60 protein-coding genes and 1 riboswitch (1 of these 61 running past the window's edge) are annotated in these 55,298 nt (G+C 71.0%); of the genes, 33 read left to right on the forward strand and 27 right to left on the reverse strand.

Features of this window, described 5'->3' with window-relative positions; genetic code table 11:
- Positions 1–2: 2 nt before the first annotated feature.
- From FCN18_RS33595 to FCN18_RS33605, 4 genes are all read right to left on the reverse strand, one after another.
- Entirely contained in the window at positions 3–191 is a 189-nt protein-coding gene (locus FCN18_RS33595) for a hypothetical protein (protein ID WP_137097054.1), read from the reverse strand.
- Complete coding sequence (locus FCN18_RS39315) at positions 188–328, reverse strand: hypothetical protein (protein WP_158303225.1); 141 nt, start codon at positions 326–328, stop codon at positions 188–190. Before FCN18_RS39315 ends, FCN18_RS33595 begins: the two co-directional genes overlap by 4 nt.
- Positions 329–437: 109 nt before the next feature.
- Positions 438–644 (reverse strand): MerR family transcriptional regulator, encoded by a 207-nt coding sequence (locus tag FCN18_RS33600; RefSeq protein WP_206078037.1) that lies wholly within the window; start codon positions 642–644, stop codon positions 438–440.
- Positions 645–663: 19 nt separating this feature from the next.
- Positions 664–1,005: a helix-turn-helix domain-containing protein gene (locus FCN18_RS33605; RefSeq protein WP_158303226.1), complete on the reverse strand. Its 342-nt coding sequence runs from the start codon at positions 1,003–1,005 to the stop codon at positions 664–666.
- A gap of 168 nt (positions 1,006–1,173) precedes the next feature.
- Between FCN18_RS33605 and FCN18_RS33610 the strand changes: the two genes are divergently transcribed.
- From FCN18_RS33610 to FCN18_RS39570, 4 genes are all read left to right on the forward strand, one after another.
- Positions 1,174–1,653 (forward strand): hypothetical protein, encoded by a 480-nt coding sequence (locus FCN18_RS33610; protein ID WP_137097056.1) that lies wholly within the window; start codon positions 1,174–1,176, stop codon positions 1,651–1,653.
- A gap of 276 nt (positions 1,654–1,929) precedes the next feature.
- Positions 1,930–2,385 (forward strand): hypothetical protein, encoded by a 456-nt coding sequence (locus tag FCN18_RS33615; RefSeq protein WP_137097057.1) that lies wholly within the window; start codon positions 1,930–1,932, stop codon positions 2,383–2,385.
- A gap of 15 nt (positions 2,386–2,400) precedes the next feature.
- A complete protein-coding gene (locus FCN18_RS33620; protein WP_137097058.1) occupies positions 2,401–3,648 on the forward strand; it encodes a tyrosine-type recombinase/integrase in 1,248 nt (415 codons plus the stop codon).
- 301 nt (positions 3,649–3,949) lie between these two features.
- Entirely contained in the window at positions 3,950–4,114 is a 165-nt protein-coding gene (locus tag FCN18_RS39570) for a hypothetical protein (protein WP_170200634.1), read from the forward strand.
- 10 nt (positions 4,115–4,124) lie between these two features.
- Here the strand turns inward: FCN18_RS39570 and FCN18_RS33625 are convergent, their stop codons facing one another.
- The 4 genes from FCN18_RS33625 to FCN18_RS33640 form a co-directional block, all read right to left on the reverse strand.
- A complete protein-coding gene (locus tag FCN18_RS33625; RefSeq protein ID WP_112270897.1) occupies positions 4,125–4,424 on the reverse strand; it encodes a YciI family protein in 300 nt (99 codons plus the stop codon).
- 66 nt (positions 4,425–4,490) lie between these two features.
- Positions 4,491–4,898, reverse strand: a complete 408-nt coding sequence (locus tag FCN18_RS33630; protein ID WP_228714256.1) for a (deoxy)nucleoside triphosphate pyrophosphohydrolase — start codon at positions 4,896–4,898, stop codon at positions 4,491–4,493.
- An 11-nt stretch (positions 4,899–4,909) separates the two neighbouring features.
- Positions 4,910–6,250, reverse strand: coding sequence for a sensor histidine kinase (locus FCN18_RS33635; RefSeq protein WP_113644978.1), 1,341 nt, complete (start codon positions 6,248–6,250; stop codon positions 4,910–4,912).
- Positions 6,247–6,951, reverse strand: a complete 705-nt coding sequence (locus FCN18_RS33640; protein WP_112270895.1) for a response regulator transcription factor — start codon at positions 6,949–6,951, stop codon at positions 6,247–6,249. Before FCN18_RS33640 ends, FCN18_RS33635 begins: the two co-directional genes overlap by 4 nt.
- Before the next feature lie 139 nt (positions 6,952–7,090).
- On the opposite strand from FCN18_RS33640, the gene FCN18_RS33645 reads away from it, so the two are divergent.
- From FCN18_RS33645 to FCN18_RS33655, 3 genes are read left to right on the forward strand one after another with little or no spacing between them, the layout of a single operon-like run.
- Positions 7,091–8,137 (forward strand): LolA family protein, encoded by a 1,047-nt coding sequence (locus FCN18_RS33645; protein WP_137097059.1) that lies wholly within the window; start codon positions 7,091–7,093, stop codon positions 8,135–8,137.
- Positions 8,134–9,123 carry an ABC transporter ATP-binding protein gene (locus FCN18_RS33650; RefSeq protein WP_113644980.1) on the forward strand — a complete coding sequence of 330 codons (990 nt, stop codon included), beginning with the start codon at positions 8,134–8,136 and terminating at the stop codon, positions 9,121–9,123. The genes FCN18_RS33645 and FCN18_RS33650 overlap by 4 nt, the downstream gene beginning before the upstream one ends.
- Complete coding sequence (locus FCN18_RS33655; RefSeq protein WP_112270892.1) at positions 9,120–9,995, forward strand: ABC transporter permease subunit; 876 nt, start codon at positions 9,120–9,122, stop codon at positions 9,993–9,995. Before FCN18_RS33650 ends, FCN18_RS33655 begins: the two co-directional genes overlap by 4 nt.
- Positions 9,996–10,190: 195 nt before the next feature.
- Here the strand turns inward: FCN18_RS33655 and FCN18_RS33660 are convergent, their stop codons facing one another.
- Genes FCN18_RS33660 through FCN18_RS33670 form a run of 3 tightly spaced genes read right to left on the reverse strand, consistent with a single transcriptional unit; the run spans position 10,191 to position 13,887 of the window.
- Positions 10,191–11,204 carry an ABC transporter ATP-binding protein gene (locus tag FCN18_RS33660; RefSeq protein ID WP_137097060.1) on the reverse strand — a complete coding sequence of 338 codons (1,014 nt, stop codon included), beginning with the start codon at positions 11,202–11,204 and terminating at the stop codon, positions 10,191–10,193.
- Entirely contained in the window at positions 11,204–12,859 is a 1,656-nt protein-coding gene (locus FCN18_RS33665) for an ABC transporter permease (protein ID WP_112270890.1), read from the reverse strand. The genes FCN18_RS33660 and FCN18_RS33665 overlap by 1 nt, the downstream gene beginning before the upstream one ends.
- Positions 12,835–13,887 carry a thiamine ABC transporter substrate-binding protein gene (locus FCN18_RS33670; RefSeq protein WP_113644982.1) on the reverse strand — a complete coding sequence of 351 codons (1,053 nt, stop codon included), beginning with the start codon at positions 13,885–13,887 and terminating at the stop codon, positions 12,835–12,837. Before FCN18_RS33670 ends, FCN18_RS33665 begins: the two co-directional genes overlap by 25 nt.
- A gap of 30 nt (positions 13,888–13,917) precedes the next feature.
- A riboswitch (TPP riboswitch) is annotated at positions 13,918–14,029 on the reverse strand.
- Between the two features lie 32 nt (positions 14,030–14,061).
- Between FCN18_RS33670 and FCN18_RS33675 the strand changes: the two genes are divergently transcribed.
- The gene (locus FCN18_RS33675; RefSeq protein WP_112270888.1) at positions 14,062–14,352 is read left to right on the forward strand and encodes a 4a-hydroxytetrahydrobiopterin dehydratase; all 291 of its coding nucleotides are present in this window, start codon (positions 14,062–14,064) and stop codon (positions 14,350–14,352) included.
- 78 nt (positions 14,353–14,430) lie between these two features.
- On the forward strand, positions 14,431–14,697 hold the full coding sequence (locus FCN18_RS33680) for a hypothetical protein (protein ID WP_323808391.1): 267 nt from the start codon (positions 14,431–14,433) through the stop codon (positions 14,695–14,697).
- Positions 14,698–15,155: 458 nt separating this feature from the next.
- On the opposite strand, the gene FCN18_RS33685 is transcribed toward FCN18_RS33680, so the two are convergent.
- On the reverse strand, positions 15,156–15,701 hold the full coding sequence (locus FCN18_RS33685) for a dihydrofolate reductase family protein (protein ID WP_112270886.1): 546 nt from the start codon (positions 15,699–15,701) through the stop codon (positions 15,156–15,158).
- Between the two features lie 104 nt (positions 15,702–15,805).
- On the opposite strand from FCN18_RS33685, the gene FCN18_RS33690 reads away from it, so the two are divergent.
- Complete coding sequence (locus FCN18_RS33690) at positions 15,806–16,441, forward strand: TetR/AcrR family transcriptional regulator (RefSeq protein ID WP_112270885.1); 636 nt, start codon at positions 15,806–15,808, stop codon at positions 16,439–16,441.
- Between the two features lie 44 nt (positions 16,442–16,485).
- Here the strand turns inward: FCN18_RS33690 and FCN18_RS33695 are convergent, their stop codons facing one another.
- The 3 genes from FCN18_RS33695 to FCN18_RS39870 are packed head-to-tail and all read right to left on the reverse strand — an operon-like array spanning position 16,486 to position 18,290.
- Entirely contained in the window at positions 16,486–16,716 is a 231-nt protein-coding gene (locus tag FCN18_RS33695) for a PIN domain-containing protein (protein ID WP_206078038.1), read from the reverse strand.
- Positions 16,717–16,745: 29 nt separating this feature from the next.
- The gene (gene ychF / locus FCN18_RS33700; protein ID WP_137097061.1) at positions 16,746–17,828 is read right to left on the reverse strand and encodes a redox-regulated ATPase YchF; all 1,083 of its coding nucleotides are present in this window, start codon (positions 17,826–17,828) and stop codon (positions 16,746–16,748) included.
- Between the two features lie 36 nt (positions 17,829–17,864).
- On the reverse strand, positions 17,865–18,290 hold the full coding sequence (locus FCN18_RS39870; protein ID WP_206078039.1) for a hypothetical protein: 426 nt from the start codon (positions 18,288–18,290) through the stop codon (positions 17,865–17,867).
- On the opposite strand from FCN18_RS39870, the gene FCN18_RS33715 reads away from it, so the two are divergent.
- On the forward strand, positions 18,289–19,827 hold the full coding sequence (locus FCN18_RS33715) for a DNA-3-methyladenine glycosylase 2 family protein (RefSeq protein ID WP_137097062.1): 1,539 nt from the start codon (positions 18,289–18,291) through the stop codon (positions 19,825–19,827). The genes FCN18_RS39870 and FCN18_RS33715 overlap by 2 nt on opposite strands.
- Positions 19,824–20,330 (forward strand): methylated-DNA--[protein]-cysteine S-methyltransferase, encoded by a 507-nt coding sequence (locus tag FCN18_RS33720; protein WP_137097063.1) that lies wholly within the window; start codon positions 19,824–19,826, stop codon positions 20,328–20,330. The genes FCN18_RS33715 and FCN18_RS33720 overlap by 4 nt, the downstream gene beginning before the upstream one ends.
- A 28-nt stretch (positions 20,331–20,358) precedes the next feature.
- On the opposite strand, the gene FCN18_RS33725 is transcribed toward FCN18_RS33720, so the two are convergent.
- Together FCN18_RS33725 and FCN18_RS33730 are read right to left on the reverse strand one after the other, a co-directional pair.
- Entirely contained in the window at positions 20,359–23,334 is a 2,976-nt protein-coding gene (locus FCN18_RS33725) for an AAA family ATPase (protein WP_137097064.1), read from the reverse strand.
- On the reverse strand, positions 23,331–24,497 hold the full coding sequence (locus FCN18_RS33730) for an exonuclease SbcCD subunit D (RefSeq protein WP_170200635.1): 1,167 nt from the start codon (positions 24,495–24,497) through the stop codon (positions 23,331–23,333). The genes FCN18_RS33725 and FCN18_RS33730 overlap by 4 nt, the downstream gene beginning before the upstream one ends.
- 170 nt (positions 24,498–24,667) lie before the next feature.
- On the opposite strand from FCN18_RS33730, the gene FCN18_RS33735 reads away from it, so the two are divergent.
- Positions 24,668–25,585, forward strand: a complete 918-nt coding sequence (locus FCN18_RS33735; protein ID WP_112270873.1) for a DNA recombination protein RmuC — start codon at positions 24,668–24,670, stop codon at positions 25,583–25,585.
- A 141-nt stretch (positions 25,586–25,726) separates the two neighbouring features.
- The gene (locus tag FCN18_RS33740) at positions 25,727–26,731 is read left to right on the forward strand and encodes a DUF6542 domain-containing protein (RefSeq protein ID WP_137097065.1); all 1,005 of its coding nucleotides are present in this window, start codon (positions 25,727–25,729) and stop codon (positions 26,729–26,731) included.
- Between the two features lie 703 nt (positions 26,732–27,434).
- Here the strand turns inward: FCN18_RS33740 and FCN18_RS33745 are convergent.
- Positions 27,435–28,472 (reverse strand): 4-hydroxy-3-methylbut-2-enyl diphosphate reductase, encoded by a 1,038-nt coding sequence (locus tag FCN18_RS33745; protein WP_112270869.1) that lies wholly within the window; start codon positions 28,470–28,472, stop codon positions 27,435–27,437.
- A 119-nt stretch (positions 28,473–28,591) separates the two neighbouring features.
- Between FCN18_RS33745 and FCN18_RS33750 the strand changes: the two genes are divergently transcribed.
- From FCN18_RS33750 to FCN18_RS33775, 6 genes are all read left to right on the forward strand, one after another.
- Positions 28,592–29,185, forward strand: a complete 594-nt coding sequence (locus FCN18_RS33750) for a lipid droplet-associated protein (protein ID WP_112270868.1) — start codon at positions 28,592–28,594, stop codon at positions 29,183–29,185.
- The gene (gene xseA / locus FCN18_RS33755) at positions 29,182–30,444 is read left to right on the forward strand and encodes an exodeoxyribonuclease VII large subunit (protein WP_113644990.1); all 1,263 of its coding nucleotides are present in this window, start codon (positions 29,182–29,184) and stop codon (positions 30,442–30,444) included. The genes FCN18_RS33750 and xseA overlap by 4 nt, the downstream gene beginning before the upstream one ends.
- Before the next feature lie 2 nt (positions 30,445–30,446).
- Complete coding sequence (locus FCN18_RS33760; protein WP_112270864.1) at positions 30,447–30,869, forward strand: hypothetical protein; 423 nt, start codon at positions 30,447–30,449, stop codon at positions 30,867–30,869.
- 9 nt (positions 30,870–30,878) lie between these two features.
- Positions 30,879–31,148, forward strand: a complete 270-nt coding sequence (locus tag FCN18_RS33765; RefSeq protein WP_112270862.1) for an exodeoxyribonuclease VII small subunit — start codon at positions 30,879–30,881, stop codon at positions 31,146–31,148.
- 107 nt (positions 31,149–31,255) lie between these two features.
- Complete coding sequence (gene glpX / locus FCN18_RS33770) at positions 31,256–32,314, forward strand: class II fructose-bisphosphatase (RefSeq protein WP_112270860.1); 1,059 nt, start codon at positions 31,256–31,258, stop codon at positions 32,312–32,314.
- 5 nt (positions 32,315–32,319) lie between these two features.
- Positions 32,320–33,111 (forward strand): S1 family peptidase, encoded by a 792-nt coding sequence (locus FCN18_RS33775; protein ID WP_228714257.1) that lies wholly within the window; start codon positions 32,320–32,322, stop codon positions 33,109–33,111.
- Positions 33,112–33,114: 3 nt separating this feature from the next.
- On the opposite strand, the gene FCN18_RS33780 is transcribed toward FCN18_RS33775, so the two are convergent.
- Entirely contained in the window at positions 33,115–34,101 is a 987-nt protein-coding gene (locus FCN18_RS33780; protein ID WP_137097066.1) for an NAD(P)/FAD-dependent oxidoreductase, read from the reverse strand.
- A gap of 102 nt (positions 34,102–34,203) precedes the next feature.
- On the opposite strand from FCN18_RS33780, the gene FCN18_RS33785 reads away from it, so the two are divergent.
- The gene (locus FCN18_RS33785; protein ID WP_112270854.1) at positions 34,204–35,601 is read left to right on the forward strand and encodes a class II fumarate hydratase; all 1,398 of its coding nucleotides are present in this window, start codon (positions 34,204–34,206) and stop codon (positions 35,599–35,601) included.
- Between the two features lie 272 nt (positions 35,602–35,873).
- On the forward strand, positions 35,874–36,104 hold the full coding sequence (locus FCN18_RS33795; protein WP_137097067.1) for a hypothetical protein: 231 nt from the start codon (positions 35,874–35,876) through the stop codon (positions 36,102–36,104).
- 269 nt (positions 36,105–36,373) lie between these two features.
- On the opposite strand, the gene FCN18_RS33800 is transcribed toward FCN18_RS33795, so the two are convergent.
- Positions 36,374–37,402 (reverse strand): aldo/keto reductase, encoded by a 1,029-nt coding sequence (locus tag FCN18_RS33800; protein WP_137097068.1) that lies wholly within the window; start codon positions 37,400–37,402, stop codon positions 36,374–36,376.
- 119 nt (positions 37,403–37,521) lie between these two features.
- Here FCN18_RS33800 and FCN18_RS33805 point away from each other — a divergent pair, with 119 nt between their 5' ends.
- Positions 37,522–38,391, forward strand: a complete 870-nt coding sequence (locus tag FCN18_RS33805; protein ID WP_137097069.1) for a helix-turn-helix domain-containing protein — start codon at positions 37,522–37,524, stop codon at positions 38,389–38,391.
- Here FCN18_RS33805 and FCN18_RS33810 read toward each other — a convergent pair.
- A complete protein-coding gene (locus FCN18_RS33810; RefSeq protein WP_112270845.1) occupies positions 38,361–39,068 on the reverse strand; it encodes a zf-HC2 domain-containing protein in 708 nt (235 codons plus the stop codon). The genes FCN18_RS33805 and FCN18_RS33810 overlap by 31 nt on opposite strands.
- A 68-nt stretch (positions 39,069–39,136) precedes the next feature.
- Here FCN18_RS33810 and FCN18_RS33815 point away from each other — a divergent pair, with 68 nt between their 5' ends.
- Complete coding sequence (locus FCN18_RS33815; protein ID WP_206078040.1) at positions 39,137–39,679, forward strand: sigma-70 family RNA polymerase sigma factor; 543 nt, start codon at positions 39,137–39,139, stop codon at positions 39,677–39,679.
- Here FCN18_RS33815 and FCN18_RS33820 read toward each other — a convergent pair.
- On the reverse strand, positions 39,663–40,238 hold the full coding sequence (locus FCN18_RS33820; protein WP_112270841.1) for a TetR/AcrR family transcriptional regulator: 576 nt from the start codon (positions 40,236–40,238) through the stop codon (positions 39,663–39,665). The genes FCN18_RS33815 and FCN18_RS33820 overlap by 17 nt on opposite strands.
- A gap of 72 nt (positions 40,239–40,310) precedes the next feature.
- On the opposite strand from FCN18_RS33820, the gene FCN18_RS33825 reads away from it, so the two are divergent.
- Genes FCN18_RS33825 through FCN18_RS33835 form a run of 3 tightly spaced genes read left to right on the forward strand, consistent with a single transcriptional unit; the run spans position 40,311 to position 43,363 of the window.
- Positions 40,311–41,255: a DMT family transporter gene (locus FCN18_RS33825; protein WP_137097071.1), complete on the forward strand. Its 945-nt coding sequence runs from the start codon at positions 40,311–40,313 to the stop codon at positions 41,253–41,255.
- The gene (locus tag FCN18_RS33830) at positions 41,216–42,730 is read left to right on the forward strand and encodes an ATP-dependent DNA ligase (RefSeq protein WP_137097072.1); all 1,515 of its coding nucleotides are present in this window, start codon (positions 41,216–41,218) and stop codon (positions 42,728–42,730) included. Before FCN18_RS33825 ends, FCN18_RS33830 begins: the two co-directional genes overlap by 40 nt.
- 9 nt (positions 42,731–42,739) lie before the next feature.
- Positions 42,740–43,363, forward strand: a complete 624-nt coding sequence (locus tag FCN18_RS33835) for an MBL fold metallo-hydrolase (RefSeq protein ID WP_137097073.1) — start codon at positions 42,740–42,742, stop codon at positions 43,361–43,363.
- On the opposite strand, the gene FCN18_RS33840 is transcribed toward FCN18_RS33835, so the two are convergent.
- Positions 43,341–43,730 (reverse strand): YybH family protein, encoded by a 390-nt coding sequence (locus FCN18_RS33840; protein ID WP_112270833.1) that lies wholly within the window; start codon positions 43,728–43,730, stop codon positions 43,341–43,343. The two genes, FCN18_RS33835 and FCN18_RS33840, sit on opposite strands and share 23 nt — an antisense overlap.
- Between FCN18_RS33840 and FCN18_RS33845 the strand changes: the two genes are divergently transcribed.
- Both FCN18_RS33845 and guaB1 read left to right on the forward strand, forming a co-directional pair.
- Positions 43,716–44,138: a winged helix-turn-helix transcriptional regulator gene (locus FCN18_RS33845; protein WP_206078041.1), complete on the forward strand. Its 423-nt coding sequence runs from the start codon at positions 43,716–43,718 to the stop codon at positions 44,136–44,138. The genes FCN18_RS33840 and FCN18_RS33845 overlap by 15 nt on opposite strands.
- An 11-nt stretch (positions 44,139–44,149) precedes the next feature.
- A complete protein-coding gene (guaB1, locus tag FCN18_RS33850) occupies positions 44,150–45,589 on the forward strand; it encodes a GMP reductase (RefSeq protein WP_112270831.1) in 1,440 nt (479 codons plus the stop codon).
- A gap of 26 nt (positions 45,590–45,615) precedes the next feature.
- Here the strand turns inward: guaB1 and FCN18_RS33855 are convergent, their stop codons facing one another.
- Complete coding sequence (locus FCN18_RS33855) at positions 45,616–47,010, reverse strand: PhoH family protein (RefSeq protein ID WP_112270829.1); 1,395 nt, start codon at positions 47,008–47,010, stop codon at positions 45,616–45,618.
- A 587-nt stretch (positions 47,011–47,597) separates the two neighbouring features.
- Between FCN18_RS33855 and FCN18_RS33860 the strand changes: the two genes are divergently transcribed.
- Positions 47,598–47,849: a hypothetical protein gene (locus FCN18_RS33860; RefSeq protein WP_112270827.1), complete on the forward strand. Its 252-nt coding sequence runs from the start codon at positions 47,598–47,600 to the stop codon at positions 47,847–47,849.
- A 64-nt stretch (positions 47,850–47,913) separates the two neighbouring features.
- Here the strand turns inward: FCN18_RS33860 and FCN18_RS33865 are convergent, their stop codons facing one another.
- Positions 47,914–48,693 (reverse strand): isoprenyl transferase, encoded by a 780-nt coding sequence (locus FCN18_RS33865; protein WP_112270825.1) that lies wholly within the window; start codon positions 48,691–48,693, stop codon positions 47,914–47,916.
- Positions 48,694–48,999: 306 nt separating this feature from the next.
- Between FCN18_RS33865 and trhA the strand changes: the two genes are divergently transcribed.
- Entirely contained in the window at positions 49,000–49,638 is a 639-nt protein-coding gene (trhA, locus tag FCN18_RS33870) for a PAQR family membrane homeostasis protein TrhA (RefSeq protein ID WP_112271282.1), read from the forward strand.
- Between the two features lie 213 nt (positions 49,639–49,851).
- On the opposite strand, the gene FCN18_RS33875 is transcribed toward trhA, so the two are convergent.
- The gene (locus FCN18_RS33875; protein ID WP_137097074.1) at positions 49,852–51,738 is read right to left on the reverse strand and encodes an acyl-CoA dehydrogenase family protein; all 1,887 of its coding nucleotides are present in this window, start codon (positions 51,736–51,738) and stop codon (positions 49,852–49,854) included.
- A gap of 43 nt (positions 51,739–51,781) precedes the next feature.
- Positions 51,782–52,339 carry a hypothetical protein gene (locus FCN18_RS33880; RefSeq protein ID WP_112270822.1) on the reverse strand — a complete coding sequence of 186 codons (558 nt, stop codon included), beginning with the start codon at positions 52,337–52,339 and terminating at the stop codon, positions 51,782–51,784.
- A 273-nt stretch (positions 52,340–52,612) separates the two neighbouring features.
- Between FCN18_RS33880 and FCN18_RS33885 the strand changes: the two genes are divergently transcribed.
- A complete protein-coding gene (locus tag FCN18_RS33885) occupies positions 52,613–54,937 on the forward strand; it encodes a molybdopterin cofactor-binding domain-containing protein (RefSeq protein ID WP_112270821.1) in 2,325 nt (774 codons plus the stop codon).
- A gap of 10 nt (positions 54,938–54,947) precedes the next feature.
- A protein-coding gene (locus tag FCN18_RS33890) for a (2Fe-2S)-binding protein (RefSeq protein WP_112270820.1) crosses the window boundary here: on the forward strand, positions 54,948–55,298 show its 5' portion. It continues 126 nt past the right edge of the window; the window shows 351 of its 477 coding nt (coding positions 1–351); its start codon is at positions 54,948–54,950; the stop codon falls past the right edge of the window.

The raw sequence follows: 55,298 nt of genomic DNA on the forward strand, positions 1-55,298 counted from the left end.
GATCACGACCACGGCAGCACCGCCCGGCCCAGCCACACCAGCGCGTGCACGAGCACGTACAGCCCGGCGAACCCGAGCGGGATCGCGACGATCGGGCATCCCGCGCCGCCACCCGGCGTCGTCGGGGACGCGACCGACTCGACGCGCCCGGCGTCGCGGCCGTCCTGCCGCTCCGACCAGCGCGCGCTCACCGGTCGCCGCCCGATGCGTTGGCGTGCTCGTCGGCCTGGCCCTCGACGTCGGCGCGGACCTGCTCGTACACCGGAGTGGGCTCCGGCTTGAGCACGGGTTCGAACCATTCGCGGGCGGTACCCTTCTCGTCGGGCATGAGAGCTGTTCCTCTCGTGTCTGGGCGGTCCGGTGTTGCAGCACCGGGCCGCCGTCCTGTTGTGGAGCCCCCGCCCGCCACCGGGGGAAGTCAGCGGCGGGCCGGGGAGTCATGCGGCGCGAATCTTGTGGGGTTTGTGCTTGCCGCTGGGCTTCGACGGGCATCCAGCAGCGATCCACTTGTCGACCTCTTTCCGGTGCACGCGCCAAGAGCAGTTGGCGGCCGCCTGCACACCGACCAGCAGGCCCCGGCGCAACGCGAGCAGCACGGTCTCCTGGTGGCGCTGCGCGTACGCGGCGACCTGGGCGGTCGTCATCCACGGGGATTCGGCCACGTCAGGCCACAGCCTCGGCTTGGACCCGCCGGGGCCCCTTGGTCTCGTTTTCGTGGTCTTGCCGACGCGGCGGGCGGGTCGGCTCGTTCTTCGGCTGGTTCGGTGGCTCGGAAGGATCGCCCTGGGATGTGCGCTTCCCTGCGTTGATCTCGGGGTCAATCTCGTCGGCGGGCATCTTGAGCACCCGAGCGAGCCGGAAGATCAAGCGTCGCGAGGGCTTGTCAGCGCCGCACATGATGTTCTCGGCGTAGCCGGGCGAAATGTCCGCCTGCTGTGCGACCTCAGCGTTGGTGAGGTCGAGCTCATCGCGCCTGTTCCTGAGCCGGTTGGTGTCGACTGCCATGCCCAGACTCTTACAGAGATTTCCAGACTCGTCAACGATCTTCGCGGCACTAAGGTTGCACAACCTGAGAAATTCTGTAATGTTCTGGGTATGCATACGGTGTGGACGGGAACCAAACCAGGAGGTAGAGGGCGCCCACTCTGTAAATTTCTGGGTTACTCTGCCCACATGGAAACGCGACGGAAGACACTCGGCCGCCGCATCAAGGCGGCGCGACGAGCCGCCGGCCACAAGAGCGCCCGATCGTTCGCCGACGCGATCGGCGTCAGTGAGAGCAGCGTCGCGAACGCCGAGATCGGAAGTGAACGCGTCGGTGAGGGCGTCTACCTCGACATCGAGAGCGGCCTTGGATGGCCCACGGGCTGCATCAGGAGCTACCTCGAAACGGGCGAGATCGACAAGCTGCCCTCCGGTGTGGCCGTCGCGACACCGAAACGCGACGAGATGGAACCGCAGGACGATTACGAGGAAATGATCATCAATTCTTCGCTGGCTCGTCGCGAAAAACTGAAACTGCTCCGTGGATACCGCAAGGCGCTCGACGAGGAGCGGCGCGTGTTACAGCCCGACCAGCGAAACCACCCGCATGTCGCAACCCCTAGTAACAATCCTGAAACATCCTTTCCGCAGACAAGGAAACGCAGGTAGCCATGCAGGGTGTTTCCCGAATTCCACATTTCAATCACTGCTGTCGCTATGCTCGCGACAATTCTCGTCGCCATCTGGTGGCAGCGACGGCGCGACCGTCAACGAATTCACGGCACCCTCGCGGAACGATTCCCGTGGGTCCAGGCGTACGCCGAGGTCGATCAGGCCCTTCGCGACGCGGATCGGAGCGAACCAACGCCACCGAAGCGTGGAGCCAGCCGCCCCGCGGTCCTGATGTACGCCAGCACGTTGTCCGTGGTCGCGTTGACTGCCGTGGTGCTGTCGACTCGGACGGTCGACCACACCCCGCCGGCGGCCCCTCAGTCCGACGCCGAACCTCGGATCCTGCCCGAGACCGCGACCGTGTCCAACAGCACTGTCGCCGACAACGCGGGAACGCCGCCCTCGCCCACGAGTGCGCCAACTCACCCGACATCGACCGCCGAGCGGACCGCACCCGAACGCGTCGCCCAGGAGGAGCGCATCTCGCCAACGGAAGAGGCCCCCACGGAAAGCACCGAGGAACCGACGCCCAGCCCACCCGCCGACAGATCGCCGCCCACCGACCCGGCCCCGCCCGGTGGCACCGCACCCACTCCGCCGGACACATCACCGACGGGTGGCGAGAAGCCAGACGTAGACGACCCGCCCTCCGACCTGCCTGCCCAGACCAAGCGGGCCGAGGGCCGAGGCGTGATAGCCCACGCTCTGAGCGTGCTCAGGCTCTCGTGACGCACGGGAGCCGTCGTGGCCTGGGCTGAGAAGCTGGCAACTGGGTGGCGCGGCCGGTACCGCGACCAGCACGGCGTCAAGCACAAGGTGACTCAACCCGACGGCTCCCTCTTCGAACGGAAGAAAGACGCGATCGAGGCGGCGGAGGAGGAGGCGGTCAAGGCCCGTCGAACGGCGGCCGTTAAGCAGGGCGCTCTGCCCGCCTCGATCAAGTGGGGTCACTGGTGGGACACCATCGTGGTAGATCGCACGTTCGACGAGTCCGACACCGCCACGGCGGAGAAGTACATCGTGAAGAACTGGCTGCGGCCGAAGTGGGGCGACACCCCGTTGAACAAGATCCCTCACGATGACGTGCAGGAGTGGGTCGACGACAAGCAACGCGGCCTCGGCGTCCGACCAGGCATGTCGCCGCGCTACGCCCGGCGGATCTACGCGGTGTTCTCAGTGTCGATGTCGATCGCCGTCAAGAAGAAGGTCCTCGACGCATCGCCGTGCGTGGGAATCAAGCTCCCGAAGATCCCCAAGAAGCCGAAGCCATATGTCGAGACAAGCCACGCTGCACAGCTCGATCTGCGCGAGGACTACCAGGACGCCGTCGAATTCGGGCTCGAAACAGGTCTACGCCCAGGCGAGCTCTGCGGCTTGCACATTCACCGGTGCGACCTGGAAAAGGGATGGATGGACGTCGTCGAGACGTTCGTACACCGGCGACGCGTGATTCGGCCCATACCGAAGGACCAAGACGCACGCGGAGTGCCGCTCACTTCCAAAGCGATCGAGATCGTGCGCCGGCGAATGGGCGACCGTGATCGGTCAGCGGGGTGCGGTCTCCAGCACACAGACGGAGAGGCGTGCAGCAGCGCCCTGGTGTTCCTGACCGCGCGAGGCAGGGTGATGCACCCTGACGCGTTGGGCCAGGCGATGCGACGGGCCGCCGAGCGCGCCGAGATGCCGCGTGCGAACGCCAACATGTACGCCCTCCGTCGAGGGTTCGGCACACGAGCCGCGCGGGGAGGGATGGACGTGTTCATGCTCGCCGGGATCATGGGCCACGCCGATATCCGAGAGACGCAGGGCTACGTCCAGATGTCGCCACAGGTACGCGCGCAAGCGATGGCCGCCCTGGGCGAGCGTCCCCCGTTGGCAGCCGTGGGGCACGACGAGGACCGTGGGGCAGACCCGTGGGGCAAACGTGGGGCAGACCTCAACGGCGATGCACTGGAATCGACTGGCGAAGACGCCGCCAAAGATGCGGTCTGACCAGCAGATACACCGTAAACCACTGGAACCGATTGGAATCCGATGGAAATCAGAAAACCGCAGGTGAGGGCACACACGCCACGATGGCAATGTTTCGGAGGTCCGTGCGGACCTTCTCGGCGGTGACTGCGGGCACGCGTCGACTCCTGTGGGAAGAGAACGGGGGCGGCCATCGGCTCTCGAGGCCAACGATGGTCGTCTCCAGGATAGCCGGGCTACCATTGTGCCCAGCGCCACACCTCGATCAAGGATAGGCTCACCTAACCTGACTTGAGGAATCGACCGGCGTGGAGTGTGATCCGTGGGCAAGAAGCACGGGGGCGATGACGACCCCAAGGCCGTCGTCCGCAAGCTGATCAAGTCGGGCAAGGTCAAGAAGAAGTGCTGCAAGTCCAAGCCGCGCTGCAAGAAGTGTCCTGTGCTCGCGTTGAAGAAGGCCAAGGCCGACATCGCCAAGGCCGCGTGAGAACGGCGCGCTAGCGCGGGATGGCCTCGTTGAGCAGGCGTAGCTCGGGGCAGGTCCGGGTGGCCGAGAACTCCACCACCTCGTAGTGGGCCAGGTGGCTGGCCGCCAGCGGGTCCGTGGCGAGTATCGCGTCGAGCTTCAGCCGGGCCATCGGCCTTGCGATCATCACCTCACCGAGGTGCAGGTCCCTGCGGCCCGAGGCCAGCAGGTGGTTGTGGTCGTACTGCCTCGCGACCCACTCGACGTGGTCTGGCAGCACGTAGTCGATCTCCGGCAGGGGCGCGGTGTACGTGAGCAGCACGACATACATATCCTCACGGTAAGCCCGCAGCCCCTCGGTGATACCTGTTAACCGCCCGCTGACCTGCGTTTTCGATCATGCGGACCCGGTGTCGCGCAACAACTTCTCCAGCTCGGGCACCAGCACGCGGTCGGCGGGCAGCCAGTCGAGGCCGGCCACGTCCGAGGTGCCCACCCAGCGCAGCGCCCTGTGCTCGACGGCGTGCGGCCGCGCCGACGGCTCGGCGAGCGTCGCCGCGAAGATCCGCAGCACCTTCCCTCCCGGCAACGGCACGTCGGCGCCGACGCGGTCGCCCACCTCCACCGCGACGCCCAGCTCCTCGGCGCACTCCCGGCGCACGGCGGCCTCCTCCGGCTCGCCCTCCTCGACCCGGCCGCCGGGCAGCTCCCACAGCCCCGCCGCCTCCTCCGGGTACGCGCGCTGCTGGGCGAGCAGCGCACCGTCACGGACGATGGCGGCTCCGACGATCACCACGGGCTTCACGCCGGAGGACGTTAGCGTGCGTGCCTGCGCCAGCTCACCTGGAACCGGGCGCCGCCGTCCGGCGACTCCCCCACCGTCACCCGCCCGCCGCGCCTGCGCGCGGCCTCGGCCACCATCGCCAGGCCCAGCCCGCTGCCGCCGGACGTGCGCGCGCGGTCGTCGGACACCCGGTAGAACCGGTCGAACACCCGCTCGCGGTGCTCCGCCGCGATGCCGGGTCCGTCGTCGTCCACCACCACGCGCACGCGGGAGCGCGAGGCGAGCACGGACACCACGATCTGTGAGTCGGCGTAGCGGCACGCGTTGCGCAGCAGGTTGTTGAGCACGAGCTCCACCTCGGCGTGCGTGGCGAGTGCCCACGCCTGCGGCACCACGGCGCTCACCCGCACCGACGGCGAGCCATGGGGCAGCCTGGCCACGGCGTCGCGCGCCTCGGTGACCAGCTCGACGGGCTCGGCGGGCGGCACCTCGCCCGCGTCGGAACGCGCGAGCGCGAGCAGGCCGTCGAGCAGCGCGGAGAGGCGCTCGGCCTCCTCCAGGATGTCGCTGAGCGTCTCCTGCGCCAGGTCGGGATCGGGGTTGGTGACGGCCACCTCCGCCTGCACCCGGATCGACGCAACGGGTGAGCGCAGCTCGTGCGCGGCGTCGCCGGTGAAGCGACGCAGCCGCTCGCTGATCTCCTCCTGCCTCGCCAGCAGCGCGTTGAAGTCCGAAGCGAGAGCGCGCAGCTCGTCGTGCGCCTCCGGCAGTGGGAGCCTGCCGCCCGGCGGCAGGTCCTTCGCCGAGCGGCGCATCCGGCCGACGGGGCGCAGCGCCGAGCGCACCCCGAGCCACGTCGCGAGCGTCGCGACGAGCGCCCCGACCAGCGCCACGAGCAGCAGCCAGCGCGCGCCGTTCGTCTTGGCCGCCTCCGAGCCCACCATCGCCGTGCCGACCGCCACGAGCCGTTGCGAGCCATCCGGTGCCGTCACCACGGCGCCGAGCCAGCGCAGCTTGGTGGTGACCTCACCGGTGAACTCGGTGCTCACCGGCAGCCCGGCCTTCAGCGCGCTCACGTCCCCGGCGTCGAGCCGCACCGGCTCTCCCCCGTCCACCGGGGCGCCCGCGGTGTCGAGCACGCGCACGTCGATGCCCTCGGGAGCGCTGGGCACCCTGCCCCGCTCGACCGTCGTGCTCGCGGTGTCGAGCGCCGCGTGCAGCTCCGCGTCGACGGAGTTCACCAGCAGCGGGCCGAGCGCCTTGCCCGCGAGCAACGCCAGCCCGAAGAGCAACGCCAGCGTGATCGTGGTGGCCACGAGGGTGATCCGGAACCGCAGCGTCCGCCGCAGCCACCAGCGGCGTGGAGAGATCACCCCGTGGTCACTTGGTCGAGCTCCGGGTCGGACGCGACGTAGCCGTGTCCGCGCACGGTACGGACGAACGCACCGGCACCCGCGGCGTCGAGCTTGCGCCGCACGTAGCCGACATACACCTCGACGACGTTGCGGGTAGCCGCCTGCTCGTCGCCCCAGACGGCCCGCAGCAGCTCGTCCTTGGTCACCACCGTGCCCGCCCGCCCGGCGAGCACCTCCAGCAGCGCGAACTCCCTCGGGCTCAGCGCCACCGGATCGTCGTGCCAGCGCACCTCGCGCGCTGCCCGGTCCACAGTCAGCCCGCCGATCCGCAGCAGCCCGCGCACACCCTGCGCGGCGGCCCTGCGCAGCACCGCCCGCACCTGCGCGACGAGCACGACGAACGAGAACGGCTTCACCAGGTAGCCGTCGGCGCCGAGATCCAGACCGTCGGCCTGGTCGACCTCGCCGTCCTTCGCGGAGATCAGCAGCACCGGCGTGTGCACTCCCTGCGCACGCAGCGCCTGCAGCACGCGGTAGCCCGAGAGCCCGGGCAGCATGATGTCGAGCAGCAGCACGTCGAAGGCGCCGGTCTGGGCCAGCCGCAGCGCGCTCGGCCCGTCCGCCGCCGTGACGACGTCCATGCCTTCGGCGCCGAGCCCCCGCTGCAGCGCCTTGCGCACACCGGGCTCGTCGTCGACCACCAGAACTCGAGGCTTCACGCTCTCAGGATGCCGGTTTACGCGGTCCCGTGCGCGTGCTCTCAGCCGGTTCTCAGCATCTCAGGCCGGTCTCAGTGCGTGAAGCGCAGGCTCGGTGGCGGAAAAAGGGGCACACTTTACGTTGACCACAGGAGGGGCAGTGAACCCGAAGAAGCGAGCAGTGACCGTCGCCGTGGCAGGCACCGCGATCGGGGCGGCGGGGCTGGCCGTCATGGCGATGCCGGCCGGTGCGGAGGAGGCGCCGGAGCTGCCACCGGTCAGCGCGCAGGAACTGGTCAGCTCCGTGCTGCGGGCCGACATTCCCGCGCTGGCGGGCAACGTTCGGATCGAGAACGACCTCGGCCTGCCGTCGATGCCGGGACTGCCGGTGCTCGACGTCGAGTCGGCCCGGGTCTACCACGACGGTGACGAGGGCAGCCGCATCGCGCTGGAACAGGGCAGCAGCGAGCTGACGGTGGTGCAGAACGGCGGCACCGTGTGGTCCTACGACTCCGCGGAGAACTCCGCGACGAAGCTGACGGTGCCCGCCGAGACGCGGGAGCACCGGGCACACGCACAGGAAGGGTTCTCGGACCCGACGTCGGCGGCGGGACAGCTGCTGGACTACGTGCGGCAGAGCAGCACGGTCAGCGTGGACGGCACCGCATCGGTCGCCGACCGCCCCGCCTACGAGCTGGTGCTCACGCCGAAGCCGTCGGAGCGCACGCTCCTGCGGGAGGTGCGGATCGCGGTCGACTCCGAGACCCGCGTGCCGCTGCGGATGTCGGTGCTGACCAACGGCACCACCGAGCCCGCGCTGGAGATCGGCTTCACCGACATCGACTTCGGGCAGCAGCCTGCGAACCTGTTCCAGTTCACGCCCCCGCAGGGCGCGACGGTGACCGAGGAGCGGCCGCGGGCCCACGACGAGCGGATGCCGGCCGGCGCGATCGGCGAGTTCTCCGGTGAGGGCTGGGACACCGTGTACACCGGCACCGTGCCCGCCGATCTCACGGCCGCGCAGGACACCGAGGGCCGCGACGTGCAGAGCCTGCTCGACCGGCTCGGCAAGCGCGTGAGCGGTGACTTCGGCTCCGGCTACGCGATCGAGACCAAGGTGGGCACCGCGATCGTCACCGACGACGGCCGCTTCGCGGTCGGCGCCGTGCCCCAGCAGGTGCTCACGGACGCGCTGGCGCAACGGTGAGCACGTCCACCCAGGTCACCGGTGTGGACGTCGCAGAGGCGGCGTCCACACCGCCCGTGCCGTTGGCCGCGCGAACGAGGGGGCTGCGCAAGCTGTACGGCCGCACGGTCGCGGTGGACCACGTGGACCTCGACGTCCCCGAGGGCGCGGTGCTCGGCATGCTGGGCCCCAACGGCTCCGGCAAGACCACCACCATCCGCATGCTGCTCGGGCTCGTCCGGCCGACCGCGGGGCAGGTCAGCCTGCTCGGCCACCCGGTCCCCGAACAGGCCGGGCACGCGCTGCCGGACGTCGGCGCGCTCGTGGAGGGGCCCGGTTTCCACCCGTTCCTCTCCGGCCGGGAGAACCTGCTGCGCATGGCGGCGGCGGAACCGCGACTGGCCACATCGGACATCGCGGGCGCCGTGGCCGACGCGCTGGAGCGGGTCGGTCTCGCCGACGCGGCGAACCGCCGTTACCGCGGCTATTCGCTGGGCATGAAGCAGCGGCTGGGTCTTGCCGGAGCGCTGCTCGTGCCGAGGCGCATGGTGGTGCTCGACGAGCCGACCAACGGGCTCGACCCGGCGGGCACCCGTGAGGTGCGCGCGATCATCGCCGAGCTGCACGCGGCCGGGGTCACGGTGCTCGTCTCGTCGCACCTGCTGGCCGAGGTCGAGGCGACCTGCACCCACGTCGCCGTGCTGCAGGCGGGCAGCGTCGTGGCGCAGGGCGAGCTGGCCGAGCTGCTGGAGTCCGGCTCTCCCGCGCTGCTCGTGTCCACACCGGACGGCACCGCCGCGATGGAGGCGTTGCGGAGCAAGCGGATCCCGTCTCGGCTGACCCCGGGGGGCGTGCGGGTGGATCTCACCGCCACCACGCCGCCGGAGGTGGTCGCGGCCCTCGTGCACGCCGGGGTCGACGTGCACGAGGCGCGCCGGGACCGCACCGGGCTGGAGGACCTCTTCGCCCGGCTGACGCAGGAGCCACAGGGGGAGGTCAGGTCATGACCGAGGTCGCGACGGCTCCCGCCGTGCCGGTCGCCGGGCGCGCGCACGCGTCGCTCGCGCGGCTCGTGCGCGCCGAGCTGCGGTGGATCTTCCGCAGGCCGCGCACGCTCGTGGTGCTCGGTCTGCTCGCGGTGATCCCGGTGATCGTCGGGATCGCGCTGACGCTGGTCGACTCTCCCGGACCGCCGGGAGGCGGGGACGGCGGCGGGGAGTCCCTGCTCGCCACGGCGGGCGGCAACGCGCTCGTGCTGCCCATCGGCACGCTCGCGATGGCGCTGGGCCTGCTGCTGCCGCTGAGCGCGGCGATGGCCGGTGCCGACGCACTGGCAGGTGAGAGCGCGCACGGCACGCTGCGCGGCTGGCTGCTGGGACCCGTGAGCCGGGGCAGGCTGCTGCTGGTCAAGTCCATCGGCGTCGCGGTCTTCACGGTGACGGCCACGGTGGTGATGGCGTTGACCGGTGTGCTCACCGGGCTGGTGATCAACGGAACCGGCTCGCTGTTCACACTGTCGGGCACCACACTCTCGTTCCCCGCCGCCTTGCTCAAGGTCGCGATCGCCGCGGGCTGGGTCGCGCTGCAACTGTGGGCGGTGGGCGCGGTGGCGCTGGCGATCTCGGCGTGGACCGAGCACCCGATGGTGGTGCTCGCCTCCGTCCTCGGCGGCGTGATCGTGTTCTCGGTGCTCGGTCTGCTCGACGCGCTCGACTGGCTGCACCCGTTCCTGCTCAACCACTCCTGGACCGACCTCGGCGACGTGCTGCGCGACCCGATGCCGGGCGGAGCGCTGGCGGAGGGAGCCCTGCGGGCGGGGTGCTACATCGCGATCGCACTGTCGCTCGCCTACGCCCGCCTCAGCACCAAGGACGGCTGACCGGTGCGGCTGACCGCAGTGAAGGCCACCTTGCCTGCGCCCGCCCGTCTCCCTCCACCACCCAGACGGAGGTGCTCCGCGCCGCTGAGTCTGATTCAACGCAGTGAAGGTGGCCTTCACTGCGGCCGGGCTCATCTCTGCACCGCGTCGAAGCGGCGATCCGGCTCTACGACGCGGCGCCACCCGCGGGGCGCCCTACCTCGAGATGACCGCCACGCCGTCGGGGTCGAGCGCCAGCCGGACGCGTTCGCCTGCCCGCGCGGGCTCGGCCATCGGGGCCACCGCGTCCAGCGGCGCCGGTCCCATGTCCGGTCGCACCGAAAGGCGCACGTGATCGCGCCGGTGCACCCTGCTCAGCACCTCGGCGCCCACCCCGTCGGCCGCCACCCGCACGGCGTTGGGCCGCAGGCCGAGTGACACCGCGCCGTCCGGCGCCCACGGCAGGCGCACCTCGCCCAGCGCGGAGGTGACGGTGCCGTTCGCGGCCTCGCCCGGCAGCACCGTCGTCACGCCGAGGAACCGGGCGACCCGCTCGTCGACCGGGCGGCGCCAGACGTCGAGCACGTCGCCGATCTGCTGGATCCGCCCGCCGTCGAGCACGGCGAGCCGGTCGGCGAGCGTCGCCGCCTCCTCCTGGTCGTGGGTCACGAGCAGGGTCGTGATCTTGGCCTGACGCAGCACCTGGGCGAGGTCGAGGGCGAGCTGTTCGCGCAGCTCCGCGTCGAGCCCCGACAGTGGCTCGTCGAGCAACAGCAGCCTTGGCCTCGGCGCCAGCGCCCTCGCGAGCGCCACCCGCTGCGCCTCGCCACCCGAGAGCTCGGTGACCTTGCGCCGCTCGTAGCCCGTGAGCCCCACGAGCTCCAGCAACTCGCGCACCCGTTGCCGCTGCGCCGGCTTGGCGACGCCGTGCATGCGCAGGCCGAACGCGATGTTGGCCGCGACGTCGCGATGCGGGAACAGCTGCCCGTCCTGGAACACCAGTCCGAAGCCGCGCCGGTGCACGGGCACGCGCCCGAGATCGGCGCCGTCCCAGCGCACGGATCCGGTCGCCGCGGGCTCCAGGCCGGTGATCGCCCTCAGCAGCGTGGACTTGCCGGAGCCGGATGGCCCGAGCAGGGCCAGCACGTCACCGTCGGCGATCTCCAGCGCGGCGTCGCGCACGGCCGTGAACGACCCGTACGTCACCGTCAGCCCGTCGACCGTCAGCATCAGAACTCCCCTACCTGCGCCTGCGGCGCCCGCAACCGCTCGATCAACGTCGCCACGAGCACGGTCACCAGCATCAGCAACGTGCACGAGGCATAGGCCAGCTGGCTGTTCAGCTCGCCCGGCCTGCTCACGAGCGCCCCGATCGCCACCGGCAGCGTCGGGGCGTCGGGCCTGGCGAGGAAGCTCGTCGCGCCGAACTCGCCCAGCGCCACGACGTAGCCGAACGCGGCGGCCGCGGCGAGCGAGCGGGCCGCCAGCGGGAGGTCGATCTCGCGCCACACCCGGGCCGGTCTCGCTCCGAGCGTCGCCGCGGCCTGGCGCAGGCGCTCGTCCACCGATCGCAGCACCGGCAGCACCATCCGCACCACGAGCGGGATGATCACCAACGCCTGCGCGAACGGCACGAGCAGTGGCGAGGTCCGCAGGTCACCGGGCAGTTCGCCGAGGGTGATCAGGTAACCGAAGCCGACCGTCACCGCCGACACCCCGAGCGGGAGCATCAGGGCGGCGTCCATGGCCTCGCCCGTCGCGCGCGCTCCCCGCCCCGGCGAGCGCCTCAGCGCCACGAGGGTCCCGGCGGCGAGCACGCCGATCACGAGCGCGAGCACGGTCGCGTCGGACGCCGTGCGCAGCGAGTTCAGCGCGGCGTCCCAGCCGGTGACGCCGAGCGTGCCGTCCTCACCGCTGCCCGCGAGCGCGCGGTAACCGGCAAGGCTCCAGCCGTCGCGTGAGGACACCGACCGCAGCACGAGCGCGACGATCGGTGCCAGCAGCAGTGCGAGCACCCCGAACGCCGCTCCGACGACCCACCACTCGCGACCCTCCGGGCGGCGCGCCGTCTCGGCCTTCGACCGCAGCCGCACCGCGGTCTCCCTGCGCCTGCGCGCCAGCGCCCCGATGGCCAGCGCGGCGAGCACGGCGGCCAGTTGGACGAGCGATAGCGCGGCGGCGCCGGAGAGGTCGAGCAGGTTCACCGTGCGCAGGTAGATCTCGGTCTCCAGCGTGCGGTAGCGCGACCCGCCGAGCATGAGGACGACACCGAAGCTGGTGGCGCAGAAGAGGAACACCACCGCGGCCGCCGACGCGACGGCCGGAGCGAGCGCAGGCAGCGTGACCGTGCGGAACGCCCGCCACGGCGACGCGCCGAGCGCCCTCGCCGCGTCCTCGGCCCGCCGGTCGAGGTGCGCCCACAGGCCGCCGACCGTGCGCGCTACCACGGCGACGTTGAAGAACGCGTTGGCCAGCACGATCGTGGTCACTCCGCCGTCCGGCCAGAGCGCCCGGAACGCGAGCCCCACCACCACGGTCGGCAGCACGAAGGGCACGAGCACGAACGTGCGGACCAGCGCCGTCCCAGGCAGGCGCACGCGCGCCAGCAGGAAGGCGACGGGGAAGCCGAGGACGACGGCGACCACGGTCGCGGCGGCCGCCTGCGCCACGGTGAACGCGGCGAGCTGCCACGTCTGCGCCTCGACGAGTGCCTTGGCGACGCCGCCGTCGGTGAAGCCGAGCCGCAGGATCGCCACGACCGGCCACGCGAAGAAGACCACGAGGAACGCGATGGGCACCACCGCGAGCGCCGTGACGCCCGCGGCCGAGGTTCGCGGACCCGCGCGGAGTCCTGGCCTTCCTAGCCTTCCAGCAGCGCGCGCCATTGCTCGATCCACCGCTCACGGCCCGCCTGCACCTGCTCGCCGGGCAGCGACGCGGGGTCCTCCGGCAGCGGCGCGGCCTGCGCCCAGCCGGACGGCAACGCCACACCCTCCCGCGCCGGGTAGACGTACATGTTCTCGGCGACCGTGGTCTGGAACTGCTGGGAGAGCAGGAAGTCGACGACCTTGCCGGCCTTGTCGGGGTGCTTGGCGCCCGCGAGCACCCCGGCGTACTCGACCTGCCGGTAGCACGTGTCGAGCAGAGCCTTGGTGCGCGGCTTGCCGTCGTCGCCGATCTCCGCGGCCGGCGAGGACGCGTACGACACCACGATCGGCCTCGGGCCCTGGCCCGAGGAGCCGGAGAACTCCTGCGTGTACGCCTCGGTCCAGCCGCTCACCACCTGCACGCCGTTGTCCCTCAGGCGCTGCCAGTACTCCGTCCAGCCCTGTTCGCCGTAACGGGCGACGGTCGCGAGCAGGAACGCGAGCCCTGGCGACGACGTCGCGGGGTTCTCCACCACCAGCAGGTCGCGGTACCTCGGGTCGGCGAGATCGTCGAACGTCGCGGGCTCCGGCAGGCCGCGCTCGGCGAACCACCCGGTGTCGATGTTCACGCACACGTCGCCGACGTCGACCGCGGAGAGCCGGTGCTGCGAGTCCACCGAGTACCGCTGCGGGCCGCGGTCGGCCTCCGGGCTGGTGTAGGGCTCGAAGACGTTCTCCGAGAGCGCGCGTGAGGCGAACGTCGAGTCGACGCCGTAGGCGACGTCGGCGATCGGGTTGGCCTTGGTGAGCACGAGCTTGTTGGTCAGCTCACCGGCGTCGCCCTCCTTCAGCACGCGGATGCGGATGCCGGACTGCCGCTCGAATGCGTCGAGCACCTCCTGCGGGGCCGCCCACGACTCGTGCGTGACGAGCGTGACCGTGGTGGGACCCTCGGCCTCCTGGTCGTCGTTCCCACCCGTCAGGGTGCAACCCGCGGTCAGCAGCCCGGCCAGTGACAGTGCGGCCGCCGCACGAAGGAACCTCATCAACCCTCCTTGTCGTGACCGGCGTCGTCCCGGCAAGGAGTGGGGCCTCCCTGCGCCGGCATGATCCGGATCAGGTGCGAACGGTCGTGGGCTCTCGCCCACCTCTCAGCCCGGCCTTCGCCGGACTCCCGTGGCAAACGTGCAGCGTACTCGCCTCGGTACCACCATGGACGCATGGCAGACGTACTCAACGACGAACGCATCGACGAAGCGCTGGGGCACCTGCCCCAATGGCAGCGCGAGGGTGACGCCATCCGGCGCGAGGCGAAGCTCGCCTCCTTCTCACAGGCGATCCAGGTGGTGAACCGCGTCGCCGAGATCGCGGAGAACGAGAACCACCACCCGGACATCGACATCCGTTGGCGCACACTGACTTTCCGGCTCAGCACCCATTCCGAGGGCGGCATCACGGAGAAGGACATCTCCCTCGCCGCCGAGATCGACGGGGTGATCGACGAGATGTGATCTCCGCCGGGATGGCAACCTCCGGTGTGTCGTGGCGCGTTGTCCGGGTAGCCGCAAGAGGGTGGAAGGGAGTGCGCGATGAGCCGTTCGAGCAACGCTGTCAACACATCCGGAGTCTCGGGTGCCACGTCCCATCGCAGGCTCTCGATCGTCTCGGGGCTGCTGATGCTGATGGTCTTCGGCGTCGGGGCGCTGCCCGCGGCAGCGGAGACCCGGGAGCGAGCGGCCACCGCAGAGGGCAGCGACATCACGCAGGCGCTCGTGGTGGGCGGTGGGGCATTCGCACTCATCATCGCGCTGGCGGGCGCGGTGCTGTTCTACACCGCGAAAGGCCGTCGATTGTGAATTGGCCCACAGTTCACCGCCGAAGCTAACAACGGGGACGGGTCAGGCGCTTTCAGGGGTGAATCGCCCACCACCAGTCATTTTGGGGACCACATGAACCGCGCCCCCGTTCTCTCACCGGGTCAGCAGGCCGTCGTGACCGCGTTCGCGGTCACCGTCACCCTTCTGTTCGTGATCCTGCTCGCCGCGGCGGGCTGAGCCACCACACGCCGAAGCCGAGGCGCCCGGTCCGCCGGTGCCTCGGCGCTAGCGTGCTCGCGTCAAGGCGGCGAACCTGCCGCGATCTCGGGACACGGAAGGACGCCGTGGAGGCGCCGACCACGAGGTCGCGAATCGTGCTCCGGCGCGGTGTGATCGATGCCGTTAAGGCCGCGGAACACGGAGAGCGCCATCCGCGACAGGCGTTTGTCGCCACCGAAGGCCGCCGCAGTGACCGGCCCCGTTTCTCCGGAGGTCACTCAGGAACGGACGCGGTAGCGCACGTGCGCCTCGCCGGCAAAGGCGGCGGTCTCGACGCGCTCGAGGTCGACGCGCCTGTCCAGGCCGGCGAATAGCGAGATGCCCTTGCCGAGCAGAATCGGCACGACGTGCAGCTGAATCTCGTCGACCAGCCCAAGCGCCAGGCATTGCCTCGCGATGCTGCCACCCAAGAGACTCACCGACTTGTCGTCTCCGGCCGCCTGCTTGGCCAACTCGACCGCCCGCTCGATGTCGTCGACGACGAAGGTGTAGGTGACACCATCCTTCTCGACCGGTTCGTGAGCGCTGTGAGTCATGAGGTAGACCGGCACCCGCAGACTGCCTCCATACGGAACCTCTCCGTCCTCGATCGTCTGCGCCTTGTTCGCTCCCCCGACCACCGCGCCGATCTCTTTCGTGACCTTCGCGACGAGCTCCTCGTCCTCGGGCGCGATGGGGAAGCCGGACATCCAGTCGGTCCCGCCGTCGCTGTCGGCCATGAATCCATCGAGCGACACCGTCGCGTGGATGATCACCTGTGCCATTGTCCGCACCTTCCAATTGAGGTGAGCCGATCGACTCACCTCAACGAGGGTAGGCCTCGCTGAGAGGTGAGTCAATCAACTCACCTCCGTGGCACAATGGGGACATGTCGCGAGAAATCTCGGCGTACCATCGCCAGGTCGCCGCCTCCAACCGGTCGGCCATCCTCGATGCGGCCGCGGACCTGTTTCTCGAGTCGGGCTACGACCGGACCTCCCTGGCGCGTGTCGCGGAACGTGCCGGGGTGTCCAAGGCCACGCTGTTCAAGCAGTTCCCGACGAAGTCGGAGCTCTTCGAGGCCACCGTGCTCGCAGCGGGTGACACACCGGACGGGGAACTCATCGACCCTCCACCAGGAGACTTCCAGGCAGGGTTGATCACCCTGGGCATGGCGTACGCAGAACTGCTAGCCCGCCCCCGGATGGCGGACCTGATCCGGCTCGTGATCGCCGAGTCCCCGAGGTTCCCGGAGCTGCGCGAGCGCACCTTCGACTTCGGCACCCTGCCCGTCCTCGCGGCCCTGAAGCGCTACTTCAAGGCCGAGAACGCGGCAGGAAACGCCAACGTCGACGATCCGGACGTGGCAGCCCCGCAGTTCCTCGGGATGATCGCCACCGTCGTCTTCTGGCCACGCCTGGTCCATGCCAACTGGTCGCTCAGTGACGACGAAGTCCTCCGCGTCATCGACGAGGCGGCTCGAACGATGGCCGCCCGCTACGCGGCATCCGCGACCCGCTCCTGACCGTCCGCCGGAGCCGTGCGCGACGACCTCGATCGCCGACCTGGTCACAGCTGCTGTTTCCACGGATCGAGCAGATCGACACCGGTGTGCGCGAAATCCTTGAGGTTCCGCGTCGCGCAAGTAGCGTCGTGCGCCAGACAGATCGCCGCGATCTGCGCATCGGCCGTGCTGATCGGAAGGCCCGCCGCTTCGCGTGCCACGAGCACATCCGCGTACTGCTCTGCGGCAGCATCGTCGAAGGAAAGGATCGCGCGACTGTCGCGATACGGCTCCAAGGCAGTCTCGATCCGTGACCGGAACCCGACTACACGTTGAAGCGGAATTCCACCACGTCGCCGTCGGCCATGACGTAGTCCTTGCCCTCCATGCGGACCTTGCCCGCCGCACGGGCCGCCGCCATCGAGCCCGCCTCGACCAGGTCGTCGTACGACACGACCTCGGCCTTGATGAACCCGCGCTCGAAGTCGGTGTGGATCACGCCAGCCGCCTGCGGCGCCGTGGCGCCCTGCGGGATCGTCCACGCACGGGCTTCCTTCGGCCCCGCCGTCAGGTAGGTCTGCAGGCCGAGCGTGTGGAAGCCGGCCCTCGCGAGCGCGTACAGGCCGGGCTCGGCCTGGCCGACCGACTCCAGTAGCTCGCGCACGGCCTCCTCGTCGTCCAGCTCCAGCAGCTCGGCCTCGACCTTGGCGTCGAGGAAGACGGCGTCGGCGGGGGCGACCAGCTTGCTCAGCTCGTCGCGCTTGGCCTGGTCGCCGAGTACGCCCTCGTCGGCGTTGAACACGTAGAGGAACGGCTTGGTCGTGAGCAGGCTCAGCTCGCGGAGGCCCTCGGCGTCGATCTCCTTCTGCGCGGAGAAGAGCGTTCGGCCGGAGTCCAGGACCTCCTTCGCGCGCTGCGCGTTCTCGAGGGCGGGCCGGGCCTCCTTCTTCGTGCGCGCCTCCTTCTCCATCCTGGGCAACGCCTTCTCGAGCGTCTGCAGGTCGGCGAGGATCAGCTCGGTGTTGATCGTCTCGATGTCGGACAGCGGGTCGATCTTCCCGTCGACGTGCACGACATCCGGGTCGTCGAAGACCCGGATCACCTGGCAGATGGCGTTGGCCTCGCGGATGTTGGCGAGGAACTTGTTGCCGAGACCGGCGCCCTCCGACGCACCCTTCACAATGCCCGCGATGTCCACAAAGGACACCGTCGCCGGAACGGTCTTCGCCGAGGAGAACAGCTCGGCGAGCTTGTCCAGGCGCGGGTCCGGCAGGGGGACGACCCCGACGTTGGGCTCGATCGTCGCGAACGGGTAGTTCGCGGCGAGCACGTCGTTGCGCGTCAGTGCGTTGAAGAGGGTGGACTTGCCGACGTTGGGCAATCCCACGATGCCGAGGGTCAGACTCACGACAACGGAGTGTACGTGCCGTCCGGCCGGCGCCCGTCAGCCGTCGTTGTTGTCGTCGTTGTTGTCGTCGTCGTTCTCGTTGCGGTCGTCGTTGCGGTCGTCGTTGTTGTCGTCGTTGCCGCCCTGGCCGTCGTCTTCGTTGTCGTCGTTGTTGTCGTTGTTGTTGTTCTCGTTGTTGTCGTCGTTGTCGTTGTTGTCGTCCTGGCCGTCGTCGTCGCCGTTCTGGCCGCCGTTCTCCTCCTGCTGCGTACCACCGTCGTCATCCTGGGCGGGCTCGTCACACGCGGAGGCCAAGCCGATCGCCCCCACGGCGGCGACGATGGCGGCGAAAGTGCGGACTTGGCGCTTTCCAGATCGAACCGTCATGGTCCCGACATTACGGACGCCCCGCGCCGCATGCAGCGCGGTCATGTCCGATTTCCGCCAGTCGAGGCTTTGACCTGGTGGCAGGATCGCGGTCATGACGCAGCTCACCGCTCCGGTTCCAGCGAACCAGAGCCTGTGGCACGACACCGAACGGTGCTATCGCGCCGTGATGTCGCGTGACGCCCGCTTCGACGGGCAGTTCATCGTGGCCGTGCGCACGACAGGCATCTACTGCCGTCCCTCGTGCCCGGCGATGACCCCGAAGGCCCGCAACGTCGAGTTCTTCCCCACGTCGGCGGCGGCACAGTCGCGTGGCTACCGTGCCTGCCGGCGCTGCCTGCCCGACGCCGTCCCCGGGTCACCGGAGTGGAACGTCCGCGCCGACCTCGCCGCGCGCGCCATGCGCCTGATCGCCGACGGCACCGTCGAGCGCGAGGGTGTACCAGGGCTCGCACGCAGGCTCGGCTACTCGGAACGCCAGCTCGGCCGCGTGCTCACCGCCGAGCTCGGGGCAGGACCGCTCGCGCTCGCGCGGGCTCACCGCGCGCACTCGGCCCGGCTCCTCATCGAGCTGTCCGAGCTGCCGCTGACGGATGTCGCGTTCGCGGCCGGGTTCGCGAGCGTGCGCCAGTTCAACACCACGATCCGCGAGGTGTTCGCCACCACGCCCACTCAGCTGCGCGCGGCCGCGGCGGGCAAACGCGAGCAGGCGGGTCCCCGCGACGAGCCGTCGGCGGCAGGCGCCCGGCTGACCCTGCGGCTGCCGTTCCGCGAGCCGTTCGACGCCGACGGCCTGTTCGCGTTCCTCGCCGCCCGCGCGGTCCCCGGCGTCGAGGACGTCACCGACGGCTACCGCCGGACGTTGCGCCTGCCTCACGGCACCGGACTCGTCCGCCTGACCCCGGCCGAGCGATACGTCCAGTGCGACCTGCGGCTGACCGACGTCCGCGACCTCGGCAACGCCGTCGCGCGGGTCCGCAGGCTGCTCGACCTCGACGCCGACCCGGAGGCCGTGAGGCAGGTCCTCGGCGCCGACCCCGCATTGGCCCCGCTCGTCAGCGCGATCCCGGGCATGCGGGTACCGGGCGCGGTCGACGGCACGGAGCTCGTCCTACGCGCGATGCTCGGGCAGCAGGTCTCGGTCGCGGCCGCTCGCACGGCCGCCGGACGGCTCGCGAGCGAGCTGGGCGAGCCGGTAACAGCCACCGACGGCGAGCCCGGCCTGCTGTTTCCGGCCGCAGCCGCGATCGCCGAGCACGCGACCGAGGTACTACGCGGACCGCTCAGGCGCATCGAGGCCATCCGCGACGTCGCCACCGCGATCGCCTCCGGCGACCTCGACGTCCACGTCGGCCGCGAAGCCGGCGAGCTGCGTGCCGAGCTGCTGGCCGCACCCGGCATCGGCCCGTGGACGGCCGACTACGTGCTCATGCGCGTGCTCGGCCAGCCCGATGTCCTGCTCGACGGCGACCTCGCCATCCGCAAGGGCGCGGCCGCACTCGGCCTCGACGGCACGCCCGCCGCACTCACCGCACGAGCGCAGGCCTGGCGGCCCTGGCGGTCCTACGCGGGCATGTACCTCTGGCGCTCGAGCGCCCCCACCAGCACGAAAGGCAATGGACAAGCACCATGAGCACTGCCCACTGGTCCACACAGGACACCCCGATTGGCCCGTTCACGGCCGTGGTAGCGGCCGACGGAGCCGTGCTCGGTTCCGGTTGGACCGCCGACCCCGGCGAGCTCGTCGACGGGATCTCCCCTGCGCTCAGGCCCACCGAGCTGGTCCGACGGCGCGACCTCGGCCCGGTCAGCAAGGCCGTGCGCCGATACCACCAGGGTGAACTCGACGCCATCGACCTCATCCCCGTCCGGCAGCGCTCCGGAGAGTTCCTCCAGCACGCCTGGGACGTCCTCCGCACGATCCCGGCCGGAAAACCACAGACCTACAGCGACTTCGCCGCACTCGCGGGCAGACCGTCCGCGATCCGGGGTGCCGCGCTGGCCTGCGCACGCAATGCGGCGGCACTCTTCGTGCCCTGCCACCGCGTGTACCGGATCGGCGGGGCGCTCGGCGGCTTTCGCTGGGGTCTCGACGTCAAACGCTGGCTGCTCGACCACGAGGCGGCTGTCGGCTGAGGCTCACCGGCCGCGAAGCCAAGCGATATCAGGCAGCGGTCATCCCTCCCTCCAGCTCGATCGTGGATCCGGCTCGGGACTTGCGTACCCGCAACCGGGTGGGAATGCGCTGGCGCAGCTCCTCGACGTGCGACACCAGCCCGACGACCCGCCCACCCGCGCGCAGCTCGTCGAGCACGTCCATCACCACGTCCAGCGTCTGCCCGTCCAACGTGCCGAAGCCCTCGTCGACGAACAGCGTGTCGAGCAGCGCCCCGCCGGTCTCGGCGGCGACCACGTCGGCGAGGCCGAGCGCGAGCGAGAGCGAGGCGAGGAACGACTCGCCACCCGACAACGTCTTGGCGGGCCGCACCGCCCCCGAGTAGTCGTCGAGCACGTCGAGGCCGAGGCCACCTCGCGTGCCACGGGAACCGGCGGCGTCGGAGTGGACGAACGAGTAGCGCCCCTGGCTCATCGAGCGCAGGCGCACCGTCGCCGCCACGGCCACCTCCTCGAGCCGGGCCGCGAGCACGTACGACCGCAACGACATCCTGCGGGAGTTCTGCCCGCGCCCGTTCACGACATCGGTGAGCGCGTCGAGCTCCGCGAACTCCTCCTCGGCGGGAGCAAGTTCCGCGAGCGCGGCGGCGAACCGCTCCACGAGCCCGTCCACCTCCTCCGCCCGTTGCGTGGCCGCGCGCAGGGTGGCGACGGCGCCCTCGGCCCGCGCCCTCGTCTCGTCCGCTTCCAGCCTGGCCGTCTCGGTGTCCACCTCGTCGTCCGGTGACACCCCTGCCAGCTCGGGCTCGGCGAGCACTGCGCGGGCGGCCTTCTCCTCGGCCTCCGCGTCGGCAAGCGCCCGCTCCAGCTCGGCGACGCGGGCCTCGGTGCGGGCGGCGGCGAGCGCCTCCTCCACGGTGGCGAACCCGGCCTGCCGCACCGCGTCGCGGAGCGCGGTCCGCTGCTCGTCGAGCCGTTCCTTCGCGGTCGCCCTGACCGTCCGCGCCTCGGCGAGCGCGTCGAGCGCGCCCACCACGGCGACCAGGTGCTTCCTGCGCTCACCGACATCGGCGAACTTGCCGCGCGCGATGTCGAGCCTGCGCTCACGCTCCTCGACGCGTTCGGCCAGCGTCCGTCGTTGCTCCTCGGCCGCGCCCGCCGACCGTTCGGCCTCAGCGCGCTGGGCCGTCAACTCGGCATACTCGGCCTCGACCGCCCGCACGGAGGTGTCCAGCCGAGCCTTGCGGTCGGCCAGCGTGGTCAGCTCGGCAAGCTCCGTCCGCACCGTGGCGAGTGCGTCGGTGAGCTCCTCCGGCGTCCTCCCACCCAGCCGCTCGCGTACGGCGGCGAGCGTGCTCTCGGCCTGATGCCGTGCCGTGAGGGCGGCAGCGCGGTGCTGTTCGGCGGCGCGTTCGCGCTCCGCCGCGGCGGCCTCGTCCGCCTCGCCGACGGAGTCCGCCGTCGCCGTAGCCGGTTCGGGGTGCTCGGCGGACCCGCACACGGGGCAGGGCTCGCCATCACCGAGCCGTGTCGCCAGCTCGGCCGCCATCCCGGCGAGCCGCCGCTCCCGCAGGTCCAGCAGCACCGTCCTGGCCGTGTTGTAGGCGTCGGTGGCCTCCTGTTCCGCGCGGACGGCCCCCGCGGCGGCTCGCTCGAGCGCGGGAACCTCCTTCGCGTCGGCGAGGGCGTCGACCAACTCGGACTCGCGTGCCCGAACGCCGTCGAGCCGCACCTCGGCCTCGGCCGCCTGCTCACGCTGCAGCCGCAGTTCCCGGGCGCGCTCGGGCAGGCCCTGCAGCTTCTCGCCGAGCGCCGTGGCCTGCGCGGTGGCGTAGGTCGCCGTCTCCACGAGGTCCCGCAATCGCTTGCGGTCCCGCTCCTGCTGCTCGGCCTCGGCGACGAGCCCCGCCAGCGCGCCCGCCTCCTCCCGCAGCGACCCCGCCCGCTCGCGCAACACCGCCACGGGGCTGTCCGGTTCGGCGAACCCGGTGGCCACCAGCGCCTCGCGCGCGGTGGCCTCGGCGGCGCGGGCTCGCTCGAACCGCTGGTTCTGCCGGTCGGCCTCGGCCGCGGGCCCCGTGACGGTGACGGCGCGCCGCGCCGAGGCCAGCTCGGCGGCCCACCGCGCGCGTTCGTTCGCCTGCTCGTCCAGCGCGGCGATCCGCTGCCGCGCCGCCCGCACCCGGCGCACGCGCTCCGCCGCGGTCCTGCGCTCGTGGAGCTTCGCCTCGGCGCGCTCGCGCGCCGCACTCGCCAGCCGCTCCTCCTCGCGGGCTGCCGCGACGGCCTCGGCCGCGCGCCGCCTGAGCACGTTCGCCCATTCCTCGCCCGCGCCCTCGGGTGGCTCCTCGCGCGCCGCCTGCGCGAGGCGGGCGAGCCATTCGCGCACGGATTGCCTGCGCCGGTCGAGCTCCCGTCCCCGTGCCGTGCGCAGTTCGCGGAACCAACGTTCGGCGTCGGCGAAGCGCTGGGTGCCGAACAGCCGCTCCAGCAACTGTTCCCGCTCGGTGGTGTCGGCCCGCAGGAACCGTGCGAACTCCCCCTGCGGCAACAGCACGACCTGGAAGAACTGCTCGGCGTTCATCCCGAGCAGGCGCTGCACGGTGCGGGACACCTCGTCGATGCGCGTGATGCCCTCGGCGGGCTGCCCGTGCGGCGCCTCCCCGAGCCACGTCAGCGACGCCGTGGCCTGCTGGGTGGTGAAGCCGTCACCACGCCGCTTCGGACGCTGGTATTCGGGGCTGCGCACCAGCCGGAGCCGGTATCCCTGCACACTCAGCTCGAGCACCACCTCGGTACCCGTGTCGTTGTCGGCGATGTCGCAGCGCAGCCGCTTGACCTCCCCCCTGGCTCCGGGCACCGCGCCGAAGAGAGCGAAGGCGACGGCGTCGAGCAACGTGGTCTTGCCCGCGCCCGTGTCGCCGTGCAACAGGAAGAGCCCGTCCGCGCCGAGTGCGTCGAAGTCGACGACCTCACGCCGCGCGTACGGCCCGAAAGCCGTGACCTCGAGCCGATGGAGTCTCATCGGGAATCACCGTCCTGTTCGGGATCACGCTTGCCCGCGGCTTCGAGTGCCGCGGTGAGCAGTGCGTGTTCGCGCTCGCTCGGCGGGGCGCCCCGGCAGTCGTCGAGGAAGCCGCTCGCGATCTCGGAGTCCGACCGCCCGCGCACGGCCTCGGCGTAGCGGAACACGGTCGCCTGGCCGCCTTCCGGTTGCCAATCCAGGTGCACCGCATGGGGAAACCGCTCTCGCAGCCTGCGCATGGCGTCCACCGGCCGCACGCGGTCGGTGAGCGTCGCGGAGACGAAGCAGTCCACGAGCCCGGCGTACTCCGGGGCTTCGAGAAGGTCGGCGAGCAGGCCCCGCATCGTCGCGAGCCGCCTCGGCACCGGAAGGTCGCGCCGTTCGACTCCGGCGAGTCCGTCGGCGTCGAGGTCGACGAGCCACACCGATTTCCGTTGCGCCGTCTCGGAAAACGAGTACGCGAGCGGGCTTCCCGAGTAACGCAGGTGTTCCGCGAGCGTCTGCGCTCCGTGCAGGTGTCCGAGTGCGACGTAGTCGACACCGTCGAAGACGGAGCCCGGGACCTGTTCGACACCACCGACCGCGATGGTGCGTTCGGAGTCGCTGCCGACGCCGCCCGTGACGAAGGCGTGCGCCAACACGACCGATCGCGTTCCGGGCTCCCTGCCTGCCAGATCCTCGGTGATCCGGCGCATCGCCTCGGTGAGCACGCCGGTGTGCCCGCGCGCCTGCGGCACCCCGAGTGCATGGCGGGCGATTTCCGGTTCCAGATAAGGGATTCCGTAGAGCGCGACCGGTCCGTGGTCGTCTTCGAGCACCACCGGTTGGGCCAGCTCGGCCGCCGTCGTGCGCAGGTGCAGACCACCGGCCGCGGCGAAGTCGGCGAACGCACCGAGCCGCGCCGCCGAATCGTGGTTGCCGGGCGTGATGACGAGCTGCGCGCCCGCTTCCCTGATCCGCTTCATCGCACGAGTGGCCACGCGCACAGCCTCGGCGGACGGCACCGCACGGTCGTAGACGTCACCCGAGACGAGGACGACATCGACCGCCTCGCCGGCCACCAGGTCGGCGAGGTGAGTCAGGACCGTCTCCTGCTCGGCGAGCAGGTCGGCACCGTGGAAAGTCCGTCCGACGTGCCAGTCCGAGGTATGCAGCATCCGCACGCGATCAAAGCTAGGACGCCAGGCCGACAGAACGGGGTACAAACGACCGGCGTGTCACTCGAACGTGTGTTCGAGTCGGGTCGTGGCCGGTTTTGTCGGTGGCGTGCGCCATGATGCGTTCAGTCGATCACGAGCCGGGATCGGCCGACGAGAAGGAAGGGAGCGCGCCCGTGGGTTCGACGGTGCTCGCCACGGCGGCAGTGGTGGTCGCCCTGCTGCTGGCGGGAGCGGTCGTCATGTTGTGGCGGCTGTACCAGGACGGCATGCGCCGGGCCGACGCGGCCGCGCGGCAGGTCGACGTCGAACGGGCGCGAGTGGACGAACAGCAGACGGCATTGCGCCGCTACGAGGTCGCGTTCGCCTCGATCAGCGGTCGTGGCGAGCTGGGCGAGCAGGTGCTGATCGAGACCGCCCGCGCGCTCGGACTGCGCGAGGGCCTCCACTTCACCCTGCAGACCGACCTCGCGGGCGGCGGAGCCGCGAAGCCGGACATGGTCCTGCGGGTCGGTGGGGACCGGTCCGTCCCCGTCGACGCCAAGGCGAGCATGGCGTGCTGGGCGGAGGCCGTAGAGACCGACGACCCCGAGGAGCGGCTCGACGCGTTGCGGGTCCACGTCCGCAACCTGCGGTCGAGGGCGGCCGAACTCGCGGCGAAGGGCTACCAGCGGTGGGCCGACGCGATCTACGGCACGGTCATGTTCGTGCCGTCCGACGCGGCCGTGGTCGCGGCACTCGACACCGACCCGGAGCTGCTGCGGTGGATGCTCGACCGTCGCGTGTTCCTGTGCGGTCCAACCGGTTTCGCGGTGATCGCCTCCGCCGCGATGTTCGCGGCGACGGAACGGACGCTCGTCGACGACGTCGAGCGGGTGCGCTCGTCCGCGGCGTCGGCACACCGGGCGGCGGGCAACGCCGTCGACGCGGTCAACCTCTCGAGCACTCACCTGCAACGGTTCCTGTCGGCTCGGCGACGGGAGCTGGACGCGCTCGAGAGCTTCCGGGCGAGCGTAGGGCCGCTCACCGAGGCCGCAGCGAGCCCGGCTCCGGTACCCGCTATCCGGAAAGGGGACGAAATAGCGACAACCTGACGAAGTTCTCAACTGCTGGTTCATACCATTACCGGCCGTGACCGCCCTGATGTGCTTGAACTCACGCTCTCAGGTGTTGCGAGCGGCGAGGGCGCGGAGTGGTAGCGGGTTTCGGGGCTAAACGGGATACGGTGTTGCCTCGTGACCGCCATACGCGATCGCCGGAGCGATCCTGACGCCGCAGATGACGATGCGCAGATCCCGTGGGATGAGCGTGCCGTCCTCGGCGCCCGGCGCGGTCTGCCTTGGTGGGGAGCGGTGCTGCTCACCCTCGGCTTGGCAGTGGTGGGCGCCATCGTGGACCTGCAGGTCTCTGACGACCTGGGCGTGCTGTTCCAGGTGATGTTCCTGATCGGCTCGCTCGCGGCCGTCGCCGCCGTGCAGCGGCGGAACCTGTTCGGGCCGATGGTGCAGCCGCCACTGATCCTGGCCTTCACGGTCCCGGTGCTGGTGCTGACGGCGTCCGGACTGCCCTCGAGCAGCGACACGCTGGCCAAGGTGCTCGCGATCAGCACCCCGCTGATCAACGCGTTCCCGATGATGGCGATCACCACCGGGCTGACCGTGGCGCTCGGCTTCTATCGCATGTACCGCGAGCGGGATCCCGACGCGCCAGAGAAGGTGCGTGCCAAGGGCACGCGGGCGGAGGACAAGCGCGCGGGCGACCCGGGCCGCAAGCGCGGCCTGGCGAAGCGTGCGAAAGAGACAGACGACGACCATCTCGATCGTCCGGAACGAGCGGACCGGGCCGGCAAGCGGCCACCTGAGGGCCGTGGCGAACCGCCGCGGCGTGGACCGGGACAGGGCGGTCCCGCTGCCGGCGCGGCGGGTGGCCGCAGGCAGCGTCCTGAGGACGCGCCCCGACGTGGCCGGGAGAGGGCCGCCGACCGCGACGCGGGCCCGGGCGGCAAGCCGCCGCGGGACCAGACGGGGCGGCCGAGGCAGCCGCGCGTTCCTCCGGACGCCGCCGAGCGCAAACGCCGCGTCGAGGAGTGGCCGGACTCGATTCGTGGCCCCAAGCGGCCACGGCGCACACCACCGCCTTCAGACGAGCCGCCGGGCCGGGGCCGCGGTCCCCGGCGTGAGCCGGGGCGCGACGAACGGCCACCCCGCCGCAACCGTCCCTGGGACGGCGACCGGGGCTGACGCCGCACTCGCGTCTCCGACGCGAAAGCTCCGTTGGCGCTGACGACGGGAGGTTCCGTTCGCAGCGCCACCCCGGAGGATCCGCTCGCTTCCGGCGCGGAAGCTCCGCTCGCGCCGACGGTGTGGAGGCTCCGTACACACGGCCGCGCAGATCCATTCGAATGTGGCGGAAAGGCACCGTTCACACCGACGGCGCGGCCACTCCGTTCGCGACGGTGACGCCGAAACCCCGCTCGCGCCTCCGACCCGGAAGATCCATTCGCACCCGGCGGAAAAGCACCGCTCACACCGACGGCGCGGCCACTCCGTTCGCGCCGATGAACCGGTCACAGCAAGGCAGGGCCCGGCACGGCAGGGCCCGGCACGGCACGGCCGGGCCCAGAGCGGCAGGGCCCGGCACGGCCCAACACGGCAGCCACGCACGGCCAGCCCAACCCAACACGGCCCAACACGGCAGGCACGGCACAGCAAGGCCAGCCCAACATGGCCCAACACGGCACGGCACGGCACGGCACGGCACGGCACGGGCAAGCCTGGACCACGGCCGGGGCTCGGACCATGGACCGTCGCCGACGCGGAGGCTCCGATCGCCCCGGACCACGGAGCCAACGGTCCGGCACCAACGCGAAGGTCCCCTCCGCCGCGGCGAAGGGGACCTTCGGAACAAGCACGGCCGAGCCGCCTCGGCGGTCCGGCGAAGGGGTCAGCGCACGCTGCTGCGCGCGGTCTCCGAGCCGGACCGGAGCTCCCTCGGCAGCGCGAAGGAGATCTTCTCGTTCGCCGTGGTGACCTCCTGCACATCGGCCCAGCCGCGCTCGGCGAGCCACTCCAGGAGCTCCATCACGAGCACGTCCGGCACCGAGGCGCCGCTGGTGACACCGACAGTCTCGACGCCGTCCAGCCAGGCCTCGTCCACCTCGTGCGCGTAGTCGACCAGGTGCGAGTCGCGGGCGCCCGCCTGGAGCGCCACCTCCACGAGCCGCTGCGAGTTCGACGAGTTGGCAGAGCCGACCACGAGCACCAGATCGCATTCGGCGGCCATGGCCTTGACGGCCACCTGGCGATTCGAGGTCGCGTAGCAGATGTCGTCGCTGGGCGGGTCCGAGATCTCGGGGAAACGCTCGCGCAGCTGGTCGACGCGCTCCATGGTCTCGTCGACGCTCAGCGTGGTCTGGGAGAGCCACACGACCTTGGACGGGTCGCGCACCTGGACCTTCTCGACGTCTTCCTCGGTGTCGACGAGCTGCACGCGGTCCGGCGCCTCACCGGAGGTGCCCTCGACCTCCTCGTGCCCGGCGTGGCCGATCAGCATGATGTCGTAGTCGTCGCGCGCGAACCGGTTGACCTCCTTGTGGACCTTGGTCACGAGAGGGCAGGTCGCGTCGATCGTGCGCAGGTTCCGCTCCTCCGCCTCGGCCCGCACCGCCGGGGAGATGCCGTGCGCGGAGAAGACCACGAGGCCGCCCTCGGGCACCTCGGACGTCTCGTCGACGAACACGACCCCGCGCTCACGCAGAGTGTCCACGACGTGACGGTTGTGCACGATCTCCTTCCGGACGTACACCGGCGGGCCGTGCATCTCGAGCGCCTTCTCGACGGTGATCACGGCACGGTCGACACCGGCGCAGTACCCGCGCGGCTTCGCCAGCAGAACGCGCTTACCACCGGAGACGGACGCGTCGTCGGCAGACGGCACCGATACGCTGGTAGCAGGCTCTGTTCCGGGACTCGCTGCACTCATGCCACCCAGGGTACGGGTGCGACAGGCCCGGCAAGCCGGGAGACGCTTTCCTGGGATGCGCGACACGCGTTAACCCATTCGGCTGGGCAGGATGAACCATGTGCGGCAGGCTTAGGGACATGAAGCAACTCCCGTTCCCCGTCCGGGTGGCCGCGGGGCTCGCGGTCACGACCGCCGAGCGGGTTCGCGACCTTCCCAAGCAGCTCACGGAGCTTCCGGTGACGGTCGCCAGCCAGGTGCTGCAGGCCTCGATGCGCGTGCAGCAGCACGTCACCGAGCTGGCGATCAAGGGGGACGACGCGCTGTCCTCGCTGCGTCCCGCCGAGGAGGCGCCGAGCTGGGCGACGTTCGACGAGGACCTGGAGGAACCGCCGAGCACTCCCGCGCCCAACGGGCACCGCCCCGCCACGGCGTTCGACGACCCGTGGGGCGCCGAGGAGCGCGCGCTCGCCGAGGAGCACACCGAGGGCGAGTTCGACAGCCCGGGAGCGCCCAGCGCGGGACCGGCGGGCGTCACCGACTACGACTCGCTCACGCTGCCGCAGCTCAGAGCGCGCCTGCGCCGGTACACGCTGACCCAGCTGGAGGAGCTGCTCGCCTACGAGCGCGACCACGCCAACCGGCCCTCGTTCACCGGCATGCTGACCCGCCGCATCGGCAACGTGCGGGCCGAGCAGGCCGAAGGCGACTCCGAGGACACGACCGAACGGTGAGCAGCGGCACCGAACCCGTCACCCGGCCGTCCGGCCAGGCCTCCACCGCGGAGAGCCCCTGGCCGGTCCGCACGGTCGCCCGCAAGATCGCGGACTGGATCCACCGCCTCGGCACGGTCTGGGTCGAGGGCCAGGTCACCCAGATCTCCGCGCGGCCGGGCACGTCGACGGCATTCCTGACGCTGCGCGACCCGGCCGCCGACGTCTCGATGTCGGTGACCTGCCCGATGCGCCTGCTGCGCTCCATCGATCCGCCGCTGCGCGACGGCGCGAGCGTGGTCGTGCACGCCAAGCCGACGTTCTTCCTGGGCAGGGGAACGCTGAGCCTGCGGGCCAACGAGATCCGCGCGGTCGGCATCGGCGAGCTGCTCGCGCGCATCGAGCGGCTGCGCAAGCTGCTCGGCGCGGAGGGGCTCTTCGCGCCCGAGCGCAAGCGCAGGCTGCCGTTCCTGCCCAAGGGGGTAGGCCTCATCACCGGCCGGGCGTCGGCCGCCGAGCACGACGTGCTGGTGAACGCGCAGGCCCGCTGGCCCGCCGTCAAGTTCCACGTCGTCAACACCGCCGTCCAGGGCGTGAACGCGGTGCCGCAGATCGTCCGCGCACTTTCCACTTTGGACGCCAATCCCGAGGTGGACGTGATCGTGATCGCTCGCGGCGGCGGCAGCGTTGAAGACCTGCTGCCGTTCTCGGACGAGACGCTGTGCCGGGCCGTCGCCGCGGCGGGCACGCCGGTGGTCAGCGCGATCGGGCACGAGCCCGACTCTCCGCTGCTCGACCACGTCGCCGACCTGCGCTGCTCGACGCCGACCGACGCCGCCAAGCGCGTGGTGCCGGACGTGCGCGAGGAGACCGCCAGGGTGCACCAGCTGCGCGACCGGGGCCGCAGGGCGCTCCACGGCTGGGTCGACACGCAATGCCGTCTGCTCGACCAGCTCCGCAGCCGCCCCTCGCTGGCCGATCCGCTCGGACCGATCGAGCGCAGGGCCGACGAGGTCGAGCTGAACGTCGAGCGCGGAAGGCGAGCGATCTTGACCACACTCGCGCACGAGCAGAGCGCGCTGACCTCAGCTCGCGCGCGGCTCACCGCGCTCGGGCCTTCGGCGACGCTCGAACGCGGGTACGCGGTCGTGCAGTTCTCGGACGAGGAAGGCAACCTCAGGGTGCTCCGATCGGTCTCTCAGATTGCCGAAGGAGCCGCACTGCGCGTGCGCGTTGCCGACGGCGCGATCCGAGCGACCGCCCTCGCACCCGAGGAGTGAGGATGCAGCACTGCACGTTCCTCCCGCTGACGACCGATGCCGCCGCCCGCCTCTGCCGGAGCACGACCGGTGAGCGGCACGGCAGGGCGAGGGTCGTCCGGCACCGGGCCGCCGAGGTCGAGACCGCCGCGGCGCACTGCTGGACCGCGCTGCTCGCAGGCTGCGACACGGCGGGCAGGTGGGAGCTGGGGCCGCGGCTGCGCAGGCTCTCGGAGGCCACGTCCCTCTACACGGGCACCCGCTGGTGGTTCGCCGACGGGTCGGTGCACCGCAGGCGCGTCGCGGGCGCCCAGTCCTCCATCGAGGACGCGATCGCGGACGGTGACGGCGGGGAGTTCGCCAGGGCCTTCGTCGGCTACGACCACGCCATGGCCAGCGCGGTAGTGTGCGCTGCGAGCACCACCCGCCAACGATCGAGAGCGTGAGACAACAGCGTGAGCGAACCAGACGGCACGGCCGAACTCGGCTACGAGCAGGCCCGCGACCAGCTCATCGAGGTGGTGCGCGGCCTCGAGGCCGGTGGCCTCTCCCTTGAGGAGTCGCTCGCGCTCTGGGAGAAGGGCGAGCGGCTGGCGCGGCTGTGCGAGAAACACCTCGAGGGCGCCCGTGAGCGGATCGAGGCTGCCCTGGCTACCGTGGAGGACGCGCCGGACACCGAGACCACCGAGGATGCCGAAGGCTCCGCCGGCCGCGACTCGGAGTGACGTCCGCGACAACTGTGAGCGTCCGATTCGGCACGCCGCCTGGTTAAGGTGAGGCGGGCCGTATGCAGGTGACGCCAGCGTCGACAACGCCATCCGGGAGGCAGCAGATGACCGCCGACAACACGTCCTCGAGCTCGACGAGACGCGTAGAGGCTCCGGACCGCAACCTCGCGATGGAACTCGTCCGGGTCACCGAGGCCGCGGCGATGGCCGCCGGCCGCTGGGTCGGCAAGGGCGACAAGAACGGCGGTGACGGCGCGGCGGTCGACGCGATGCGCCAGCTCATCGGCACGGTCTCGATGCGCGGTGTCGTCGTGATCGGCGAGGGCGAGAAGGACGAGGCGCCCATGCTGTACAACGGCGAGGAGGTCGGCAACGGCGACGGGCCCGACTGCGACGTCGCCGTGGACCCCATCGACGGCACGACGCTGATGTCCAAGGGCATGCCCAACGCGCTCGCGGTGCTCGCGGTCGCCGAGCGCGGCGCGATGTTCGACCCTTCCGCGGTGTTCTACATGGAGAAGCTCGCCGTGGGCCCCGAGGCCGCAGGCGCGGTGGACCTCTCGGCGCCGATCGCGGAGAACATCCGGCGTGTGGCGAAGGCCAAGCACAGCGGGGTTTCCGACGTCACGGTGTGCATCCTCGACCGGCCGCGCCACGAGGGGATCGTCAAGGAGGTCCGCGAGGCGGGCGCCCGCATCCGGTTCATCAGCGACGGCGACGTCGCCGGCGCGATCGCGGCGGCGCGGCCCACCACAGGTGTGGACATGCTGCTCGGCATCGGCGGCACGCCGGAGGGCATCATCGCGGCGTGCGCCATGAAGTGCCTCGGCGGTGAGCTGCAGGGCAGGCTGTGGCCGAAGGACGACGCCGAGCGGGAGAGGGCCGTCGCGGCCGGCCACGACCTCGACCGCGTGCTCGGCACCGACGACCTCGTGCGCGGCGACAACGTGTTCTTCTGCGCCACCGGCGTCACCGACGGCGACCTGCTGCGCGGCGTGCACTACCGCTCAGGCGGCGCGACGACGCAGTCGATCGTGATGCGCTCCAAGTCGGGCACCGTGCGGTTGATCGACGGCTACCACCGGCTGACCAAGCTGCGTTCGTACTCGTCGGTCGACTTCGACGGCAGCGGCGCCGACGACGTCGTCCCGCCGATTCCCTGATGCGGGTGGTCCGGCGCCGACTCGCGGCTGTGCTCGCGGCCGCCGTCGTCCTGTTGTGCTCGTGGCCCGCTCCGGCGTCGGCGGTGCAGCCACTGCTCGTCGGAGGGGTCGACGCCGACCAGAACTACCCGTTCATGACCGCGCTGGAGCTGCCCTCCGGTGAGCACCTGTGCGGTGCCTCCCTGGTCCGGCCCGGCTGGCTGGTCACCGCGGCGCACTGCGTGCAGGGCAGGACGCTCGACGGATTCACGGCCAGGGTCGGCAGCAACGACCGCACCCAGGGCGGCGAGGTCGCCAAGCCGGCCGAGATCGTGGTGCATCCCGACTACGACCCGGCCGGTCCGGGCGGTGACATCGCGCTCGTGCGGCTGGCCACGCCGGTCAAGGCGGTGCCGGTCGAGCTGGGCACGCAGGCCGGGGCGGGCACTCCCACCCGTCTGCTCGGCTGGGGCCAGACGTGCCCTGAGCAGAACTGCGGACCGAACCCGGCGATGCTGAAGCAGCTGGACACCACGATCGTGGATGGCAAGGGCTGCACGGGCTTCGACGCGGCGGTGGAGCTGTGCACCGGCAACCCCGGCGGCACGAAGGGCGCGTGCTACGGCGACTCGGGCGGGCCGCAGCTCGTGCGGGTCGAGGAGCGCTGGCAGCTGGTCGGCGTTTCCAGCCGCCCAGGCAACGACGACGCGAAGTGCGCCACCGGCCCTTCGATCTACACGTCGGCGGTGGCCTACACGCAGTGGATCAACGAGCGGACCGCGCCACCACCGCCTCAGGAGCCGGAACCGGCACCGTGAGGCTCACTCCGCGTTGCTGGAGTGGCCGGGGAACAGGTGCGCATCGGGGTTGAGGGTCACGGCGATGTTGTTGATCGCCGTCGCGGCCTCACCGAAGCCGGTGGCGATGAGCTTGACCTTGCCGGGATAGGCGGCCACGTCGCCTGCGGCGAAGACGCGGTCCCGCGCGGTGGCCATCGTGGAGTCCACCGCGATGGCGCGGTGATCGATCTTCAGGCCCCAGTTCTCGATGGGCCCGAGGTCGGCGGTGAAGCCGAGCGCGGCCACGACGGTCTGGGCGGGCAGCACGACGCGCTCGCCGCCCTTGAGCTCCAGTTCCACCTCGGCCAGCTCACCGTCGCGGTCGCGCAGTGCGGTCACTTCGGCGTCGGTGATGATGCGGGCACCGCCTTCACGGGCCTGGCGCACGATCGACTCCGCGGCGCGGAACCTCGCCCGCCGGTGCACGAGCGCGACGCTGTTGGCGATGGGCTGCAGAGCGAGCACCCAGTCGAACGCCGAGTCACCGCCGCCGACCACGACCACGTCCTGCCCGGCGTGCGCGTCTAGCGCGGGCACGAAGTGCACGAGGCCCCTGCCGAGCCACCCGTCGCCCGCCGGCAGTGGGCGTGGGGTGAACTCGCCGATGCCCGCGGTGATCAGCACGGCGCCGGCACGCACGACCTCGCCGCCGTCGAGCGTCATCTCCAGGCCCGAGTCCGTGGTGGTCAGCGCCTCCGCCTTACGCCCGAGCAGGTAGGTGGGATTCCACTGCCCCGCCTGCTCCACGAGCCCCTTGATGAGGTCCCGCCCGCGCACGGCGGGGAACCCGCCGACGTCGTAGATCAGCTTTTCCGGGTACATCGCGGTGACCTGTCCGCCCGCTTCCGGCAGCGAGTCGACGATCGCCGTCGACAGGCCGCGGAAACCCGCGTAGTAGGCCGCGAACAAGCCGGTCGGCCCCGCCCCGACGATCAGCACGTCGACGCTGGACTCCATGGGCGAGCCCATTGGCTCACCGCCCTTCCGCCAGTGGTGGGTGGCAGTCTCGTAACCGATCTTAGTGCGCGAGGACACCGGGCGGTCGGGTTTGCGCTAGGCCAGACTGGCGCTATGGCTGAACAGCGATACCGGATCGAGCACGACACGATGGGCGAGGTCAAGGTGCCCGCCGACGCCCTGTACCGCGCGCAGACGCAGCGCGCCGTCGAGAACTTCCCGATCTCCGGCCGTGGCCTCGAGCGTGCCCAGATCCGCGCGCTCGGCCTGCTCAAGGCCGCCGCCGCGCGCGTCAACGCCCGGCTCGGCGTGCTGGACGGCGACGTGGCCGCCGCCATCGCGAAGGCAGCCGACGAGGTCGCCGAGGGCGCCCACGACGAGCACTTCCCGATCGACGTGTTCCAGACCGGTTCCGGCACGTCGTCGAACATGAACGCCAACGAGGTGATCGCGACGCTCGCCTCGCGCTCCCTTGGCCGTGACGTGCACCCGAACGATCACGTCAACGCGTCGCAGTCGTCCAACGACACGTTCCCGACCACCATCCACGTCGCGGCCACGGAGGCCGTGCTGACCGACGTGGTGCCCGCGCTGGACCACCTGGCGACCGTGATCGAGCAGCGGGCAGCCGAATGGCAGGACGTCGTGAAGTCGGGCCGCACGCACCTGATGGACGCGGTGCCGATCACGCTGGGCCAGGAGGCGGGCGCGTGGGCCGCGCAGGTCCGGTTCGGCATCGAGCGGCTGCGCAGCGGCCTGCCGAGGCTCGGCGAGCTGCCGATCGGCGGCACGGCGGTGGGCTCGGGGCTCAACGCGCCGGACGGCTTCGGCTCGGCCGTGGCCGGGGAGCTGGCGAAGGTCACCGGGCTGCCGCTGACGGAGGCGCGCGACCACTTCGAGGCGCAGGCGGCACAGGACGGCGTCGTGGAGACGTCGGGGCACCTGCGCACGGTCGCGGTGTCGCTGAACAAGATCGCCAACGACCTGCGCTGGCTGGGCTCGGGCCCGCGCACCGGCCTCGCGGAGCTGGCCCTTCCGGACCTGCAGCCGGGCAGCTCGATCATGCCGGGCAAGGTCAACCCGGTGATTCCGGAGGCCACGCTTCAGGTGGTGGCGCAGGTGATCGGCAACGACGCGGCCGTCGCGTTCGCGGGCGCGCAGGGCAACTTCCAGCTCAACGTCAACCTGCCGGTGATCGCGCGCAACGTGCTGGAGTCGGCGCGGCTGCTCGCCGCGGTGTCGCGGCTGCTGGCGGACAAGGTCTTCGCTGGGCTGACCGTCAACACCGAGCGCACGCGGGCCTACGCCGAGGGCTCCCCGTCGATCGTCACGCCGCTGAACAAGTATCTCGGATACGAGGAGGCGGCGGCCGTGGCGAAGCAGGCGCTCAAGGAGCTGAAGACGATCAGGGAGGTCGTGCTGGAGCGCGGTCACGTCAGGGACGGCAAGCTCACCGAGGAGCAGCTCGACGAGGCGCTCGACGTGCTGCGGATGGCGCGCGGCGGCAGGTAGGGGGCCACCAGCGGGTGGGGCCTCCGTTCGCCTGCGTGCAATGGCGCATCCCCTGCGCTGCGAGCTGATCGACCTGCTCACGGTGGAGCGCTCGGCGACGGCCACGCGGTGTGCCCGGGTGCCCGGCGAGAGCGTGGCGAGCTGCTGCTAACACCTGAACATGCTGGCCAAGTACGGCTTCGTCGAGGAGGCCTCGGGGGAACTCGGGAAAGCCGTGGCGCGCCACCAGCGCGAAGCGGGACTTCCGGCTGTCCGAACTGGACAAGGAAGGTGTGCTCGCAGGCGAGGCAGCGGCCGATGCCTTCCTCGAACACGAGATGACCGTGCTGCGGAGCCGAATTCGGGCGCACGACCTCGAGCCCGAGAACTGGCGGAGCGCGACCGGGATCGTCACTTCGAACACGTTCCTCACCGCCGACGAGGCGGCGCGGGTGCGCGACGAGATCATGGCCATCGTCGAACGCTACCGGCATCGGCTCACGGACCCGGAACGGCGGCCGTAGGGCTCGCGCGAGGTCCGGCTGTTCACGGCGCTCACCGCGGCACCGGAGAAACGAGCGGGGAGAAACCGATGACCCACCCGATTTCCTCGACGCGCTCGTCCACCAGAGACGCGCGAGCCTGCGACGCTCGGCAAGCAGGCGCAGGCATCGAAGGCGTACCCCTCGCGAGCGGCTCGGCTGGCTGCTCGTCGACTGGGGCCTTCGCCTCGCGGACGCGCGGCCCACAACGCCGGCCGCGTCGGCATCCGCGGGCCGGTGAGCCCGGCCGGCTACCGGCGCCTGCGGAGTGCCGAATCGGCGAGCGAGGGCGGCAGGTAATCGGCGTCGAGCGGGTTGAGGTCGGTGCCCGGCGGCACGATCTCGTCGATCCGGTCGAGCACGTCGTCCTCCAGCACCAGATCGACACCGGCCAGCAGGTCGGTAAGCTGCTCGTGGGTGCGCGGACCGATGATCGCCGACGTCACCGCCGGATGCGCCCGCACGAACGCCAGCGCCAGGTGCGTCAGGGACCTGCCGAGCTCGGCGGCGAGCTTGCGCAGCTCGGCCACCACCTCCAGCTTCCGGGCGTTCGCCGGTAACGCCGGGTCGAACTTGTGCCGCTGCACCGTGCGCCTGCCCGTGGTGAGGTCGACGTCGGCGGCCTTCTCGTACCGGCCGGAGAGCCAGCCGCCCGCGAGCGGGCTCCACGTCAGCACGCCGAGGCCGTAGCGCGCGGCGGTAGGCAGGACCGCGGTCTCGATCGAGCGGTTGAAGATCGAGTACGGCGGCTGTTCGGTCCTCGGCCGCACGTGGCCCCTGCGCTCGGCGACCCACTGGGCCTCCACGATGCGCTCGGCGGCGAACACCGAGGAGCCGATCACGCGGACCTTGCCCGCGCGCACGAGGTCCGACAGCACGGACAGGCTCTCCTCGAGGTCGGTCGTGTGGTCGAAGCGGTGGAGCTGGTAGACGTCGAGGTAGTCAGTGTCGAGCCTGCGCAGGCTGTCCTCGACGGCCCTGGTGATCCAGCGCCGGGAGTTGCCGCCGTTGTTGGCGTCGGGGCCCATCGGGAAGTGCACCTTCGAGGCGAGCACCACGTCGTCGCGGCGGCCCTTCAGCGCCTTGCCGACGATCACCTCGCTCTCGCCGTCGGAGTACATGTCGGCGGTGTCGACGAAGTTGATGCCCGCGTCCAGCGCGGTGTGCACGATCCGCACGGCCTCGTCGTGGTCGGTCGTGCCCCACGCGCCGAGCATCATCGCGCCGAAGCAGTACTCGCTGACGGAGATGCCGGTACCACCGAGAATTCGCCTTCGCATGTCTGTTCTCCCTGTCGTGATCGGTACTCCCACGTTCACGACCCCGGAGTGCGGCTGCCAGGACCCGCGTGACCCTAGGTCCGGCAGTACCAGGTTGCGGGCGCCGGGATACTCGAATCATGACCGAGGCAGCGGACCTGGGCTCGTTCCTCAAGGCCCGGCGCGCGGCGCTGGACCCCCGCGACCGGGGCCTGCCGGAGGGCGCCACGCGGCGGCGGGTCGCGGGGCTGCGCCGGGAGGAACTCGCCCAGCTCGCGGGCATGAGCGTGGACTACTACACCCGGCTGGAGCAGGGCCGCGCCCGCAACGTGTCGGACGCCGTGCTCGACGCGCTCGCCCGCGCGCTGCGGCTCACCGCCGACGAGACGACCTACCTCCGCAACCTCGCCAGGTCCCAACGACGCCGTCCGGTGCGCAGGCCGCAGCGGGTCCGTCCGGAGATCCTCCAGCTCATGGACGCGATGCGGGGCGTGCCCGCGATGGTGTTCGGCAGGCGCTGCGACGTGCTCGCGTGGAACGCGCTCGGCGGCGCGATCGCGTTCGACTTCGCGAGTGTGCCGCCGCAGGAGCGCAACGTCGCGCGCCTGTTCTTCCTGGAGGAGGCGACCGCGCGTGGCCTGCACCCGGAGTGGGAGCAGCTGGCCGAGGAGGTCGTCGGCAACCTCCGCGCGGCCGCCGGGCACGATCCCGACGACCCGGAGCTGGCGAGGCTCGTCGGCGAGCTGTCGGCGCACAGCGCCGTGTTCCGCGGGCTGTGGAACTCGCATTCGGTGCAGGAGAAGGCGAACGGCGTGAAGCGCATCCGCAACCCGGTGGCAGGCGATCTCGTGCTGCGGTACGAGACGCTGCTGCTGCCAGACGACCCGACGCAGGCGCTGATCACCTACACCGCCGAGCCCGGCTCGGAGTCCGAACGTAACCTGCGGCTGCTCGCGAGCTGGGTGGCCGAGCGGCCCGCTCAGGCGGCCCTGCGCGCGGCGGGGGGCTGATACTCCTCCCGCGAGCCTTCGGACCGCTCGGCGCGTTCGGTGTCCGGCCCGGTCCCGGCGAACCACCGGCGGCGTTCGTCCCCTCGGCCGCCCGGCCACGGGCTGCCGCGCTCGGCGGCGCCGAGCAGCACGGTGAGCAGCGCACCGGCCAGCAGGGGCAGGTGGGTGCCGAGCCGGTGCCAGGTGACGTGGCCCTGCACGACGTCGACCACGGACAGCAGCACCAGCGCCGCCGACAAGGTGAGCAGCAGCGGCCATTGGCTGCGGGCCCGGCCCGGCCGCGCCGCGACCCACAGCAGCGCCACACCGACGGCAAGGTTGAACGCGGCCGTCTCGTTCAGCAGGTGCCCGGTGCCGTGTGCGGGGTCCGAGATGAGGAACTGGCCGGCCACCACGCCCAGCTGGCACAGCGCCGTGACGGCGAGGGCCCAGCGGAGGCCGGTGCGCCACTGCGCCCGGCGGGAGGGACGGAAGCCAGCGAGCGCACGCTCGGTGACGTCCGGTACGTCGACTGCGGGCGCGAGCCTGGCAAACCGCGTCACCTCGGCGGCGCGCTCGCGCCACGCCGCGCAGTCCGGGCACCCGCTGACGTGTTGGTCCAGTTCAGCGGGCTCGACGCCGGGCTCCTCCCCGTCGAGGGTCGCGGAGATCGCCTCGCGCGCGGTCACACAGTCCATACCCTGCAGGTTGCCATCCGGACCCGGAAAGTTCCCGGCAACCTGCCCCTGCTCTAGGGTCGATCGCCGTGGACGACGAGATCACGCAGTACGCGGTGCGGGCCGCCGACGGCGACCGGCGCGCCGCGGAACGGTTCGTCGCCACGACCAAGGGCCCGCTCCACCGGCTGCTGACGTACCTCTCCGATCCCGGTTCCGCCGAGGACCTGGTGCAGGAGACGTACCTGAGGGCGTTCGGCTCGCTGCGTGGCTACGAGGGCCGTTCGCCCGCGCGCACGTGGCTCTTCGCGATCGCCCGCAACGTCGCGGCCGACCACCTGCGGGCCCGCAAGCGCAGGCCGCCGACCAGCGCGACGGCGGTCCCCGAATCGGCGGCGACCGCCCCCGACCACGGCAGGCTCGTGGCGCTGCACGCGCTGGTCGCGGGGCTCGACGCCGAGCGGCGGGAGGCGTTCGTGCTCACGCAGCTGCTCGGCCTGAGCTACGCGGAGGCCGCGGAGGTGTGCGGATGCGCCGTCGGCACCATCCGCTCGCGAGTGTTCCGGGCGCGCGACGAACTCACCCGCGCCGTCGGCGGGGAAGAGGACCAGGCCGTCAGCTCGACTCGATGAGCTGTTTGGCCACTTCCTTCGCGTTGCCGACCGCACCGGGCACCACCCCGAGCGTCGAGGTCACGTTGGCGCCCTCGATGAGCACGAGCAGGGATGTGGCGAGCTTGCGCGGGTTGCGCACGCCCGCCTCCCTCGCGAGGGTGCGCAGGTACTCCAGCAGCCACTGCTTCTGCTCGCGGATCACGTCCCGGCCGGGGTGCGCTGCGTCGGGCAGCTCCGCGTGCGCGTTGACGAACGCGCAGCCGCGCGGGTTCTCCTCGGCGATCCATTGCTCCAGCGCGTCGAACACGAGCAGCAGGCGCCGCGCCGGGGCGATGCGTCCGCGCTGCTCGACGACGCGGATCACGTGCTCGCGCCAGCGCTCGTCGCGGCGCCGCAGGTAGTGCGCGATGAGCGCGTCCTTGGACCCGAAGCGGTCGTAGAGCGTCTTCTTCGTGACCCCGGCCTCGCTGGCGATCGCCTCGACGCCGACAGCGTGAATGCCGTTGTCGTAGAACAGTTTCCCGGCCACCTCGAGCACGCGCTCGGCGGCCGGCGTCAACGTCGTCTCCTCACTCACCCCTTGACAGTATACCGATCGGTTTAGTACGTCTAGTAAACATACCGGTCGGTTGACTGCAACGGAGGTCCGATGAGTGCACTGCTCGCGGTCGGCTTCGTGCTCATGTGGAGCTCCGGCTTCGTGGGCGCCGTGCTCGGCACCGCCTCGGCGGGTTCGGAGACCCTGCTCGCGTGGCGGTTCCTCATCGTCGTGCTCGTGCTCGGCGCGTGGTGGGCGCTGACCCGGCGCAGGCGGTTGCCCGCTCGCGAGGTGGCGGTGCACGCGCTGGTGGGGTTGTTGTCGCAGGGCGTGTACCTCTCCGGGGTGGTGTGGTCGGCCGAGCTGGGCGTGCCGGCGGGGATCGCCGCGCTGATCGCCGCACTGCAGCCGATCGCCGCCGCCGCGCTGGCGGGGCCGCTGCTCGGCGAGCGCACGTCCGCGTCCCAGTGGCTCGGCCTCGTGCTCGGCCTCGGCGGTGTGGCGCTGGTGGTCGCGGGCGACCTCGCCCGACCGGGCGCCGCTCCGGCACTGGCCTACGCGCTGCCGTTCCTGGCGATGGCCGGGCTGGTGGCGGCCACGTTCACCGAGCGGAGGCTGCCGTCCGAGCTGCCGCTGGGCGACTCGCTGCTGATCCAGTCCGGGGCCAGCGCCGTGGTGTTCACCGCGGTCGCCGCGCTGACCGGCGGGCTCACCCCGCCCACGGACGGCTCGTTCTGGTTCGCGGTCGCCTGGGTGGTGGTGCTCTCGACGTTCGGCGGCTACGGCTTCTACTGGCTCAACGTCCGGCGCGGCTCGGTGACAAGGGCCTCCACGCTGCTGTACCTCACGCCCCCGACCACGATGGTGCTGGCGTTCGTGATGTTCGGCGAGCAGGTCACCGCGGGCGGCCTGCTGGGGCTCGGGGTCTGCGTCGTCGCGGTGCTGCTGGTGCTCCGTTCGCCCCGCTCACCACGCTCACCACGCGAAATGTCGGCCCCTGGGGAGATGATGGCGGCATGCTCCTCCACGACGTCGTCAGCGCCTCCGCGGACCTGACGGCCACGCGCTCGCGCAAGGCCAAGACCGCTGTGCTCGCCAGGCTGCTCACCGCCGCGCGGCCGGAAGAGCTGGCGGCCGCGGTCGCGTTCCTCACCGGGCAGCCGACACAGGGCCGGATCGGCGCGGGCTGGCGCACGCTCGCCGAGCTGCGCACCGAGCCCGCCGCCGAGCCGGGGCTCACGGTCGCCGAGGTCGACTCCGCGCTGGGCGAGGTGGCGGACACCAGCGGCAGCGGCTCGGCGAAACGCCGCGCACAGGTACTCGGCGACCTGCTCGCCCGCGCCACCAAGGCCGAACAGGACTTCCTGTTCCGGCTGCTGACCGGCGAGCTGCGGCAGGGCGCGCTGGAGGGCGTGATGGTCGACGCGATCGCAGAGGCCGCCGGTGTGGCAGGCGAGACGGTACGCCGCGCGTTCATGCTTTCCGGCAGGCTGCCGGCCACGGCCGTGGCCGCGATGACGGGCGGCACCGAGGCGCTGCTGGCGTTCCGGCTCGAGCTGGGCAGGCCGATCCGGCCGATGCTCGCCTCCCCCGCCGAGTCGCTCGGCGAGGCGCTGGCCGAACTCGGCTCGGCCGTCGTGGAGTACAAGATGGACGGTGCGCGGATCCAGGTGCACCGCGACGGCGACGAGGTGCACGTCTACACCAGGACTCTGCGGGAGATCACCGCGCACGTCGGCGAGCTGGCCGAGCTGGTGCGCGCGCTGCCGTGCGAGTCGGTGGTGCTCGACGGCGAGACGCTCGCGCTGGCCGACGACGGCAGGCCACGCCCCTTCCAGGAGACGATGTCGCGCTTCGGCAGCACCCGAGAGGAACAGGTGCGTGCGCTGCTGCTGCGGCCGTACTTCTTCGACTGCCTGCACCTCGACGGCACCGACCTGCTCGACGCGCCGTTGCGCGAGCGCAACACGGCGCTGCGCCGGGTCGCCGGCGAGCACATGATCCCCGGCGAAAGCGAGCCCGCCGACGCCGACGCGCTGCTGGCGGCCTCGCTCGCCGACGGGCACGAGGGCGTGGTGGTCAAGGACCTCGACTCGCCGTACGCGGCGGGCAGGCGCGGCAGGGCGTGGCTGAAGGTCAAGCCCGTACACACGCTCGACCTGGTGGTGCTCGCCGCAGAGTGGGGCCACGGCAGGCGCACCGGCTACCTGTCCAACCTGCACCTCGGTGCCCGCGACCCCGACGGCGGGCCGCCGATCATGGTCGGCAAGACGTTCAAGGGCCTCACCGACCAGCTGCTCACCTGGCAGACCGAGCACCTGCCCGAGCTGGAGACCCACCGCGACGACTGGACGGTGTACGTGCGTCCCGAGCTGGTGGTGGAGATCGAGCTGGACGGCGTGCAGACCAGCACGCGGTACGCGGGCGGCGTGGCGCTGCGGTTCGCACGCGTGCTGCGCTACCGGCCGGACAAGGAGGCGGGTGACGCGGACACCATCGACGCCGTGCGTGCCATGCTGCCCGGCGGTTAGGGTTCCCGCATGGCAGCGACTGTGCAGAACGTGGTCACGTCCGGCGTCTTCGAGCTGGACGGCGGCAGCTGGGACGTCGAAAACAACGTGTGGATCGTGGGTGACGACGCCGAGGTGATCGTGATCGACGCGGCCCACGACGCCGCCCGCATCGCGGAGGCCGTCGGCGAACGCGCCGTGCGGGCCATCGTGAGCACGCACGCGCACAACGACCACGTCAACGCCGCTCCCGAGCTGGCCCGGCTCACCGGCGCACCGATCCTCCTCCACCCGGACGACCGCGTGCTGTGGGACCTCACGCACCCCGACCGGGCACCCGACGGCGAGCTGGCGGACGGGCAGAAGCTCACCATCGCGGGCACCGAGCTGCGCGTGCTGCACACACCGGGGCACGCGCCCGGCGCGGTGTGTCTCTACGCGCCCGACCTCGGCGCGGTCTTCACGGGCGACACGCTCTTCCACGGCGGACCCGGCGCGACCGGCCGGTCCTACTCGGACTACCCGACCATCGTCGGCTCCATCACCGAACGCCTGTTCCCGCTGCCCGAGGAGACGGTGGTGCACACCGGCCACGGTGAGCACACCACGATCGGCGCCGAGAAGCAGGGCGCTACCGGTTGGGAGAAGCCCTGACACCCATGGGGTTGTCGATCACGTAGCGCCAGTGGCCGTCCGCACCACGGCGCGCGACGTCGGTGGCGGTGCCCTCCAGGTGCACGCCGTCGCCGTCGATGGACCAGTCGACGATCAGTAGCGCGATGTCGCCCGCGACCTCGACGCGACGCGGCCGCACGACCATCGGCAACCCGAGCGCGAGCAGCTCGGCGTTGGCCTTGTGCACCTCCGCGCCGGTGACACTCACGCCGTCGGGCCGCACGAAGACCGCGCCGTCCTCGTAGACGATCTCGGGCGTTCCCGCGTTGAACGCCGCGGCGAACACGAACGGGTGCTCGGCCGCGTCGGTTGTCAGGTGGACACTGGGCTCGTGCTCGATGCTCATGTCACCAGCCAAGCGGGCCCGCCCGAGGGTCACCAAACGGTAAGCCGCGCGTTCGATCCGGAGCTGGTGCCCGACGCGAGGGGCGCCACCGACCGGCCGGAGCCGGACTGCCCGGTGGAGATCGCGCTGGCCGCGATCTCCGGCCGCTGGACGACGCTCGTGCTGCGCGAGCTGATGGGCGGGCCGCGTTCGTTCGGCGAGCTGCGCGAGGCGTTGCCCACGCTGTCGGCGAAGGTCCTCACCGAGCGGCTCGGCGGGCTGACGGACCGGGGGCTCGCGGTGCGGGAGGTGCGCCCCGGCTTCCCTTCACGGACCACCTACCGGCTGACCGCCGCGGGCCTGCGGCTGCGGCCGCTGCTTGCGGAGCTGTACCGCACCGGGGCCGCGTTGTCCGGATTCAACCCGTAAGCTGAGATCTCGTGCAGTTCCTGGATGGCCAGCGGCCCCCTCACGACCTGACCTATGACGACGTCTTCCTGCTGCCGAACCGCTCGGCGGTGGAGTCGCGCTTCGACGTCGACCTCTCCACCGTGGACGGCACCGGCACGTCCATCCCGATCGTCGTCGCCAACATGACCGCGGTGGCGGGCAGGCGCATGGCGGAGACCGTCGCCAGGCGGGGCGGGCTCGTCGTGCTGCCGCAGGACGTCGACCCGGTGGCGGTGGCCGACATCACCACGTGGGTCAAGGACCGCGACCCGGTCTGGGACACCCCGCTCGTGCTCACCCCGGGTGACGCCGTCGCCGACGCGCTCAACCTCGTCGGCAAGCGCGCGCACGGCGCCGTCGTGGTGGTGGACGCGAACGGCAAGCCCGTCGGCATCGTCGACGAGGCCGCCTGCACGGGCGTGGACCGGTTCGCCCGGCTCGGCGAGGTGGTGGACACGGCGGCGCTCACGGTCGCGATCGCCACACCGCCCCGCGAGGTCTTCGACCGGCTCCACGAGCACGGCGGCAGGCTCGCGCTCGGCGTCGACGACGAGGGCAGGCTCGCCGGCGTGCTGACCCAGGTCGGCGCGCTGCGGGCGGGCATCTACCGCCCGGCCACCGACGCCGAAGGGCGCCTGCGTGTCGGCGCGGCGATCGGCGTGAACGGTGACGTCGCCGCCAAGGCCGAGGCCGTGCTCGGCGCGGGCGTCGACGTGCTGGTGGTCGACACCGCGCACGGGCACCAGGAGAAGATGCTGGCCGCGCTCAAGGCGGTCCGCTCGGTGTCGCCGACGGTGCCCGTCGTGGCAGGCAACGTGGTGACCGCCGAGGGCACGCGCGACCTCATCGAGGCGGGCGCCGATGTGGTGAAGGTGGGCGTCGGACCCGGCGCGATGTGCACGACGCGGATGATGACCGGCGTCGGCCGCCCCCAGCTGTCGGCCGTGCTCGACTGTGCCGCCGCGGCCCGTGAGCTGGGCAAGCACGTGTGGGCCGATGGTGGCGTGCGGCACCCGAGGGACGTGGCGCTAGCGCTGGCCGCGGGCGCGTCGGCCGCGATGGTGGGCTCCTGGTTCGCTGGCACGCACGAGTCGCCCGGCGACCTGCGCTACGACGAGCACGGCAGGCCGTACAAGGAGTCCTTCGGCATGGCCTCCAAGCGCGCCGTGGGCGCCCGCACGCGTGCGGACAACAGCTACGAGCGGGCCCGCAAGGCCCTGTACGAGGAGGGCATCTCCTCCTCACGGATGGCGCTCGACCCCGCCCGGCCCGGCGTGGAGGACCTGCTCGACTCGATCACGGCGGGCGTCCGCTCCGCGTGCACGTACGCAGGCGCCCGCACGCTGGAGGAGTTCCACGAGCGCGCCGTGCTCGGCGTGCAGTCGGCCGCCGGGTTCGCCGAGGGCCGCCCCCTGCCCGCAGGCTGGTGACGGCCCCCGGCCGAGGAGTTCCCGCGTCAGCCGTGGTGCTCCAGCATCTCTGTGACCAGCGCGGCGATCGGCGAGCGCTCCGAACGCGTGAGGGTCACGTGCGCGAACAGCGGGTGCCCCTTGAGCTTCTCGATCACCGCCGACACGCCGTCGTGCCTGCCGACGCGCAGGTTGTCGCGCTGCGCGACGTCGTGGGTGAGCACCACCCGCGACGCCGTGCCGAGGCGCGAGAGCACCGTGAGCAGCACGTTGCGCTCGAGTGACTGGGCCTCGTCGACGATCACGAACGCGTCGTGCAGCGAGCGGCCCCGGATGTGCGTGAGCGGCAGGACCTCGAGCATTCCCCGGTCGAAGACCTCGTCGAGCACGTGCTGGCTGACCAGCGCGCCGAGCGTGTCGAACACGGCCTGCGCCCAGGGCTGCATCTTCTCGCTCTCGGAGCCGGGCAGGTAACCGAGGTCCTGCCCGCCCACCGCGTACACCGGGCGGAACACCACCACCTTGCGGTGCTGGCCGCGTTCGAGCACCGACTCCAGCCCCGCGCACAGGGCGAGCGCCGACTTGCCGGTGCCCGCCCTTCCCCCGAGCGAGACGATCCCGACGTCCGGGTCGAGCAGGAGGTCCAGCGCGATGCGCTGCTCGGCGGAGCGCCCGTGCAGGCCGAAGGCCTCGCGGTCACCGCGCACGAGCCGCGCCTGCTTCTCGGGCGTGACCCTGGCCAGTGCGCTCGTGGTGCCGGCGAGCAGCCGCAGCCCGGTGTGGCAGGGCAGCTCGGCGGCCTCGGGCACGCCGTAGTCGGAGAGGTCGACGACATTGCCGGAGAAGAGCGCGTCGATCGCCTCCTGCGGTACGTCCAGGTCGGCCATGCCGGTCCAGCCGGAGGGAGTCACCTCCTGCGCGCGGTACTCGTCGGCGTCGAGGCCGACCGCACCCGCCTTGACCCGCAACGGAATGTCCTTGGTGACCAGAGTCACGGACGACAGCTCGGTGGCGAGGTTCAGCGCGCACGCGAGGATGCGGTGGTCGTTGGAGTCGGTGCGGAACCCGGGCGGGAGCACCGTCGGGTCCGAGTGGTTGAGCTCGACGTGCACGGTCCCGCCCTCGTCACCGATCGGCACGGGGGCGTCGAGGCGGCCGTGGGTGCGCCGGAGGTCATCGAGCAGGCGAAGTGCCTCCCTGGCGAACCAGCCCAGCTCGGGGTGGTGTCGCTTCGCTTCCAACTCGCTGATCACGACGAGCGGCAAGACCACCGAGTGCTCGGCGAACCTTGTCATCGCCCAGGGGTCGGACAGCAGCACCGAAGTGTCGAGAACGTAGGTGCATCGCTGTGAGGAACCGGATTGACCGGAGGATCCCTCAGTGCCGGAGGCACTGGTCGATGAGCGGCCGGAGGCCTTTCGGGGCAAACGCTGCGCAGTCACGACGGCATCTCCCTCGTGGGCGTTGACACCACGCCCGCACTCGCTGGGCCGGGCACTGCCCTGGTAGGTCGCTCTCCTGACGCCGGAACGTCAGGTGCGGCCACGAGGGCCCGGTGCCGGCCCCCTCGTGCGTTTCGAGAACGGCTTCGCCGTTCGCTCCACAACTCCCACGACCAGGGCCTCCCGCGACGGTCCACATCGGTTCGTGACCCGTCACTTCGGAAGCTACCTGCGCGCGCCGTTTCGTGCAGGCAGCCAGGTAGGTGATTCGCCGATTGGTCATCTCACCGTTGGTGCTGGGTCACCGGAGCGGCTCATCACATCACGGTAAGTAGTTGATCACCCTGCGCGGTCACGCCCATTCGAATTACCTTCACCGGAAAAGGGCGCTTATCAGCTCACAGCTTCCACACCGAAGGCCCATTAGCAACACGAATCCCCTTCCAGGGGGAACCGTGAAAAATAAACTACACAATGGTGTAAGTGGACCAACGGAACTAGGCCATTTGCAGTAACTTCAGCTGCGGGACAAGCCGGGTGTGTGCGGCGAGTCCCAGTTCTGAAGTCGAACTAGGAGTGTGTGCGAAGTGCTGAAGAAGGCTGGTTTCGTGACCGCTGCAACAGCGGCGTTGCTGATGGTCGGCGGTACCGCGTTCGCTGCGCCTGCAGAGACCTCGGCCCCCAGGTCGGCAAGCGAAGACATCACGTTCGATGACGCCTACTACCAGTTCATCGACGGTGGCGCCGCGCTCGGCTACGGCGCTGCCTCCCTGGTCGCGGGCGCCTACACCGGCATCGCTCGCACCCCGTGGCTGATCCTCAGCCACGACGGTGACTGAGCACCGGCAAGCGCCATGACGGTGGCCCGCGGAGTTGCTCCGCGGGCCACCGTCGTGTCCGGGGTCAGGCGCCGTAGCGGCGGTGCCGGACGGCGTAGTCGCGCAGGGCGCGGAGGAAGTCGACACGCCGGAAAGCGGGCCAGTACGCCTCCGTGAACCAGAACTCGGAATGCGCCGACTGCCACAGCAGGAAACCGGATAGCCGCTGTTCGCCCGATGTGCGAATAATCAGGTCCGGGTCCGGCTGGCCCGAAGTGTACAAATGCTCGGAGATATGGTCGACGTCCAGAATCTTCGCGAGCTCGTGAATGGTCGTCCCCTCGTCCGCGTGTTGTTTCAGCAACTTGCGGACCGCATCCGCGATCTCCTGCCTGCCGCCGTATCCCACGGCGACGTTGACCACCATGCCGTTGCGGCCGTCGGTGCGCTGCGCGGCGGCGGTGAGCCGGGCGGCGATGTCCGTCGGCAGCATGTCGAGCGCGCCGACGATCGAGAGCCGCCACGGGTTGCCCGGTTTGGCCAGTTCGTCCACGACGTCACGAATGATCTCCAGCAGCGCCGCGACCTCCTCGTTGGAGCGCGTGCGCACGTTGTCCGTTGAGAGCAGCCAGAGCGTGACGACCTCGACATCGGCCTCTCGGCACCAGGTGAGGAAGTCGGCGATCTTCTTGGCCCCCATGCGGTGACCGCCGTTGACGTCGGTGAAACCGGCCTCCCTGGCCCAGCGCCGGTTGCCGTCGAGGATGACCCCGATGTGGCGCGGGTGCCGGCCGCCTGCCTGCTGGATGAGGCGCCACGAGTAGACGCTGTAGACGACCTTGGATACGAACGACCGAAGACTCACGTCACGGCAGCGTACGCCTGGCGACAAAGTGACATTCGCGCCGTCCACCGACCGAGCGACGGGCGGTTCTCGGCGGCTTGCCCGGCCGCGTCGGCGCGGGCGGACGGGACCGCCACGGGCGCGGGCTGGACTTGCTCACGAGTGATCTCCTCGGTTCGGCTCAATCGTTGCCAACGTATTGGCCGGGCGTGCGCGAGTGCCCGTGGATGTCCGCAACGACACAGCGGAGTGCGTGCGAACCTACGGAACCGTAACCTAGAAGACGTGAGCCTCGCGACAGACAGCCGCCCGGACCCGACCGCCGCGATGAACCGTCCTCGCCTCCGTGGACACATTCATTTCTGGAGCTTCTTCGGCGCGCTCGTGGCGGGCGCGACCCTGGTCGCGCTGGCCGCCTCGACCGTGTCGGGACTCGCCGCGGCGGCGACCTCCGTGTACGGCGCGACGGTGCTTGGCGTGTTCGGGGTCAGTGCCCTGTACCACCGGCGCATCTGGAGCCCGCGCGCGTACGCGTGGATGAAGCGCGCGGACCACTCCATGATCTTCCTGTTCATCGCGGGCACGTACACGCCGTTCACGCTGCTGGCGATGACGCAGCCGACGGGATACATCGTGCTGAGCATCGTGTGGGGCGGCGCGATCGCGGGCGTGGCGCTCAAGATGCTGTGGCCGGGGGCGCCGCGCTGGCTGGGCGTGCCGATCTACATCGCGCTGGGCTGGGTGGCGGTGTTCGTGCTGCCGGAGCTGGCGAGCACGGGCGGTGTCGCGGCGCTGGTGCTGCTGCTGGTGGGCGGCTTCCTCTACACGCTCGGCTCGATCTTCTACGCGACGCGCTGGCCGAACTACTGGCCGAACACCTTCGGCTACCACGAGTTCTTCCACGCGTGCACGGTGCTGGCGGCGATCTCGCACTACATCGCGATCTGGCTGGTCATGTACGCCTAGTGCCCTCCGCCGGAAGTCTGTTGCTTGAGTCGGTAGATCCAGGTTTCCGCTGGCAAGGCGCCGGTTCGTCCTCGTACTGGGCCGTACTTGGGCGGACCGGCAACGCAGCCAGCGGGAAGCTGGGCCGCCGAATGATGTGACGAACCCCCGGCGGGGGCACCAGCGTCGCTGTCACGCCCGAGGGCCGCGATGCGGTCCCGTGTCGTTACTACCTCACTCGCTGATGATCGGCGCCGACAGGAACTGCTCCGGGATCGCGAACGCGTCGACGAGGGTGCGCGCGTGCGGGCGCAGCTCGCGGCACAGGTCGTTCACCGCTGCCACCACGGCCTTCCCCCTCGGGCTGGTGAGCCTGCCGTGTTCCAGGAACCACGCGCGATCGGCTTCGATGTTGGCGAGCACATAGAGGTCGCACACGCGGCTCAGCAGGTCCTTCGTCTCGCCGTCCTCGCAGCGGTCCACGGCCGCGACGAACGCCTCCAGCACCATGCGGTCCACGTGCACACGGCCCGCGCGCAGCACGTGGTCCTGCGCGGCGTTGAAGACCTCGAACGCGTTCTCCTCGGTCGCCTGCCGCAGGCGCCGGGCGACGCCGTCGAGCACATGGGCCTCGCGGTCCTCGAACAGCTTCAGCTGCCACGCGCGGTCGAACAGCACGTCGTCATCGTCGCGGCCAGGGCTTGCGTCGATGATGCGCTCCACCACCTTGCGCGCAGCGGTCCGCTCGATCACCGCGCCGACGAACTGCTCGGCCACGAACCGCGCGGTCGCGAGCGGGCTCAGGTCCTGGAACTGGTCCTTGTAGCTGGTGAGCAGGCCCTTCGCCACGAGCTGGAGCAGCACGGTGTTGTCGCCCTCGAAGGTGGTGAACACGTCGGTGTCCGCCTTCAACGCGGGCAGGATGTTCTCCGCGAGGTAGCCGGCGCCGCCGCACGCCTCCCGCGCGGCCTGGATCGTGCTCGTCGCGTGCCACGTCGACACAGCCTTGAGGCCGGCCGCTCGCGATTCCAGCTCGCGCTGCCGGATCTCGTCGGGCTCGCCGCCGCTCTGCAGCTCGTGCAGCGACGCGACCAGCTCCTCCTGCGCGAAGTGCAGCGCGTACGTCGTCGCGAGCGCGGGCAGGAGTTTGCGCTGGTGAGCCAGGTAGTCCAGCACCACGACCTCGTCGGTCTCTCCGGGGCGGCGGAACTGCCTGCGCTTCTCCCCGTACCGGACGGCGATCGTCAGCGCGCGCTTGGTGGCGCTGCCCGCGCTACCGGCGACGCTGATCCGGCCGCGCACCAGTGTGCCCAGCATCGTGAAGAACCGGCGGCCGTCGCTCTCGATCGGGCTGGAGTACGTGCCGTCCTCCGCGACGTCGCCGTAGCGGTTGAGCAGCGACGTCCTCGGGATGCGCACGCGGTCGAACCACAGGCGCCCGTTGTCGACGCCGTTCAGCCCGGCCTTGGGGCCGCAGTCCTCGATGCGCACGCCCGGCATCGGGTTGCCGTCCTCGTCGCGGATGGGCACCAGGAACGCGTGCACGCCCCGGCTCTCGCCCTTGGTCACGAGCTGGGCGAAGACCACGGCCATCCGGCCGTCGCGCGCGGCGTTTCCGATGTAGTCCTTGCGTGCCCCGGCATCGGGCGTCTCCACCACGAACTCGCGCGCGTCCGGGTCGTAGGTCGCCGTGGTGCGCAGGTGCTGCACGTCGGAGCCGTGGCCCGACTCCGTCATCGCGAAGCACCCCGGCAGGTCGAGGTCCATGATCGGACGCAGCAGGCGCTCGTGGTGCTCGCGCGTGCCGAGCAGCTCGACGGCGCCGCCGAACAGCCCCCACTGCACGCCCGCCTTCACCATCAGCGACAGGTCGCCGAGGCCGAGCATCTCGAACGACACCACCGAGCCGCCGATGTCGCCGCTGCCGCCGTACTCCTCGGGGAAGCCGAGCCTCGGCCTGCCGGTCTTCGCCAGCTCCTGCAGCTGCTCCAGCACCTGCGCGCGGTGCTCCTCGACGCCGAGGCCGATCGGCTCCCGGAACTTCGCGTCGGCGACCTGCGCCCTGATGTCCCGCCGGATGTCGCCCCAGCGCCCGTCCAGCACGTCCGTCAGCGAGTTCATGCCAGAAGCCTGCCGGAACCGCGACGACGTCGCAGGACGAGGTTCAGGCCAGGTCCGGACCCTTCGCCCTCAGGTCGTCCACTGTGGACATCGCCTCGCGCAGCTCGGTGAGCCACTGCTCGGCGTGCTGACCGACCAGTTTCACCGCCCACGCAAGGGCTTCCGAGCGCGACCGCGCGACACCCGCCGCCACGAGCGTGTCGAGCACTTGGCGCTCCGGTTGGCGAAGCCGGGTCATCACCGGCACCGAGAGTGTGGTGAACAGCTCTTTCGTGCCACCGATCCGTGCGCCCCAGGCGACCTTGCGCCGGTAGCGGTGCTCGGCCTGCCGGGCGATCTCGATGCGTGCTTCCCTGGTGTCCTCGCGGAACCGGCTGATCCGGCCGGACTCCGCCGCCGAGCGCGCGGCGTCATCGGCGTAGTCGCCGGTGAGCTGCGGCAGTTCGCCGACGATGAGGATCTCCTCACGGTCGATGGTGATCTCGGGTTCGCCGACGAACCAGTCGTCGGGCAGCCGGCCGCTGAGCCAGGCGGGTGCGTCGTCCACGTCGGGGACGTCGGCCTGCTGCCAGCCACCTCGGCCACGCCATCCGTGTCGCATGGCTGCCTCCAATGCGTTGATTACTTGATTACACCACTACAGACGCTACGCCGAATGGGGCGTAGTGGAAGGGGTGTTCGCTGCGAGCAGAGGGCGACTGCGGCCGTTCGGAGCAACCTCGTACGACGTTCGGCTGTTACCGCGTCACAGTTTCGTGGCACGAGACTGTCATCCCGTCACAGAGATGGACCTACACGGCTACGGATCGTTGACCCCCTTTCGGCGACGTTCCTATCGTGTCCGCGATCAACGCGGATCTCGGAAGGACTTCCCATGGCGCATCAACGGCGATCGCGCCGGCCCGGCGAGCAGAGCCCCGCCCTCGAACGGCGCCGGTTTCTCGGCTACCTGCTGGCGGCTCCGACGCTGGCGGTCGCGGCCCGGCTCGGCGGAGACCTCGCGGCTCCGGCTCCCGCCTCGGCCGCGATCCCCAGCCTCCCCGGACCGGCGGACATCATCGACCTCGGCGACGCGCTGACCCTCGCGGCGGCGCCCACCTCGGGGCTCATCGCGATCCAGCTCAACCGCGATGGCAGCGTGTCGTTCGCCGTGCCGAGGGCCGAGGTCGGCCAGGGCATCACCACCACCATCGCGATGCTCATCGCCGAGGAGCTGGACCTCCCGCTGAGCAAGGTCGGCGTGAACCTCGCCGACGCCCGCCCCGAGCTGGTGTTCAACCAGCTCACCGGCGGCTCCAACTCGGTCCGCTCGCTGTTCCACCCGGTGCGCACCGCCGCGGCGGTCGCCCGCGCCCGGCTGCTCGTGACGGCCGCCGAGCAGTGGAAGGTCGACCCGGCCACGCTCACTATGAGCGAGGGCGTGATCCGGTCGCGCTCCGGCCACACCGCGTCCTACGGCTCCCTCGCTGAGGCCGCGGCCAGCCCTCGCACCGAAGAGGTCTCGGCCACGCTGAAGGACCCGTCCGAGTTCACCCTCATCGGCAGGCCGACCACCCGCATCGACGCGCTGGACGCGGTCACCGGGCGCAAGCAGTTCACGTTGGACCTGCAGGTGCCGAACGCGCTGCCCACCATGATCTGCCGCCCGCCGACGATCAACGGCACGGTCCGGTCGGTGGCCAACCTCGCCGAGGTGACGGCGATGCCGGGCGTCACCGACGTCGTCACCGTGTCCTCCGGTGTCGCCGTGCGCGCGGCCACGTTCGGGCAGTGCATCGACGCCGTGCGCGCGCTGCGAGTCGACTGGGGACCAGGCACAGTGGACGGTGAGACGGACGCCAGCGTGGAGGAGAAGCTGCGCGCCGCGACGCTTCCGCTGGCCGTTCCGCCCGTGCTGACGCAGTCGATCGACGCCGAGTTCGTCTTCGCCTTCGCCAGCAACAGCGCGCTCGAGACCAACTGCGCCATCGCCGACGTACGACCGGACGGCGCGGAGATCTGGTCCGGCCTCAAGTCACCGATCGTGGCGCAGGAGCAGATCGCGGCGATGCTGGGCCTGCCGATCCCCGCGGTGAAGGTGCACGTGGTCACCGGCGGCGGTTCCTTCGGCCGCAAGTTGTTCTCCGACGCCGCGCTGGAGGCCGCCGAGGTCTCGAAGGCGATGGGCAAGCCGGTGAAACTGATGTGGCACCGCGCCGACGACTCCCGCCACGGCCGCACGCACCCGATGTCGATCTCGCGGATCAGGGCCAACTACGCCCTGGGCAACGTGGTCAGCTACGAGCAGCGGCACACCAGCGTCACCACCGACTTCGGCCACGGCCTCGGCGAGATCCTCACCGCGGTGGCCGCGAAGCTGCCGGTGGGCGACGTCGGGTTCTCGCAGACGGTGTTCCTGCTGTCCCAGTCGATGCCGTACAACTTCGGCGCCACCACACAGCTGCTCAACGAGGTGCCGCTCAAGTTCCACACCGCCAGCATGCGCAACGTCTACTCGCCCAACGTGGTGTGCGCACGCGAGCTCGTGATCGACCAGCTCGCCGCGAAGATGGGACAGGACCCGCTGACGTTCCGGCGCGGCTTCCTCAAGGAGGACCGGTTCCGCGCCGTGCTCGACAAGGCCGCCGAGGTCGGCGAGTGGGGCCGCGAGCTGCCCGACGGCATGGCGCAGGGCATCGCGTTCCACTGGGAGTACAAGAGCGCCAGCGCGGTGCTCATGGAGATCGACTGCCGCCCGGAGACGGTCAACCGCAAGATCCGCGACGCGGTGGCGGGGCCGCGTGTCACCAGGGCCGTCGCCGTGGTGGACGCGGGCCTGCCGATCAACCCCAGGGGACTCGAGGCCCAGACCATCGGCTGCGTCAACGACGGCATCGCGCTCGCGCTCACCTCCAGCCTGCACATCGACAACGGCCTGCCGCTGGAGGCGAGCTGGGACAACTACTTCTACACCCGGCAGTGGAACACCCCGCCGGAGCTGGAGGTCGTCGTCATGCCCGCCACGACCGGGGAGCCCGGCGGCGCGGGCGAGCTGGCCGTCGCCAGCTCCTTCGCCGCGGCGGCGTGCGCCTACGGCCGGGCGGTTGGCCAGATGCCGACCCGGTTCCCGATCAACCACGGCACCCTGAGCTTCGAGCCGAAGCCGAAGGTGCCGCCGGTGCCCGAATCGCCGGTCGACGGCCTGGCCTACACGTTCTGAGGAGCCTTCGTTGTCCCAACACACTTTCACGGTCAACGGCAAGCAGGTGACCGTCGACACCGACGACAAGGTGCGGCTGCTGTGGGTGCTGCGCGACCTGCTCGGCATCACCGGCCCGAAGTACGGCTGCGGCATCAATGTCTGCAAGGCGTGCACATCGCACATCAACGGCAAGGCGTTCAACCCCTGCTCGGTGCCGGTCTCCGCGATCGGCCCCGACGACGAGATCACGACCATCGAGGGGATCGCCGACCCGGCCACCGGTGCGCTGCACCCGATGCAGGAGGCGTGGCTGGAGCAGGACGTCGCACAGTGCGGCTACTGCCAGCCGGGGCAGATCATGGCTGCCATCGCGAAGGTG

This window comes from Prauserella endophytica (genome assembly GCF_005146945.1).
GTDB lineage: Bacteria > Actinomycetota > Actinomycetes > Mycobacteriales > Pseudonocardiaceae > Prauserella_A > Prauserella_A endophytica.

Excerpts from the sequence above, each read along its gene's own strand:
- FCN18_RS33655 (WP_112270892.1), top strand. The coding sequence starts at position 9,120 with ATGACCGAGGTCGCGACGGCTCCCGCCGTGCCGGTCGCCGGGCGCGCG.
- FCN18_RS33840 (WP_112270833.1), bottom strand. The coding sequence starts at position 43,730 with ATGAGCATCGAGCACGAGCCCAGTGTCCACCTGACAACCGACGCGGCC.
- FCN18_RS33725 (WP_137097064.1), bottom strand. The coding sequence starts at position 23,334 with ATGAGACTCCATCGGCTCGAGGTCACGGCTTTCGGGCCGTACGCGCGG.
- FCN18_RS33665 (WP_112270890.1), bottom strand. The coding sequence starts at position 12,859 with ATGGCGCGCGCTGCTGGAAGGCTAGGAAGGCCAGGACTCCGCGCGGGT.
- FCN18_RS33800 (WP_137097068.1), bottom strand. The coding sequence starts at position 37,402 with ATGCGAAGGCGAATTCTCGGTGGTACCGGCATCTCCGTCAGCGAGTAC.
- FCN18_RS33675 (WP_112270888.1), top strand. The coding sequence starts at position 14,062 with ATGGCAGACGTACTCAACGACGAACGCATCGACGAAGCGCTGGGGCAC.
- FCN18_RS33760 (WP_112270864.1), top strand. The coding sequence starts at position 30,447 with ATGCAGCACTGCACGTTCCTCCCGCTGACGACCGATGCCGCCGCCCGC.
- FCN18_RS33880 (WP_112270822.1), bottom strand. The coding sequence starts at position 52,339 with ATGCGACACGGATGGCGTGGCCGAGGTGGCTGGCAGCAGGCCGACGTC.
- FCN18_RS33670 (WP_113644982.1), bottom strand. The coding sequence starts at position 13,887 with ATGAGGTTCCTTCGTGCGGCGGCCGCACTGTCACTGGCCGGGCTGCTG.
- FCN18_RS33785 (WP_112270854.1), top strand. The coding sequence starts at position 34,204 with ATGGCTGAACAGCGATACCGGATCGAGCACGACACGATGGGCGAGGTC.
- FCN18_RS33715 (WP_137097062.1), top strand. The coding sequence starts at position 18,289 with ATGACGCAGCTCACCGCTCCGGTTCCAGCGAACCAGAGCCTGTGGCAC.
- FCN18_RS39870 (WP_206078039.1), bottom strand. The coding sequence starts at position 18,290 with ATGACCGCGATCCTGCCACCAGGTCAAAGCCTCGACTGGCGGAAATCG.
- FCN18_RS33660 (WP_137097060.1), bottom strand. The coding sequence starts at position 11,204 with ATGCTGACGGTCGACGGGCTGACGGTGACGTACGGGTCGTTCACGGCC.
- FCN18_RS33875 (WP_137097074.1), bottom strand. The coding sequence starts at position 51,738 with ATGAACTCGCTGACGGACGTGCTGGACGGGCGCTGGGGCGACATCCGG.
- trhA (WP_112271282.1), top strand. The coding sequence starts at position 49,000 with ATGAACCGTCCTCGCCTCCGTGGACACATTCATTTCTGGAGCTTCTTC.
- FCN18_RS33720 (WP_137097063.1), top strand. The coding sequence starts at position 19,824 with ATGAGCACTGCCCACTGGTCCACACAGGACACCCCGATTGGCCCGTTC.
- FCN18_RS33685 (WP_112270886.1), bottom strand. The coding sequence starts at position 15,701 with ATGGCACAGGTGATCATCCACGCGACGGTGTCGCTCGATGGATTCATG.
- FCN18_RS33825 (WP_137097071.1), top strand. The coding sequence starts at position 40,311 with ATGAGTGCACTGCTCGCGGTCGGCTTCGTGCTCATGTGGAGCTCCGGC.
- FCN18_RS33600 (WP_206078037.1), bottom strand. The coding sequence starts at position 644 with ATGACGACCGCCCAGGTCGCCGCGTACGCGCAGCGCCACCAGGAGACC.
- FCN18_RS33830 (WP_137097072.1), top strand. The coding sequence starts at position 41,216 with ATGCTCCTCCACGACGTCGTCAGCGCCTCCGCGGACCTGACGGCCACG.
- FCN18_RS33680 (WP_323808391.1), top strand. The coding sequence starts at position 14,431 with ATGAGCCGTTCGAGCAACGCTGTCAACACATCCGGAGTCTCGGGTGCC.
- FCN18_RS33690 (WP_112270885.1), top strand. The coding sequence starts at position 15,806 with ATGTCGCGAGAAATCTCGGCGTACCATCGCCAGGTCGCCGCCTCCAAC.
- FCN18_RS33750 (WP_112270868.1), top strand. The coding sequence starts at position 28,592 with ATGAAGCAACTCCCGTTCCCCGTCCGGGTGGCCGCGGGGCTCGCGGTC.
- FCN18_RS33810 (WP_112270845.1), bottom strand. The coding sequence starts at position 39,068 with ATGGACTGTGTGACCGCGCGCGAGGCGATCTCCGCGACCCTCGACGGG.
- FCN18_RS39315 (WP_158303225.1), bottom strand. The coding sequence starts at position 328 with ATGCCCGACGAGAAGGGTACCGCCCGCGAATGGTTCGAACCCGTGCTC.
- FCN18_RS33805 (WP_137097069.1), top strand. The coding sequence starts at position 37,522 with ATGACCGAGGCAGCGGACCTGGGCTCGTTCCTCAAGGCCCGGCGCGCG.
- glpX (WP_112270860.1), top strand. The coding sequence starts at position 31,256 with ATGACCGCCGACAACACGTCCTCGAGCTCGACGAGACGCGTAGAGGCT.
- FCN18_RS33625 (WP_112270897.1), bottom strand. The coding sequence starts at position 4,424 with ATGTATGTCGTGCTGCTCACGTACACCGCGCCCCTGCCGGAGATCGAC.
- FCN18_RS33745 (WP_112270869.1), bottom strand. The coding sequence starts at position 28,472 with ATGAGTGCAGCGAGTCCCGGAACAGAGCCTGCTACCAGCGTATCGGTG.
- FCN18_RS33835 (WP_137097073.1), top strand. The coding sequence starts at position 42,740 with ATGGCAGCGACTGTGCAGAACGTGGTCACGTCCGGCGTCTTCGAGCTG.
- FCN18_RS33885 (WP_112270821.1), top strand. The coding sequence starts at position 52,613 with ATGGCGCATCAACGGCGATCGCGCCGGCCCGGCGAGCAGAGCCCCGCC.
- FCN18_RS33780 (WP_137097066.1), bottom strand. The coding sequence starts at position 34,101 with ATGGGCTCGCCCATGGAGTCCAGCGTCGACGTGCTGATCGTCGGGGCG.
- FCN18_RS33605 (WP_158303226.1), bottom strand. The coding sequence starts at position 1,005 with ATGGCAGTCGACACCAACCGGCTCAGGAACAGGCGCGATGAGCTCGAC.
- FCN18_RS33610 (WP_137097056.1), top strand. The coding sequence starts at position 1,174 with ATGGAAACGCGACGGAAGACACTCGGCCGCCGCATCAAGGCGGCGCGA.